The sequence below is a fragment of the Dialister pneumosintes genome, assembly GCF_001717505.1.
Lineage (GTDB): Bacteria > Bacillota > Negativicutes > Veillonellales > Dialisteraceae > Allisonella > Allisonella pneumosinta.
Genome location: NZ_CP017037.1, coordinates 1,135,001 through 1,192,671, shown reverse-complemented (window position 1 = coordinate 1,192,671; position 57,671 = coordinate 1,135,001). Strand labels below are relative to the sequence as shown.

Here is a 57,671-nt window from a genome sequence, read left to right as displayed (position 1 = left end):
TGTTATATCGATAATAATCCGTATTAATCACAATTTTTACATCATACTTATCTTCCAAATAGAAAAAATGCTCCTGCATATATCCAACAACTACGGTAATATTATGAATCCCAGCTTTACGCAATTGCTCAATTTGTCTTTCTATTAATACTTCTCCTTTGACACGAAGTAATCCTTTCGGGATTTCATAGGTCAAAGGAACAAACCGAGTTCCTTTCCCGGCTGCCATAATCATTGCATTTTCCACTTTATAAGGTGCCAATGCTTCTTTTCCTTTTTCAGACAGGAGTCCCTTTTTTATATATTCTTTTTCTTCCATCTCTTTCCAAAGTTTATTGACACTTCCAAGAGAAAGTTCTATGGCGGTAGCCATCATCCTTTGTGTAGGAACTATTTTACAATTATTCAAATAATGCAATAGATCAAATTGCTTTTTAGTTAACATAGCATATCCTTTCCGTATTTTTGCAATATAAAAACGGTATATCTATAGTATATACCGTTTTGTTCATTTTTTCTTTATTATTTTTCATTTTTGAACATGTCGATTGATCTTCCTACTTCTGATTTTGTTTCGCATATTAAAAACTATCCTATATAATCGCCCTACGATACACATAAATCCTTTATATTTATTTTCTATAATACATGTTCGTTGCCACTCTTTTTTATCGGATAACGGAATCTCTTTATGCAAAGAAAGATAGGTTTTAACTTCCGCTTCCTGCTTAGGAGAAAGAATACCGTTACCTTGATTTAACATATATGCCTTTATTGCATATGCGATGGCTTTTTGTCTACACTCACGCTCAAAAGCAGGTACTAATTTTGATGCTACTCTTGCATGTTCTTCCCAACCCCACATACGACTATATTTACTAAGAATACAATTTTTAAAACTTCCACCATTCGTAAGACTATTTACGTTTTGATGGCAATAGTAATAAAAAGACTCTGCATGAATACAAGCGCTTTGTGCTCTTGAAAAAATCTCGGGACAAGTATATAAATCTTCATTTAATAAACCGACCGGAAAACGAAAGTTATCCCATAATTTCTTTTTATATAACTTTCCACAAGAAATATTAGACAGATTATCTAATAAAATTTTCTTTCTAATTTCAGAAATATCATCCATTTCTTTCCAGTGAGAAGAACAAGGGACTAATTTTCCATCAGCGGTTAAAACACTATAGCCGGCAACCACAATGTCATAAAACCCGTTTTTAGAAAAAAGTTCTATTTTTTCTAATGTATCTTCTCTAATAAAATCATCCGAATCAAGAAAATATACCCACTCTCCACCGGCTCTATCCAATCCGGCATTTCTAGCTGCACTCAACCCCTGATTTTCTTGATGGATAACCAAGATATTATCATACCGAGCGGCATATGCATCACAAATACGCCCACAAGAATCCGGTGAACCGTCATCGACCAAAATCAATTCCCAGTTAGCATAGGTTTGTTTTAATACACTTTCGATACAGCGGTTAATATGTTTTTCTACTTTATAAACAGGTACTATAACTGAAATTAAAGGTTTATACATAGAGTTTCCTTTATGGTAATTTACATGAAATAAACTTTTTCTATGTTGTAAAAGTTTCTCGTAAATAAAAAGTACTTTTATAAAGTATATCAAAAAGAGAGTCTCTTTGAGGAGAGTATAATAAAACTGTTCTTTCTATATTTTTAAAAAACTAAAAGGTTAAAACCATAATCTAACCTTTATGAATATTTATTTTTTATAATTTTCTTTACTTGTTTCAAGCCTATTCTACATTCCAAGAGGAATTGATAACCACTTCCTGTGACATAGGGTATATGCAATAAAAGTATCCTTTGTATTTTTTTACGTAAAGGTAAAGAATTATCGGGATGCTTTTTTATAAAATCTAACAGACGTAAAATCGACTCGACTATTTTTACATCCGATTCCATAGTATAAAAGAAGTGCTTTTATTGCTGCTAACAACGCTTTTCTTGTACATACCGGTACTAAATCCGCTTCATAGATAGATGCTATGCGTATATGTTCTTCCCATGCTAAAAAACGACAATATCTATTATATATATAAGTCTTCCTTGTCTTACTTCGCATAATACTATCTGTATTTTCATAGCTATAATAATAAAGTGCTTCTCTATAACTACAAATACGTTTAGCACGATAAAAAAGAGTAGAGCTTATATACGTATCTTCAATTAATAATCCTACAGGAAAATAGACGCCTTCCCATAAAATTCGCTTATATAATTTCCCACAAACTATGCTAAATAAGGCATCTACTAAACTATCTTTTTGCAGGCGATGTGTATCTTTTGAATCTTCCCAGTAAGCAGATCCATGAATAAGACTTCCGTCCGGTTGCAAATAATAAAAACCGGCTATAACCATATCATATAAGCCTTCTTGCGAGTACGATATCATCTTTTCTAATGCATTTTCTTTAATAAAATCGTCAGAATCTAAAAAATATATCCACTCCCCCTCTGCTCTATGAAGCCCGGTATTACGAGCCGCATCCACTCCTTGATTTATTTTATGAATGACCGCTATTTTATCATGGTACATAGCATATTCATCACAAATGCGACCACAAGAATCCGGTGAACCGTCATCAACGAGAATCAGTTCCCAATTCGTATATGTTTGATGCAATACACTTTCGATACAACGATGAATATATTTTTCTACTTTATATACCGAAACAATAATAGAAATTAAGGGTTCGTACATAATCCATCCTTTACTATCACTTATTTCTCAATATATTCTTTATATTTTTAAACAATATTCGTAAACTAAAAGCATTTCTATAAAGTCGCCCCATAACAACAACTACTTCAGCATGACTTAAAAGTAATTTTCTTTGCCACTTTTTTATAAAAGGTAAAGAATTATCCGTATGCGTTTTTAAAAAATGTAACGGTTTTGACTCGTCTATTCGAGCATCCTTCTTATCCGTACCATAATAAACCAGCAATGCTTTAATAGCCGCTAATATAGTATATTTTGTGCATATCGGCACTAATTCCGGTGCATGGATAGTTGCTATACGTACATGTTCTTCCCAAGCAAGAAAACGACCATACTTATTAAGCATATAAGTAGTAAATTCTTTACTACGCATAATACTGTTTGTATTTTCATGACTATAATAATAAAGAGCTTCTTTATGAATACAGATATGTTTTGCTCGATAAAAAAGAGTAGGATTGATATACATGTCTTCAATAAGCATATCCACAGGAAAATATACATTTTCCCATAAAATTCGTTTATATAATTTCCCACAACTAAAATTAGGCAATTCATCTAATAAAATTTTCTTTTGAATGGTAGAGGTATCATCTGATTCATTCCAGCTATCCGAACAAGGAATAAATTTTCCGCTAGATTTTAAAATACTATGCCCTGCCATGACAATATCATAGGACCCTTCATTAGAAAAAGTAATCATCTTTTCTAATGTATCTTCCTTAATAAAATCATCAGAATCTAAAAAATATATCCACTCCCCCTCTGCTCTATGAAGCCCGGTATTACGAGCCGCACCTACTCCTTGATTTATTTTATGAATGACCACTATTTTATCATGGTACATAGCATATTCATCACAAATGCGACCACAAGAATCCGGTGAACCGTCATCAACGAGAATCAGTTCCCAATTCGTATACGTTTGATGCAATACACTTTCAATGCAACGATGAATATATTTTTCTACTTTATATACCGGAACAATAATAGAAATTAAGGGTTCGTACATATTGCTCTCCTAATGATTAATAAAAGTCTACAGCTCTAATATTTGTATAAATATTAGAAATTTAATAATTTACCTTAATACAACCTATTGTAAAAGAGAAAAAGGAGGCATTATGGAAAAAAAGTGTATTATTAAGAAAAGAAACGCTGTCCCGATACACCAATGTATCAAATTTTATTATCGTTATATAGGAAATGGTCGAACGCATGACGATTTTGTGGCATATATCTTTTGGTTAATTACAGAAAATTTTACAAACTCCAACAATCACCCCTATTCTTTTCACGATACTACACATCCTATCTGTGATCGCTCTCCGACCTATTTACGTCAATTATTTTCAGAAACGGAATCATTAACGGAATCCCAAATTAGTTGGATGATGTCTCATTTGGATTTATCAAAATTCATTGATTTAATTCATTGTTTACCTCTAGATACGAGAATGCTTTTATGTAAAGAGTTGCAAGAAAAAGGATATTCAGATATCACATTAGAAAATATGGATGAAAAATGTGCTGATTTATTCGTATCCATCGTACTACATACTCCAAAAGATAAGTAAAAAGAAGTGCGTATGCACTTCTTTTTACTTATCTATAAAGTTCTTTCTTACTTTTTACATAGCGAAGTTGTTCATCAGCTCGCAGCGTATACGCAGATACACCTGCAGCTCTCGCATAAAAACGCTTAAATACATCACTAAGTACTTCTACATCGTTTAAATCATAACTCTTATTTCGATTTGTTAGAAAAGCTTGCACAACCCAAGTCGATGTAGGGCACCAAAGTCCTGCATATACAATAGATGCTGTATTTTTTAAGGGAATTAAAAGAAGCATATCTACATAATTACATGCATCTTTTTGTAATTGTTCCTCCTGTATTTTCCGTCCTTGTTCTGTAGCAAGTAAATTTTTCAAGTTGACTATATCTCCGGTGCTTTTTAAATCACTATAAGATCGGTTTCTATAATAACCTCCATCATCCAATTGTAAAAGCAAGGTATCCGCTCGTTCCCCCTCCCACTGCGAAATGCCCAAAGAAGGGTAATCTCCGGCACTCGAACAAGATACATCATTATAAGTCCCTTCTACACCGGTTACAATAATCCCCTCTGCAATGTACTTAGCAAGTTCTTCCTTGTGCATAAATCATTTCTCCCTTCTTTCGTTTTTTATATAACTGTGCTACTTCTTGTTGTAACTTTTCAATAGATTTTCGTAAATGAACCATTTCTTCCCTTGTATCAGAAAGCTCTTTTGCTAACCATGCTAATTGTTTCTTATGAAACTCATAACTTTTTTCTGTAATTGCTATGAATTGACGAACAATAGCCGCTAACGCAGCAATAACGGTCAAAAAAGGAAGAAATTCTCGTAATAAACTGCTCATCGTAAGCTCACCCCTTCTTGTTCTTGGATAGATTCCTCTTTTTTATCTCCTTTTTTAAGCAACGATAAGCTTTCAATAAGACATTCAATAACATAGGGTGCTATTATTTTCCATATACGTTTCCATTGTACTTTCATAAGTCACCTCCTTACAAAAAAGACCGAGTCTTATAGGCTCGGTCTTTCTTATTTATCCGTCAGAACGAAGTGCAGCAGTTACAGTAAGCTCAATACCTGCTACCGGATATTTCTGTAAATTCCCGATAGCTTCTCCTGCACTATGCAATGCTTCATCATTAGCTTTCGGGTCAATACGAGAAAAAGAAAGTTGCTTATGCTTTCCGGTCTCTTCATTAGTTACAGATACAATCAATCGATTCTTTTCTACCACTTTAGATATTGCCATATGTCAGTTCCTCCTCTTTATCAACTTATTTAAGCTCTTCTTCCTTAGTTGTGATGATAAGTGCACGCTTCAAGTCGTTCGCTTTTACACCTTTCGTAGTCATCAAAACAGGAATAATTTGATTAGCACCATTCTGCACATCGACTAAAGTTAATTCCTCTCTCGGATTGGGAACATCGATTGCTAAAGTGCCTTGATCATTAGTGTTGAATACCATTCTTAACTTCTTTACTTCCATCATATACTTCTCCTTTCAAACTGGAAATACGCTCCGGAGCAGAGAGTTCTCTCTCTATTACTTACCATTCTTAAATTCTTATTTTGGTTGCAAAGATTTCTGTATAGAATAAAAAGTATTCCGAATTTCTTTCTTACACTTCCGAATGCTATGTCTGCTGACACCTAATTTTTCTGCTAATTGTCTTTCACTCAAATAACCGGTAAGTAATTTTCTGAAAACTTCTAATGCTTGTCTAGATAGCTGCTTGTCAAATTCCTTTAAAAAACAAGAGATTTCTTCTCTTTCCAGCCTTACATAAATTTCTTCACTACTTTTCTCTTTTATGATTCCGCTTACTTCATGAATCCAACGCTTCTTTTCTCTCCGAAAATAATTTGCTCGTTCAAATCGTAGTATTTTAGATATCATGGTCGAAAATTTTGCTTTCTTTACATCGTAGCTTTCTATTCTTTCACAAAAAATTATCCACAAAGCTTGTTCCAAATCTTCTCGAAATCGATAAACGAAAGGAGCTGTTATAAGCTTTTTTACTAAAGGAATATATCGTTGACAGAGTATGTCTTTGGCTGCTCGATTCCCTTTTCTATAAGAAAGTATTAATTCTTCATCACTTAGTCTGTTAAAGTTGTTCATAATCGACTCATTTCTTACCCTATCCATTTTCACAAGAATGGATACATATGTTGAAATTCGTCTGTGAGAGTTCCGGAACAACGAATATATCTCTAGCCTACCAAAAAGAGAGGCTTTTTCTTTTTATAAAAAGCAACCTTACAACACCCATTAACATAAAACAATGACCTGCTACTCTCTAAAAACAGTAACAACAAAAAAGAACAGCTTTTAACTGCTGCCCTTTTTATTTAAGGATTGCACTGATGTGGTGACCATCCTTTTAATTCACTTAACGCTTTATTAACCTTATTTACCTTTTTTAGAACTTTTTATTTCTACATCTATTTTCGATAATATGAAAGGTAAATGATTATATGGTTTTTCCCTACTATATAACATAAGCAATCTCCTTTTTTCAGAATACCTTTATACGTTAAGTGCATCGTAACACTATATTTAGAAAACAAAAAAGAGTAGTTTTCATCACTACTCTTTTTATTGATTCAAAAATTACTTGATAAGCTGATTAACCAAAGCTTTCAAAGACTCTACTTCTTTATTTAAATTTTCAATCTGCTCTTTCTGCTCATGGTTTTCAGCCTTCAAATCACGTACTACTTCTTCAAAAACATAAACGGAAGTTACCGGTCCTTTTCTATATGCTTCTTCCTGTTTTTCTTCCTTGTTTCCGGATCCTACCTTCCAGGTCACACCCAAATTCGTCATAAACTTGTTATGACCTCCATAGGATACGCCAGCATTAATCATCTTACTTTCATTCTGATAATGTGCTATCCCCAATGCTAATGCACTGCTTCCTCTATAGTTACCATAACCTGCCATTATCTGCGTCGGTTCTAACGGATCATACTGCATCGGTTTTAACGCTGCCAAGGCGGCTGCCTGTGCTCCCATTCCACTCCAGTCTACAGGCTTTGTCATTTCCTTTAGCTGTGCTACGTTTACCGCATCCGTATCTTCCGTTCCTGCCGCCGCTCCTGTTATTTGTCGAGTAACTCCATTATCAACACTTCCTATAGATACTGCATTTCCTGTCGCTTTCCATTCTGCACCGGTTCGACCATTCGATAAATAACCTGCCATCCCCGCTGCTCGATTTGCTATACTTCCTGCACCGATAGTATACGAATCGTCTATCTGAGCAAATGCTCCTCTTCCTAAGGCTAAGGAGTTGTTACCTTGTGCAAATCCGCCCATACTTGCAAAAGAATTATTTCCTTTAGCAGTAGAGTTTTCACCTAAAGCGGTTGCCGCTTTTCCACTTGCTGTACTTCCTTCACCTAATGCTACGGCATAACGACCTTTTGCCTTACTGTCTACGCCAAAATCCAAGGAGCTGTCTCCTATCGCCTGAGAACGCAAACCTCCTGAAAAAGAGTTTTCTCCAACGGATTCCGTATTATTCCCGGTAGCTAATGAGTATGCTTCGGTTTCACTTCCTGCAGCAAAAGATGAATGTGCACTGGCTTTAGACAATGTTCCTATAGCAGTAGATTGTCGTCCGCTGGCTTCCGTTTTCCATCCCATAGCTGTAGATATAACTCCAGTTGCTTTGGTTTCCATACCCATAGCAGTAGAAGCATCCCCACTTGCTTCGGTTTGATTTCCTGCAGCAAAAGATGAATGTGCGCTGGCTTTAGACAATGTTCCTATAGCAGTAGATTGTTGTCCGCTGGCTTCCGTTTTCCATCCCATAGCTGTAAATATAACTCCAGTCGCTTTGGTAGAGTCACCCATAGCTGTAGAGGCAACCCCGGATGCTTCTGTTCGTAATCCGCCGGCAAAAGAAGCTGCTCCTGTTGCTTGAGATAAGTTACCCAGAGCAGTCGATGATTGACCGCTTGCTTTATTATTAAGCCCGGCAGTAAAATAAACTACCCCTGTCGCTTCAGATCCTTCACCAAAAGCTGCTGCATTCGTTCCAGTCGCCTTAGTTTTATAACCTGTTGCAACAGAGTTTCTTCCTTCCGCCTGTGTGTTTTCACCTGCCGTAAAAGAATTTTCTCCCATTGCTTTAGTTGCATATCCGGTCGCTACTGCACGAATTCCTTGCGCTTCCGTTCTTTCTCCCATAGAGAATGAATATTCACCCTTTGCTAATGGACTGGTATTTGATTCTACCTAACTATAAAAAATACTCCCTGTTCCATAAGTAATCAATTGACTTATAATCAATGCACATAATATTTTATTTTTCTTCATAATTATCACCTTTAAAAAAATATATAGTAATCAATTTATTATACCTATTATTTATAATAAAAACAAATAATAATCTAATTTTAAACAAAAATTTCTTACTAAAAACAACCGATATAATTCGTAAGAGATTTTAAAAAACATAAAATTATCGATTAGTTACAATTTCCGGATATAAATCATGCTGCAATAATCTATGGGTAGCAAATTCTTCCCATTTAGTATCTTCTTTTCCATAATTGCAATAAGGATCAATAGAAAGTCCGCCTCGAGGCAGGAATTTTCCCCATACCTCTATATATCTGGGATCAAGTAAGGAAATTAAATCATTCATAATAGTATTTACACAATTTTCATGAAAATCTCCATGATTTCTATAACTGAAAAGATATAATTTTAAAGACTTACTTTCTACCATATAGGCATCCGGAATATAGGAAATATAAAGGGTAGCAAAATCAGGTTGTCCTGTTTTCGGGCAAAGACTCGTAAATTCAGGGCAATTAAATTTAACAAAAAAATCTCTATATGAATGTGCATTGGGTATTTTTTCTAATATTTCGGGTTGATAAAAAAAAGTATACCTCGTATTTTGATTTCCCAATAAAGTAAGAGATTCTAATCCATTTTTTGAGTTGCTCATAAAAACTCCTATTCTTTACAAAGTTTTAAAAACAAGGATTGCCATGCCGGTTCTTTACATTTTCCTCCGGCAGAAAGAGTACGTGTGACACTGGTTACTTTTTTAATACCACGTGCAGTCATACAGGAATGTTCCCCTTCAATATGTACGATAACATCAGAAGAGTCGGTAACCTCTTCTATAATTTCCCGAATATCCTGTCCGATACGTTCTTGAATTTGCAATCTTTTAGATACTGCATCTGCAATGCGTGCGACTTTAGAAAGTCCGATAACTCGTCCACAAGGAATATATCCTACAGATACTTTCATATTGTACATAAGAGCGATGTGATGTTCACAATAAGAAAAAATAGGAATGTCTTTCACAACAACAAGCCCTTCTTCTGAGGATGTAAATGTTTTTCCAAAATTTTTAGCAATTTCTTCATTGGATATATTCGTATATGCAAGTTGTTCTTCTATCATTTCTGCAAAACGACGAGGTGTTTCTAAAAGTCCTTCTCGCATCGGATTTTCACCGACTGCTTCCAAAATAAGACGCGCTGCTTTTTCCAGTTTTTTTAAATCCACCATTATACACCTCTCTTATCAGGACTCCATATAATTTTATGTAGTTGTACTTGCACGCATACTTCACTAAGTTCTTTTTCTTTAACATAATCAACTAATGCTGCAGGGGTTATTTTTCCCCATACAGGACTCACATAAAAAGCAGGCTTTTCTGTAGTAAAATATTTTTTTATAATCATCTGCATATCATCTAAATCTCGCTGAGAGCTGACTACAAACTTAAGAACATCTTTTGAAGTAAGTTCTTTAAAGTTTTCAAGACGCATATGAGATTTTACGCCGCTATCACTACATTTATAATCCATTGTATAAAATAGATTTTTCGGTCTTTGGGAAAGAAGAGGCACAGCTCCATTTGTTTCTACATTCATTTCATACCCTGCTCTATCCAATTCTTCACAAAGTTCCTGTAAGGGTTGTAATAAGGGTTCTCCACCGGTAAAAGTAATGCGTTTCCAAGGATAGGAAGCAATTTTTGTTAGCAGTTCTTCTTTTGTAAGAAAAATAGAAGCATCGGATGAACAAAGTGCATAAGAAGTATCACAATAAGTACAGCGTAAATTGCAACCGGCAAATCTTATAAAAATTGCCATATAGCCGGTCCTTTTCCCTTCTCCGTCAATACTGTCAAAAATTTCTACGACAGGAAATTTATGCCTCATAAGTAGCTACATTCCCTTCCGTTTCTTCAACAGAAACACGCACACAATGCGGAATTTGATCGTAAATCCACTTAGCTATATTTTCTGCTGTCGGATTTCTATCTTTAATTACATCATTGATACATACATGGTCTAATTGGTTAACCACTTTTTTAATATGTGTAAAATCTACAACCATTCCGTTATGATTTAATGTTTCACTTTGTGCGGTAACGGTAATAATCCAGTTGTGACCATGTAATTTTGTACATTTACTTTCATATTCCAAAGAAAGGATATGTGCTCCGCTGATTTCCATTCTTTTAGTTATGGTATACATCTTATCTACCTTTAACCTTTCTAACGAGAGGATCTATAATTCCATTCATAGCAAAAGCTCTTTCTCTATCAATACAAGTACCACAGGTACCACAAGGATCTTCTTGCCCTTCATAACAACTCCAAGTCAATTCATAGGGAGTTCCTAATGCCAATCCCGTTTTTATAATTTCTGCTTTATTTTTATCTGCAAAAGGAAAAACAAGATGTACTTTGTTATAAGTACCTAAAGAAATAGCATTTGCTATCGAAGAAAGAAATTTTTCTGAACAGTCGGCATAAGCATTGCCTGCTGCATCGTCCGCATGTGCTCCGATATATATATCAACCTCATCATCTTCATACAAACCGGCAGCTAAACTGGCAGCTGCTGAGAGCATCAATCCATTTCTAAAAGGAACATAAGTGGAAACTTTTCCGTCTTTTGTTTTTTGTATCTGCTCTTCATAACTTGTATGTTCAATTTCTTTAGTAGAATGACTCAATAAAGCACATTTTGAATGATTAAAAATAGAAGAAAGATTCAACTCCACATGTTTTACATGATAGTATGCTGCTATTTTTCGAGCAGATTCCAATTCCTTTTCATGTTTTTGTCCATAAAAAATAGAAGCAGCACATACATTGTCTGCTCCCAATTCATGAACAGCAACGGAAAGACATGTCGTCGAATCAACTCCGCCACTGCATAATATAATGGCTTTTTTCATACAACCTCCTGTTTTTTATAGTTGGTTCTCAGAATAGACAACTTTTACAACGGACTCATTATAGCATATTTATTATCGCCATGTATGATAATTTTTTTACAAAATTTTATATTATTTTTTATAAACCTACTATATATAGTATCTCTAAAATTTGAAAACACTTCTATACTAAAATGTCATAAGACAAGTATTTTTGAATCTGCTAAAATAAAGTTATTCACAAGGTTATTCAACTTATCCACAAGAAAAAGATTGAGATTTTATCGAAAAAAAATTTTTAACCATTTCACTTTTTCACAAAATTTCACATATTTACACAAAATTTTATTCACTAATTCACAAGCAAGAAAGGGATTTACATGGATATTTTTTCGTTATGGTCGAAAGCATTAGAAGTTATCAAAGTGCAAGACCCTCAATACTACGAACCTATTACAAAAGGTATCTTTCCTAAAACTTGGGAACAAGGCATATTTACTATTATTTTAACTACTTCTGACCAACCTTGGATTTTAGGATGGTTTAAAGCAGTTTATCAAAAGAAATTGGAATCTATTATTACTTCCTTAATAGGACAACCTACAACGATTCAAGTCATTTCTGATGATAAAAAAGAAGAATGTATCGAGAAATCAGACTCTCCTATAAAAGAAAATACGACCTCAGCACCTTTTCCGGAAAAAACGACCGACTTTGTATCACAGGAAAAAGTACCTGACTTTATGAAAACTGTGACCTCCGGTGAATACAATCATGTACCTTTACCCAGTATTCATGACAAAATAAAAAATAAGTCCACTTTATCTTCGGATAATTTATTTGATAACCAAACAAAAGCAACGGAAAGTGAAATTTTAAGTGAACAAGTGACAATTGACCCACAATTTACTTTTGACACTTTTATACATGGACCGAGCAATGAATTAGCATTTAGAGCGGCTCGTTCTGTTGCCGAAGCAGCGGTACTTGGAAAAACGGATCGCCGAACGAATCCTCTTTTTATTTATGGACCGTCCGGACTTGGAAAAACGCACTTATTACATGCTATTTGTAATTATATTCATGAACAAGCACCTGCACTCAATGTTCTTTTTGTAACAAGTGAAACTTTTTTAAATCATTTAATTCGATCGATTGAAACCTCTTCTATGGAGCAATTTAGAAGACGTTATCGTCATGTCGATTATTTCTTAATGGACGATGTACAATTATTTTCAGGAAAAAATTCATCACAAGTAGAAGTATTTAATACTTTTAATGTCCTGTTTGATAATAAAAAACATATTATTTTAACCAGTGATCGTACACCTCAAGACATCGAAAAATTGGAAGATCGTATCAAAACACGTTTCTCCAGTGGACTCATTGCACCGATTGAACCTCCGGATTATGAAATGTGTTCCGTTATCTTACTGAAAAAAGCGGAAAATGACAATATACTTCTTCCGGAAGAAGTTGTTAATTATATTGCAGGGCATATTCATACCAATGTTCGTGAACTTAACGGAGCGTATAATAAGTTAGTAAGCAATGCTATATTAACAAAACAAGAAATCACATTAGAAAATACCAAAGAACTCTTACGTGATATTATTCCTTTCGATAAAAAGAAAGAATTAAATATGGATTTTATTACGGATGTAGTTTGTCAATATTACGGTATATCTAAGTCCAGTGTGTTATCCAAAAGTCGTCCAAAGAAAATAGTAACACCAAGACAAATGGCAATGTATTTCTGTAGACAGGAACTGAATGAATCTTATCCTAATATTCGTGACTTTTTTAAACGTAAAGATCATACCACTGTAATGTATGCTTGCGAGCGTGTCGATGAAGATTTAAAAACAAAACCTGCTATTAAAGAAGATTATGATAAAATTAAGAAGATATTAGAAAGTAGATAACCTACGATAAATACTGAATTTTTCAGATTTTTAAAATTTCTGCGTATAACTCTATGAAAAAGGCTGTTAATAAACTGTGATTAAATATATTTCATAAAAATCAGTGAATTAGGTGAAAATACAAAAAATCTGTTCACAAGATTTTCAACAAGTAAAAAAATAGTATTTATCGTTTATTCACTAATTTATTCACTTATTCACAGCCACCTACTACTATTACTACTATTTTTTAGAAAAAATCATTTACGGAGGAGCTACCATGAAAGTTAGATTTGATAAAAACATACTAAGTCATGCACTGGATATGGTTCAACGTGCAGCTCAAAATAAAATTACATCAAATACCAATAACGGTATTTTGATTATTGCTAAAGATAATAAAGTAACCTTACAAGCTAATGATTATACCATCGGTATAAAAACAACTTGTGATGCTATTGTAGAAGAAGAAGGAGACGTAGTTATTGCCTCTCCGCAAATGCCGGGAATGATTCGTTTATTACCGGGTAATGAAGTCATTATGGAAAACGATCATAGAGATACTCTATGTCATTTTAAAGCAGGTAGTGCACATTATCGTTTTCCTACTCGTTCTTATGATGATTTTCCTTTAGTAGAAGAAATGGATAGAGTCAATGTATGTAAATTACGTTGTTCTGATTTTATAGAAACTACTCGTTTAGTTTCTTATGCAGCAGCTGCAGAAAAGAATAATCCGGTATTTAACGGTATCTATTTTGAAATTAAAGGTAGTGTATTTGCTATGGCTGCTACCAATACTCATCGTTTAGCAACTAAAGATATGTCACTTACCATGCCGGCTACCTCAGAAGGTCGTATGATTGTTCCTTCCGGAATTTTATCTGATGTTTGCAAATTACTTCCTGTTGAAGAAGATGCGGAAGTGGAAGTTTCATGGGCAAAGAGTCATGCTGCTTTTACTTTTGGAAATACTTATTTTATTACCAATTTAATCAGTGGCCAATATCCGGATTATCATAGAGTTATTCCTTCCCGTTTTGATGTGGAAGCTGTGTTTAATTTAAAAGAATTATCGGATGCTATTCGTATGGTAAGTCCGATTTCAAGAGATGTAAGTTATAATACGGTTAATTTTAATTTTGACGATAATCAGGTAGAAATTTATGCAGAAGATTCTGATATCGGAGGTTCTAAAGTTTCAATTCCTGCTAAATTATCCGGTTTACTTCCTTTATCTATTATCTTTAATTGTTCTTATATTGAAGATATATTAAAACATTCTACGGGTGATACGATTACTTTACATTTGATGAATCGTGGACCGATGTTGGTAGAACAGGAAGAAGATAAAAATTATAAATATGTAGTAACTCCGATGAGAGGTAAATAATATGCATACATGGCCGATGAAAGGCGAATATATTCAGCTCGATCAATTATTAAAAAAATACGATATTATTGCTTCCGGTGGGCAAATCGGTGCTTTTTTAGAAATGCATGAAGTATTTTTAAATGGAAATAAAGTATGTGAAAAAAGAAAGAAAATCCGAGTAAATGATGTGTTAATGATTGATGGAGAAGAATATCAAATCGTTGGAGAATAAGGATGCAATGTACGTCTTGTCGATTGATTCAATTTCGTAATTTCATAGATAAAAGTATATTTCCTGATAAGAATTTAACGATTTTAACAGGAGTAAACGGTGCCGGAAAGACCAACGTTCTGGAAGCTATTTATATGGCTTCTATAGGACGTTCTTTTCGTACGCATCAAGAAATGGAATTAATAGGATTTCCTTTTGATGAATGTACAATTTTATTATATTTTATTGTGCGAGATATGGAGCATGAAATTAAAGTAAAATTATCTAAAAACAAAGGTAAAAAACTGTTTTTAAATGATAACCAAGTATCTCGTAAAGAATTGCTTGGTTTATTTCGCAGTGTTTTATTTACGCCGGATGAGATGAAACTTATCAAAGGAGTTCCTAAAGATAGAAGACGTTTTATAGATATGGAATTATCTCAAATTAATCCCCGTTATTATGAAGAACTCAGTCGATATAATCGGGCTGTTTCTCAGCGTAATGCTGCTTTTAGAAATGCAAAATATACAGGAAAAATGCCGGATGTGGATATGTGGGATATGCAAATTGCATTGGGAGCTTCTTATTTAGTAAAGAAACGATTGGAAGCTATTCGTAAGATGAATAAAACGGTTTTACAAATGCAATCGATTTTAACGAATGATAAAGAAGAATTACAGATTGTTTATAAGCAGTTTGCATCAGAAAAAATAGAAACGGATGTAGATTGGTATATTCATAAATTGGTACAAAATAGAGAAGAAGATTTCCGATTGGGGCATACTTCGATAGGTCCTCATCGAGATGATTTAATTTTTTTTCTCAATGGTAAAAATATAGATTCTTTTGGGTCACAAGGACAACAAAGGACGGCTATTTTAGCTATGAAATTAGCTGAAATACAATTTATAAAAGAAGAAACAGGAGCTTATCCTATCTTATTATTAGATGATGTGACAGGTGAATTGGATGAGCAACGAAGACAAGCTCTTTTGGGATATATAAAAGAACATCATGTGCAAACAATTATGACTACGGCAGTTTTGCCTACTGTTGATTATGGTGTGACTTATACTATAGAAAAGAGAGGTATAGGAGGTTCTGATGTCTTATCAAAGTAAAGGATTTTTTCAAAAAGCATCAGATATTTTATCCGAAAAGCATAGAAGATTTATGGAAAGCGATGGTTTTCAGTATTTTCTTTTTAGGCAAAAATGGATAGATTTTGTAGGAGAAGTTCTTGCGAAAGAATCCTATATTTCCGGTGCTACAGACTCTACTTTATATGTACAAGCTACTAATTCTGTATGGATTCATCAATTAACTATGATGAAAGAACAAATTTTAGCTAAGATACAACAAGATTCTTTTGGAAAACGTTTTAAAGATATACGTTTTCGTATAGGAACTAAAGAAACTAAAAATAAGCCTAAAAGCACAGTAGATAGTATTAATGCACGTCGTTTATTGGAAAAGAAAATATGCAGTACCGAATTATCAAAAGAAGAGAAAAAATGGATAGAAGAATGGGTTGCTGTGCATGTTTCACATGATTCCTTAGTTCCTATTTTTTCTCAGATGATGGAAGATACGTTAAAAAAAAGAAAAGGACAATTAAAAGAGGGATATCGTGCTTGTGTAAGTTGTGGAACTTTAATAGAACCTGAAAAAGTATGTTGTGATGCTTGTATACGAAAAACTTCTATAAAAAAAAGAAATCAAATTATTTCTTTATTAAAAAAATATACGCATTATGGATACGAAATGGTATCACATGTTATTCCTTGCTCTTATCGTGAATATGCAGAGGCACATGAATTTGTAGTATTGCAATGTGAAGAACAAATTTATAATCGAGTCGATATTATAAATAATAAAAGAAAATTATTATCTCTTCTCATACATAAACCGATGGAAGAAATCACAGAACAGGAAGCTCAGGAAAAATTTACACAACTTCGAGAAAAAAAGTGGTAAAAAAAAGACCGGTATTTACCGGTCTTTTTAGTTCATGTTGAAATCATTTCAAAAATAGTTTTAATAAAGAAAAGTGTAAGTACAATGATAATAATCGGTTTGACAGTACGAACACCACCCTTTTCAAAAGCTTTGGCTCCGAGCCAATTACCTAATATATTGAATGCACCGGCTATGAGTCCGAGCATCATATATACATTCCCATTGGCTAAAAATACAGCGAGTGCAGTGTAATTGGTAGTTAAATTAATGAATTTAGAAACACCGTTAGCAGTAGTCAGTTTCATATGAGCTAATCCGGTTAATAATAAAATAAGAAAGGTACCTGTACCCGGGCCGTAAAAACCATCATAAATACCTATAAGTAAGGAACAAATCATTGAAATAATAATGGTCTTTTTTTCTTCATATGGCACTGCTTCGGAAGAAAAAGAATTCCCTCTTAGTACATAAAAAGCAGTTAATGGAAGAATAAAAAGAATAATAATTTTAAATAGAGATTGATCTAATAAAAGTGCTAAATGAGAACCTGTGAAAGAGCCTAAAAAAGCACAAATCGTACAATATAAAGCGATTTTCCATGTAATATATCCATTTTTAGCATATTTATAAGTAGCTAAAGTTGTTCCCATGGAAGAAGATAGTTTATTGGTACCTATAACAGCATGCATGGGCATACCTGTCATCATAAAAGCAGGTATGGAAATAAGTCCGCCGCCACCGGCAACTGCATCGATAAATCCGGCTAAAAAAGTAAGAGGACAAACAATAAGATAGGAATAAAAAGATATATCCATAAAGACCTCATTTCTATGGTAAGTATTAAAGAATGGATTTATTATAGCAGAAAAATAAAGATGTAAAAATGGCTATTTATTATTTAGCCGGCAGACAGATAATGATACAATAAGAATATAGAAAAATGATGTTTTATCTAAAGAAAGGAGATTTTTATGAAAAAAATAGATGTTCATTTGCAAGATGATTCTTATTCTATTTTTATAGGTAGAAATTTTCTTTCTGGTATAGGTTCTTTAATAAAAAATAAATATTCATTTGATAAAGTTGCCATTGTTACTGATGATATTGTAGATTCTTTATATGGTGAAGTAGTAGAAAATTCGTTATTAAAAGAATATATTTCAGCTCGTCGTATTGTTATACCTCATGGAGAATGCAGCAAAAATTTAGACATGTTGAGATATATATATAATCAGTTAACGGATTTTGGTATAACTCGTAGTGATTTATTACTTACACTTTCCGGTGGTGTTATCGGAGATTTAGGTGGATTTGCTGCATCTACTTATCTACGTGGGATTCCTTTTATACAAGTACCTACTACTATTTTGGCACAGGTAGACAGTTCTGTGGGTGGAAAAGTAGCTATTGATTTAGATGGTGGAAAAAATTTAGCAGGCAGTTTTTATCAGCCGAAAGCAGTGTTTATAGATGTAGATGTTATAAAAACTTTGTCTGTACATTATTTTTATGATGGATTGGCAGAAGCTGTAAAATGTGGTTGTATTGGGGAACTTTCTTTATTTACTCTTTTTGAATCTATAAAAATGAAAGAAGATATAGAAAAAAATTTAGAAAATATAATAGAAAAGAGTTGTCAATATAAAGTTTCTATCGTAGAAAAAGATGAAAAAGAGTCAGGACTTCGTATGCTTTTAAATTTTGGACATACCTTAGCACATGCTTTAGAAAGTTTTAAAAATTATCAGGGAATTTCTCATGGAGAAGCGGTGTCTATCGGAATGAGCGTTATTACTGAAAATACAGAACGTATGGGACTTACAGAAAAAGGAACTGCAAAAAAAATAAAAGAAATACTTTCTCTTTTGCATCTTCCAATAAAAACATCTATTTCTATTGAAAAGTTAATGCCTTATATTATGCATGATAAAAAAATACGAGGAGATTTTATTACTTTAGTTATTTTAGAATCTATAGGAAATCCTAAACTTATAAGAGTACCTTTAGAACAGATATCTACATATCTTGCTACAGGAAGTTCCTTATGAATATAAAAATTACACCCTCTTTTTTACAAGGAAAGATAGAAATCCCTTCTTCTAAAAGTGAAGCACATCGTCTGTGTATCGGAGCTGCTTTAGCAGAAGGAACCAGTTACATAGAAAATATTACTCTTTCTAACGATATAGAAACTACCATGCATATTTTATCTGCATGGGGAGCTACTTTTTCTTGTATAGAAAAAAAGAACAATGGAAAATATATCTATAAAATACAAGGTGGTTTATCTACTAAAAAAGGAGTAGTAGAAGTAGATTGTATGGAATCAGGTTCTACACTTCGTTTTTGTATTCCGCTCGGTTTGTTTCTTAATAAAGAAATGAAATATGATAGACAGGGGCATCTTGCACAAAGACCTATATATCCTTATGTAGATTGTTTAAAAAAAGCAATCTTTCTTGAAGAAGAAAAGACTTTGCTTGTTAAAGGAAGTATAGTTCCTTCTGTTTATACATTACCTGGAAATAGCAGTTCTCAATTTTTTACTGGTCTTTTTATGGTATGTCCTCTTTTGGATGGAAATTCTATTATTAATATTATTCCTCCTTTAGAATCATCTTCTTATCTTGCTGTTACTAAACAATGTTTATCTTTATTTGGTATATCTATCAGTAAAGAAAATACATATACATATAAAATAGAAGGAAATCAGACATATAAAAATGGAAAATTTAGAATATCCGGAGATGATTCACAATCTACTTTTTGGATAGCGGCAGCTTCTCTTTATGGAGATATTAGTATACAAGGACTTTCTAAAAATTCTTTACAAGGCGATGCTGTTTTTCAAAAATTTATTTCTCAAATGAATGGAAAACTTTATTGGAATCAAGAAGAATTATGTATAAAAGAAACTCTTTTAACGGCGTATAATTTTGATGTATCGGATTGTCCGGATTTATTTCCTGTTTTAGCAGTAGTTTGTGCTTTATCAAAGGGAAAATCTATTATTAAGGGAGTATCCAGAGTACGTTTAAAAGAGTGTGATCGTGTGCATGCGATGACAGTGGAATTATCCAAAATAGGTGCTAAGATAAAAGAAAATGCAGAGGAAGTTATCATTGAAGGAGTTTCTTCTTTTTCGGGAGGTGTCGTTTCTTCATGGAATGATCACCGCATAGCTATGGCATTGGCAGTAGCTTCTTGTCGCTGTAAAAAAGAATTACTTATAGAGCAAGCCGAATGTGTTAATAAATCTTATCCTTTATTTTGGAAAGATTTTCAAAAGTTGGGCGGTTACATCAAAAAAGTATGAATGTTTCACGTGAAACATGGTAGGAGAATATATGGGTAATACATTAGGGAATGCATTTAAAGTCACTATATGGGGTGAATCTCATGGGAAAGCTATCGGTTGTGTTATAGATGGACTTCCTGCCGGTATTTCTTTAGAATGGGAAGAAATAAAGAAAGAAATAAAACGTCGCATTCCCGGTGTTTATTCGTATGTCAGTCATAGAAAAGAAATGGATTCTTTTGAAGTGCTGAGTGGATATTTTAATAATCACACTACAGGTACGCCTTTAACCGTTATTATAAAAAATGAAGATGCAGATTTTTCCTCTTATGAAAAAATAAAAGATAGTATGCGACCTGGACATGCCGATTATACGGGTTTTATAAAATATAAAGGATTTAATGATTATCGTGGCGGCGGACATTTTTCCGGACGTATAACAGCACCTCTTGTGTTTGCAGGAGCCATTGCCAGACAATTATTAAAGAAAAAAGGAATAAGCATATCCTCGCATATACAGCAGATAGGAGCTATATGTGATAAAAAATATAATCCTTTGGGAGAAAAACAAGATGTTTTAGATTGTTTATCAAAATCTTCTTTTCCTGTTTTAGATGCTGTCGTTGAAGAATCTATGAAAAAAGAAATAGAAAAAAAGATGCAAAATAAAGATTCTGTCGGTGGTATTGTAGAATGTATGGTACAGGGAGTACCTGTCGGTTTAGGAAATCCTTTTTTTGATTCGGTAGAAAGTGTATTGTCACATGCTTTATTTTCTATTCCTGCTGTTAAAGGAGTAGAATTTGGTGATGGTTTTGCTATGGCACAAGGTTATGGTTCTAACAAAAATGACATTATGCAAATTGGCGATGGAAAAATAAAGATGACATCCAATCATAATGGTGGAATTTTAGGTGGTATTACGAATGGTATGCCTCTTATTTTTAGAGTAGCAATAAAACCTACACCATCTATTGGTATTCCGCAATCAACTGTGAATATTAAAACAAAGGAAAATACAATGCTTACTATAGAAGGTCGTCATGATCCTTGTATTGTTCCTAGAGTTGTTCCTGTGGTAGAAAGTGTAGCAAGCATTGTTCTATTGGATATATATAAATTATCTCAGTTTGAATAAGAAAGTTAGATATGAAAGCAGCTTTAATTGGTGAAAAATTAGGACATAGTTATTCTAAATGGATTCATGAAATAAGTTTTGAAAAACAAGGAATTGTAGCTTCTTATGATTTACTGGAAATTTCTAAGGAAGATTTAAAAAATAAAGGAAAGTCTATTCTTTCTCTATATGATGGATATAATATAACGATTCCTTATAAAGTGGAAATTTTATCTCATATAGATGTTATATCCGAAGAAGCAAAGCGTATCGGTGCTGTGAATACCTTAGTAAAAAAAGGAAAACAATGGATGGGAAAAAACACCGATTATTTCGGTTTTTCTAAATTGTTAGAGTCTATAGATATTAATTTAAAAGATAAAGAAGCAGTAGTATTAGGTACAGGCGGTGCTTCTCGTGCGGTAATTACTTGTCTGGCTGATAAAGGTTGTTCTTCTATATATGTTGTGAGTCGATTTCCTTCATCTGTTGATGCATCAATGCTTTCTTTCTTGGAACAAGAAAAAGCTGTTCTTTGTGATTATAAAAAGTTATCATCTTTACAAGCGGAATTACTTGTTAATATTACACCTGTTGGTATGTTTCCTCATAATGAAAAAATGCCTATAGAATCAAAAATAATAGATTCTTTTAACGTAGTCATTGATATCATTTACAACCCTATAGAAACTACTTTGCTTTTAGAGGCTAAGAAACAAGGTAAAAAAACAGCTAACGGTCTTATGATGTTAATTTATCAAGCACTCAAAGCGGAAGAATACTGGTTAGGACGAGAAATAGAAGAAGAAAAATGTAAGGAAATTATAATATGCATAGAAAACCAATTACAAAAAATATATTCCTTATAGGTATGCCCGGTGCAGGTAAAAGTATGATTGGAAAAATTCTTTCTGAGAATCTTTTTTTACCTTTTTATGATGCAGATATTTATTTAGAGTCTTCTATAGGAAAATCAATATCTTCTTTGTTTATACAAGGAGAAGATATTTTTAGAGATATCGAAACGGAAATATTAAAAAAGTTAGTATTAAAAAAGGCTATTATTGCTACAGGAGGTGGTGTTATTGTAAGAAAAGAAAATAGGGAACTTTTAAAAAAAGAAGGTTTTGTATTTTTTATTGATAGAAAAATAGAAGATATAAAAAAAGATATTCAAAAAGAATATCGTCCTTTATTACGAAAAGGTGTATCTTTAGAATCTTTATATGAAGAACGATTCCCTTTATATAAAGAAGTAGCAGATTTTCACATTCTTAATAAAGGGAGAATCAGTGAGGTGATAGATGAAATACAAGAAAAAATAAAACAACTCCATATATTACAAAAAGTGTAAAGGAGAATCCGTATGGTAGATAAGCATATAGATGTAGATCGTTATAAAATAAAACAAAATGAAACGGTAAATTTACATAATATACCTACTTTTTGTGATATAGCTATTGAAAAAAACGAAGTTAAACAAGAATTATTTCCTGCTGTAATTCATGAAATGAAAAGTTGGCAAGAAAAATTATATGCAGAAAAGAAATACGGATTAACTTTTGTTTTACAAGCTATGGATGCGGCCGGTAAAGATAGTACGATAAATCATGTTTTTTCAGAATTAAATCCGAGCGGATTATTTGTAAAATCTTTTAAAGAACCTACTTCTTTAGAAAGTAGTCATGATTATTTATGGCGTATCCATAAAGCATTACCTGCTCGTGGTGAAATAGTTATATTTAATCGTTCACAATATGAAGAAGTGATAGTAACTCGTGTACATCAACTTTTAGAAAAAGAATCTTTCCCGACTTCTTTGATAACGAATCATATTTGGGAAGAACGATATGAACAAATTATGCATTGGGAAAAATATTTAGCACAGAATGGATTTCCCATGATTAAGATTTTTTTGCATGTGTCTAAAAAAGAACAAGAAAAACGTTTAATAGATCGTATTTCCAGACCGGAAAAGAATTGGAAATTTGCATTTTCTGATATTTTAGAACGAAAATATTGGAATAAATATCAAGAATATTATGAAGAATTATTATCTAAGACATCCACTTCTTATGCACCTTGGTATATTGTTCCGGCTGATGATAAGTGGTATACGCGTTATGTGGTTGCATGTATTGTAGTTAAAGAACTTAGAAAATTAAATCCTTCTTTTCCGACATTAGATTCACATGTAGAAGAACAATTAAAGCAATTAAAAACTTTACTGGAGCAGGGGCAAATTTATAAAGTTATGGAAGATTAAAAGATTTATTTCTTGTAGTAGGAATAGAAATAAATGAGTTATAAGTGTTAAAAGAATATTATATTAATATAGAATGTTTCACGTGAAACAAAATAATATTCTTTTATAAGGAGAGAAAATGAATCATATTACGAATGAACGTATATATTCTTCTTTGTATCAAGCCGATGGACGTGTGCTTGGTCGTATAAAAAGTGAAGTAAAAGTATCAAGACCCGGAGAAGGAAAGAAAGATTATCGCTTTTTTGTGGAAGCGTTATCACCTCTTCCGGAAGAATTTAAAGAAATGGAAGAAAAAGGTTTATATTTTACAGGTTTTATGAATCAGTTAGGATATGGATTTAATATGTTTGATTCTGAAGAAGAAGCCTCTAAAGTATTAGAAAAAAAGTATGGAAATTGTTTAATTACTTTTACACCTGTATTAAAAAATTTTAAATATTTTGTGATTACAGATATTGTAAAAGAATTTAAAAATTTTAAAGGTTCTTTGGAAGAAACTTATTATCCGGTTCCTGTATTCGGTGATGAAAAAAATCCGGTTTTTAATGGAGATATTCATAAATTTTGTATGCATGTATTGTCAGGAAAACCTCTTCCGGGGCTTTCTAAAAAACATTGGGTATCTCAAGTAGAGCCTCCTTTTGTTATTGCACATACAGGAAATTATGATAATCATGGAAAATATCGTTTTTTATATCTGACTCCTGCTCATAATAAAACTTTTAAAGAAGCACATATAGGAGAAGGCGGTGCTTATTTTGATATAGGAAATCATGAATTATCCTATGGATTTATTGATTTATCTGACAAAGAATATAATAAAGAAATTATTCGTTGTCATGAAGATCCTCTTTGGTTTATTCCTGAAAATCTCATTGAAAAAATACGTAAGCAAAGTAATCTTTGGTTATCCGATCAGAAAATAATACCCTGTTCTGTGAGTCATGACGGATTACAACATGTTAATAAAGATTCTTCGACATCTATGCCGATAGACATTCCTTCTCAAAAGATATTGGATGAAACTGTACAATTAATCATGGCAGAAACAACGAATGAAATAGGAGATGAAAAAGATTCTTTTACATCTAATAATACGGATGCTTTTTCTGAACAAGAATTTATTGCTCAATTTTTATCTTGTGTAGAGCAAAAAGGATTCTTATATGATAAGAAAGATTTATATAATTTCCACGTAGCAGCGAAATCATCAAAACTTTTGATTTTATCAGGAATGAGTGGTATCGGTAAATCTGCATTGGTTCGCTTGTATGGAGAAGCATTAGGACTTAGTGCATCACAAATGGCATTTTTACCGGTACGTCCGTCTTGGATGGATGATGGAGATATTTTAGGGTATTTGGATAAAAACAGCATGTTATATTATCCGTCAGATACGGGACTGGCAGAATTATTAGTCGAAGCGTCTAAACATCCGGAAAAGATGTATATGGTATGTTTTGATGAGATGAATTTAGCACGAGTAGAGCATTATTTTGCACAATTTATTTCCGTACTTGAAAAGAAAGACTCTCGCAAGATTCAGCTATATAATCCTTCTTTAGAAAATCGAGTACATAATAGCCATTTGTATCCCGCACAAATTTCTATCGGGGATAATGTGTTATTTATGGGAACAGTGAATATGGACGAATCGACCTATCATTTCTCTGACAAAGTATTAGATAGAGCGAACGTAATTACGCTGCATCAAAGGAAATTTGCAGATATGAAATCTTTTTGTCCTGTAAAAGATGGATTGTTTGTGCCTATATCAGCGGATGCGTATCGTAAATTTAGAGTCGAAAATAAAAAGGTACGTTTAAGTAATGAAGAACTTGAATTATTAGATGCTTTGAATGAAGCCTTACAGGAAAGTCGTGTATCCGGAGGTATCGGATATCGAGTAGCTTTTGATATTGACAGATATGTAGAAAATATTCCGTCTTTAAAAGATTTTACTCGAGGAGATGGACTGGATTTACAAATTGTGCAACGTATTTTAACAAAGGTAAGAGGAAGTCGTGAACAATTACAAACTTTGTTATCCATGACAGATGACGGTAAAGTCGGCGGTAAACTCATGGATTTATTTGCTACGTATAAAAATGTATCTTCTTTTACCGAATCTAAAAAAGTGCTTATGCGTAAAGCGAAAGAATTGAAATTATATGACTATACCATTTAAACTTTCATTTATAGCACGTAAAGACTATCCGTCAGGAGAGTGTATAGGAGTTTTTTCAGAAGATATTCGAGAAATTTTAGAAGGAGAAATAGAACCGGCTCTTGTTATTTCAGAAAATCAAGATATTTGGGTTCATTTTCAAGCTCCAGACGGTTTTTTCATGACTATGGACGGATTGGATGTTATTTCTCTTCCTTATAGTATCGATAGAGAAGGACAATCTTGGCTACCTCCCATGAAAGGAAACGAATATATTTCCCTTTTTCAAGGGCAAGATTTTCCTTTAGTTCCCGGTTATTATGTAATTACCATAGAGGGAAATGATAAGGTATGGTATGCCCTTATAGAAGTTACTCCTAAATTTTTAGGAAAACAAAATTGGCAAACTATGAAAGAGGAATTGACTAAAGAAATACGTCATCTTTCTTTCGACTTTATGAAACAACATATTCATATAGATAAAAATTTAGGTAATACATTAGGTATTGATAGCCAAATGCTACTTCGGTTTTATATTATCAATGATATGTTCCCTGTCGTGATGAAATCTTTAGAAGAATTACGACATACTGCCAATAGTCGTATTGTTTGGAAACAACGTTTTCTAAGTAAAGAAAAAGCAGATGCATCTATTCCTTCTCGTATACGCTATAACAAAGAAGTAGTGAATGCATCTTCTCGTAGAGTGCTTCATAAAGAAATTTCTTGGGATATTGCTGAAAATCGTTTTGCTAAGAATTTAATTACTAAACTGAAGAAAACCTTATTTATTTTTTTAGAACAATTGCACAAGAGTATTAAAAAGGCGGAACAAACACAACAAAAAAATCATTATTATGTGATGAATATATCCACGCAACAGACACAGCAAGGAATAGAAGAATTATACTCTTATTACAAGAGAACAAAACAGCTCTTAGAGATGATACGAACCATTACTGAATCGTCTTGGTTTGAAGAAACGAAAAATAATCCACCTAAAGAAATACCGATGGAAGTTTTTATGGATCCTCGCTATGCGGCTTTGTATCGATTGGATAAAAATTTACTATATCCTGAACAGAGTGTTTTTGTATCACCATTCTATTTATTGCAATGGAAACGAACGGATAAATTATATGAACTGTGGTGTTTTTTACAGTTTATTAAAGCATTATTGAAACAAGGATGGGTATTAGAAACGGCTTCTCATGTAGTACAAGAGCAAGGAAGATACCGTTTGCATAACTTAGAAGCCGGCACGGAAATTATCTTGAGAAGAAAGGATGAATTTGTACATCTTTGTTATGACAAAGGAATTCCTGATTCCGGAGAATACACAGATAGATTATCTAATCCTTTATATACTAATAATGCACATAGAACACCCGATTTTAGGATGGATTATTACTGTCAAAAACAATACTATGGTTCTTTAGTAGCCGATTTTAAATATCGTGATGTGTATCATTTATGGCAAGATAAAGAAAAAAGTAAAGAATTGCGAAGACAATTTAATGCGTATCATGACATGAATACCCGTTTTTATCGAAATTTAGATGAAAGAAATTCGCTCATGCATGCAAGACCGGTCAAAGAAGTATGGGCAATTTTTCCAAGAGAAATGGAAAGTTTGGAAGATACTGATTATAGCTTACGCTTTATTTCTTTACTTCCCGGTAGTCAAAATAATGAAGAATTGGCAGTACGTATAGAATCCTATATTGCATTATTAAAAAATTAATCAAAAGCTTTTAGTGGGAATACCTGCTAAAAGCTTTTTTGATACTTCATAAATATTTCTGCTACAAATACATAGCATGCTTGTGAATATCTCTGTGTATATTGTGAAAAACTGAAAAAGTAAGAAAATAAGCCTATTCTTCGTTAGTTAGTTCGTTGAAAAAATTTTCAAAAAAATAATTATTTATAAACTTTTTCAAAAGCCTATTGAAATTTAAAAAGATTCATCATATAATAAGTGGCACAACGACATATTGGTGGATGAAGTATGTGTGAGAAGGCTGGTGCCTGCCGAAGGAGTAACACTCTCAGGCGTTCCGAAAGGAATGAGTAGCGCATATGGACACACTCTGGAGAGTCTCTTAATGAGCGCCGAAGGTGTAAGGGTTAAATATTAATCCAAATCTCTCAGGCAAAAGGACAGAGAATAAACATACTTTTTTTAGAGTATGTTTTATACCGATTCCAGAAATTTGAACTGCGAATCGGATTTTTTATTTTTTCCTCTTTAGCAAGCAAATGATTGCTTCTTTATGTCGTATTTTAATTTCTGAAAGGGGAATTTTTTTATGAACGTGTTGGATGTATTAAATCAGATTGACAGTTTTGTGTGGGGACCGCCTCTATTAATCTTATTAGTAGGGACAGGTATTCTTCTCACCTATCGCCTTCGTTTATTGCAGATTTTTCAACTTAAAAAGGCATTATCTCTTATTTTCTCTGCAGAAAATAAAGGTTCCGGTGATATTGACAGCTTCAAAGCACTTTGTACAGCACTTGCTGCAACTGTAGGTACCGGTAATATTGTTGGGGTTGCTACCGCTATTAAAGCCGGTGGTCCGGGAGCTATTTTCTGGATGTGGATTGCTGCTTTCTTCGGTATGGCAACTAAGTATGCGGAAGGCTGTTTAGCAGTTAAATATCGTGAAGTCGATTCCAATGGAGAAATTTCCGGCGGACCTATGTACTACATTAAAAATGGTTTAGGCGAAAAATGGAAGCCGTTAGCATTCCTTTTCTCCTTCTGTGGGGTACTGGTAGCTTATTTCGGTATCGGTACTTTTGCACAAGTAAATTCCATTATCGATATATCCAACATTACTTTCGGCGTAAGCCCTTACATTGTAGGTGGTATTGTAACAGCTCTTGTTGCTGCTATTACTTTAGGTGGATTACAGTCTATTGCTAAAACAGCGGAAAAGATTGTACCGACTATGGCAGTTGTATACTTTATTGTAACTGTTACCATCTTAGTACTCTCTTGGGATAAGATTCCGGCAGCTATCATGATGGTTCTTGAATCTGCCTTTACACCTACGGCAGCTATGGGAGGTTTCTTAGGTGCCAGTGTTATCGTAGCTATGCGTAACGGTATTGCACGTGGTGTATTCTCCAATGAATCCGGTTTAGGATCTGCTCCTATCGTAGCGGCGGCAGCTAAAACTAAGTGGCCTGCGGAACAGGGACTTATTTCTATGACAGGTACTTTCATTGATACCATTATCATTTGTACTTTGACAGGTCTTACCATTATCGTTTCCGGTGAATGGATGGGAAATCTTAACGGTGCTGCTTTAACCAATGCAGCTTTCGGTAGCGTATTCCCGACCATTGGAAGCTATTTACTTTGTATCTGCCTTGCTCTCTTTGCTTTCACCACCATTCTTGGATGGAACTATTACGGTGAACGTTGCATTATCTACTTGGCAGGTGTAAAAGCAGTACTTCCTTACCGTATCGTATTCATTCTTCTTATTGCTTCTGCCGCTTTCTTAAAGTTAGAAGTGATTTGGGTATTGGCCGATATCGTAAATGGTCTTATGGCAATTCCAAACCTCATTGCACTTATCGGACTCTCCGGTGTGGTGGTAGCGGAAACAAAGAGATATAATGAGTATCTAAAAGCAGAAAAAGTAAATAAAGCTGGAAAATAAGTAAAAACAAAAAAATCCACCTATATTAGGTGGATTTTTACTTGCTGAAAATTTAAAATTTTGTTTTTTAAGGAATATTCAATATTATAGAATTCAATAGTAAGGAAGAAATTTTATGAAAATAGTAAGTTGGAATTGTAATGGTGCTTTTCGTAAAAAGTATTCTATTTTGTTTGAAAAAATACCTGCCGATATTTATGTTATTCAAGAATGTGAAAATCCGGAGAAGATTTCAAATAATAAAGATAAAGAATTTTTGACAAGTTTTAATTATCGTTGGATTGGAGAAAATAAAAATAAAGGATTAGCCGTATTTTCAAAAATATCCATTGATTTTGAAGAACAAAATAGTTACTATTTACGATATTTTATTCCTTTTAAAGTAAATACAAAGAGATGTTATGCGATTTGGGCGATGAACCCTTATATAGAAGAAATGGTGGTTTATTTTTCCATATATAAGCATTTATTAAATGAAAAATCTATTATTATTGGAGATTTTAATAGTAATGTTATATGGGATACAAAGCATAATATTCGAAATCATACAACATTCAATACTATGTTAAAAAAAGTAAATTTGGAGTCTGCCTTTCATGTATTAAATAAAATTGCATATGGTAAAGAAAATACTCCTACTCTCTATATGTATAGAAATTTAGAAAAAGGTTATTATATCGATTATGCATATAGCAGCCCAAAGTATATGAAAACTTTTATAATAGGTTCACCTGATGAGTGGCTCACTTATAGTGATCATATGCCTATTTTATTTGAAACTATTAGTAGATAGGGAGATTCTATATGAGTAATGGAAAAAATTTTAATCTCTTTTTAATGGATGGAGATGTTACCGGAAGAATTAAGTGTACGTTGTCTAATTGGACAGGACTTGCTTATAAGATACCTCGCTCACATTTAGATAAATGTAAAGAAAGACAAGATTTAAAACAAAGTGGAGTTTATTTTCTATTTGGAAGAAATGATAATAATGAAGAGGTTGTATATGTAGGACAAGCAGGTATTCGCAAAAATGGAGAGGGTGTTCTTTTTAGAGTGACAGAGCATTTAAAAGATAAAGAATATTTTAGTGATGCAGTTATTCTAACTACTCAAAATAATTCATTTGGTCCAACAGAAATTAGTTATCTTGAAAATAAATTTACTAATTTAGCACGAGAAATAGAGCGTTTTAAAGTGAGAAATGAAAATGAACCGAATGCAGGAAATGTTACAGAGGAAAAAGAATCTGAATTAGAAGATTTTGTTGTTTATTCTAAAATGGTATTAGGTGTTTTAGGATATAAAATATTTGTACCTTTGATAAAAACAGAAAAAGATAATAATATAGTAGAAAATACAGCAGAAACTTTACTTTATTTACATAGTAAAAGTAAGAAATCAAATAGGACTATTAAAGCTACTTGTAAACGTACAAATGAAGGGTTCGTTGTACTTAAAGGAAGTATGATTGAAGAAATAGATTATTTTTCTATACCTACAACTCTTAAAGAGAAAAGGGCTAATTGTAAAAAAAGAAAAGATATTGTAGATGGAAAGTTATATAAAAATATGCTTTTTGATAGTCCTTCTTATGCGTCTATGTTTGTTTTAGGGCGGAGTTCTAATGGACGAACGGATTGGAAAACGAAGGATGGGATGACTCTTAGTGCATTAGAGGAGAAAGAAATATAATTTTTAGATAGCTATTGCAAGGATGTAAGGTAGGTCATATAATAATCTCATAACTATATAAGTGTGGTTGATGCATACAGAAAAAGGATTTATTTTTAAATCTGCCGAAGGAGTAACACTATCAGGCGTCTTAGACACGAAACTGTATGCGGACACAACTCTGGAGAGTCTCGTTAAATCGAGCGCCGAAGGTGCAAGGAAGTATTTCCGAATCTCTCAGGCAAAAGGACAGGGGGTCGTCATAGTAATACTATGAGTGTATTTCTCTATTCTGAAATAGTGCCGACCCCCCATACCGGTGGTCGGCTTTTTAGTTATTTATTTTATATAAATTTAAATCTATCGATGTGTTTTAGTAATAATAGATATCGAATATACTATATTTAGATTTATGAAAAATAAAATTGCAATACATAAAAAATGAATGTATAATACATTCAAAAATATAGGTGGATGAAGTATGCAGAAAAAGATTTTTCTTTTTAAAGAGTACTCTTAAAGAAAAATCTGCCGAAGGAGTAACACTATCAGGCGTCTTGGACACGAAACTGTATATGGACACAACTCTGGAGAGTCTCGTTAAATCGAGCGCCGAAGGTGTAAAGGTTACATAGTAACCCCGATCTCTCAGGCAAAAGGACAGGGCGGCTCATTGAGAAATCAATGAAAAATTTTTAGATTTCTAGCGTCTGCAGGGCTAGCTATTTTTAGATTTTTTGCCGCCTCTGTCATATCGACAGGGGCGATTTTATTTTTACAATTGGTTATGGAGGGATAGAAGAATATGTTATTAGAAATATTAAATCAAATTGATAGCATGGTCTGGGGGCCATGGTTACTTATCTTACTTCTTGGGACGGGGATACTTTTTACCCTCCGTTTAGGATTTATTCAAATTGCTAAATTACCGCTTGCGCTGCGTCTTATTTTTTCTGCTCGCAATCGTGGAGATGGAGATATTGACAGTTTTAAAGCACTTTGCACGGCACTTGCAGCAACCGTAGGTACCGGTAACATTGTCGGAGTGGCTACGGCTATTAAAGCCGGTGGTCCGGGTGCTTTATTTTGGATGTGGATGGCGGCTTTCTTCGGAATGGCTACTAAGTATGCAGAAGGTTGTTTAGCCGTTCGTTATCGTGAAGTCGACTCTAATGGAGAAATTTCCGGTGGACCTATGTATTATATCGAAAAGGGACTTGGAGAGAAGTGGAAACCTTTAGCAATTCTCTTTGCCGTATTCGGTGTGCTTACCGCTTGTTTAGGAAGTGGTACGTATACGCAAGCTAATGCCATTATGTCCAGCTTGGAAGTCAGCTTCGGAATAGCTCCGCTTATGACAGATGTTGTTTTAACTATATTAGTCGGGATTATCATTTTAGGTGGGTTGCAGTCCATTGCTAAGGCGGCAGAAAAAATCGTTCCGGCAATGGCGGTCGTTTATATCGTGGCAGTTATCAGTTTATTAATTATTAATAGAGAGCAGCTACCTATGGCGATAGAACTGGTATTTGTGAATGCTTTTACTCCTACGGCAGCGATGGGAGGTTTCTTAGGTGCCAGTGTTATGAAAGGTATTCAGAGCGGTATCGCACGTGGTATTTTCTCTAATGAATCAGGTCTTGGATCCGCTCCTATTGTAGCGGCAGCGGCAAAGACTAAATGGCCGGCAGAACAAGGTCTTATTTCTATGACGGGAACTTTTATTGATACGATTATTATTTGTACGATGACCGGACTTGCTGTTATTTCTTCCGGATTATGGACAACAGAGCTTAATGGTGCAGTGCTTACGAATGGAGCTTTTTCACAAGCATTTCCCCTATTCGGAGACTATTTAATTACGATTGCATTGGTTCTATTTGCTTTTACCACCATTTTAGGTTGGAGCTACTATGGTGAACGTTGTGCCGTATATCTTTTCGGTACCAAAGTTATTAAACCTTACCGTTTAGTATTTATTGCTATTATTGCTACCGCTGCTTTCTTAAAATTGGAAGAAATTTGGGCATTGGCAGATATTGTAAACGGTCTTATGGCATTTCCGAACTTAGTAGCACTTCTTTTATTATCAGGTACGGTAGTATCAGAAAGTAAACGTTATATGAACTACTTGAAAGAAAGAAGTAGAAGACTTTCCAGTTATAAAAACATCAACAATAAAATTTAAAAACTTTTTCTAAAAAATTATTCTTTATCCTAAAAAGGAATCCGATATTCGGGTTCCTTTTTCTATAGAATGTTTTGCATAAAATGTGTTTAAAGTATACGCCGCATCACAAACTATTATTTATTAGATAAAAAATTAAAGTTTTACATAAAGATGAAATTTTGGGACTTACATAGAAAGCGATAATAGAGTTGTTTACTATTGATAGAAGTTCTATCACTCGACATAAGAAAATATATCAAACAAAAAAAGAATCTATTTATTAGGTTCTTTTTTATTATTTATTAAAAATTAATATAAATTTGTTTAAAAATTAATGTAAAAGCTATTGTATTTTATCTCAATATCGAATATGATAGATATACATATGAGAATCAGTCTCATAATTTATTAAAGAAAGGAGATTGTATGCAAGGCGATTGGAATATTTTACTTATAGGATCTGTATTCTTGGCAGGGATATTTTCATTTTTTTCACCCTGCGTATTTCCCCTACTCCCCGTTTATATGGGAGAATTATTAGGTAATTTTGGTCAAGAATCGACAGCGAATACTCCTAAGAAAAGTTATCTGGAACCGTTTATTAAAACTTTAGCTTTTGTTTCCGGTATCTCGATGGTGTTTTTTATGTTGGGATTCGGTGCAGGTGCTTTAGGACATATTTTATATCATCCGTATGTAGCGTATGTGATGGGATTCTTTGCTATCCTTTTAGGACTTCATCAAATGGAAGTCATTAATTTTTCTATGCTCCAAAGGCAAAAGTCTGTTAATTTTAATAAAAAGCGTGTAGGAGGAATCTTAGGTGCTTTTTTATTAGGGCTGACATTTAGTTTTGGATGGACACCCTGTATCGGTCCGGTGCTCGGATCTTTATTGGCTGTCGTTATCTCCGGTGGTAGCAGTGCTTGGTATGGCGGTTTTCTTATGGTTATATACTCCGCCGGGCTTTCCATACCTTTTCTTTTGTTAGCGGTGACATCTTCCTGGGTTATGGAGCGTGCCGGCTTTATTAAAAGACATTTAATATTGCTAAAAAAAATAGGTGGATTGCTGATTGTATTCATGGGCATCTTGTTATGGCTTGGACAATTTAATGTATTATCAGGTATATTCTTATAAAAATAAAGGAGAAATCATGAATTATAAAAAAATAGGAGTAAGTGTTCTCGGTTTAGCAATAGCAACGACTTTATTGACCGGTTGTTGCAACCAGTGTGGACAACATACGATGGAAGCAGGCGTAACTCCGGTAGCTGCCAGCGGACAGATTATGGAAGATTTTACCTTACAAGATATAGATGGAAAGGTACATCATTTATCTGATTATAAAGGTAAAAAAGTATATATTAAGTTTTGGGCATCTTGGTGTTCTATTTGTGTAAAGACGTTAGCAGAAACAGATAGACTGGCTGCAGATATGGATAAAGATTTTGTCGTATTATCTGTTGTTGCACCGAATGTAGGTGGTGAAATGTCCAAAGATAAATTTATTGAATGGTTTAAAGGACAAGGTTATACCAGTTTACCGGTGCTTCTTGATGAAGGCGGAAAAGTAACTAAGCAATATGGTATCTATGCTTACCCGACGGGGGTATTGATTGATACGGAAGGGAAAGTCCAATCAATTATTCCGGGGCATTTACCTAAGGAAGCACTTCAAAAAGAAATGGCAAAATTATCTTAATAAAATATAATCAAATAAAAAGGCGCTATCCACAGATAGAGGATAGCACCTTTTTTATATTATTTATGCTTTTTTTAATACGGTTGCTCTTAAGAAAAGGAATAAACAGCAAATACCGAACACAAATCCTACAGGGTAGGTAATGGTTGTAGGAAGTTGGAATCCTTCTTTTGCTTGTAAAATATAGGTGGAAGTTACTACGGACATAAAAGTTGCCGGAATACATGCTACGAGCCATGCTTTTTTTGCTTTGCATTTTTGATAAAGGTATACGGCACTGGTCCAAAGAACGATCATCGCCAGTACTTGGTTTGTCCAAGAGAAGTAACGCCATACGACATTGAAATCCATCTGAGAAAGAACACCGCCGATTGCAAGAAGCGGTATTGCAAACAATAAACGTTTCTTAGTAGCAACCTGGTCAACATGGAACCAGTCTGCAAGTGTTAAACGTGCCGAACGGAATGCAGTATCACCGGATGTAATCGGGCAAGCGATAACACCGAGCATTGCTAACATAGCACCTATTCCCTGTCCCATGAAACCGGTACAAATTTCATAGACAGCACCACCGGGACCGCCCGCTTTAAGAGCTGCTTGGAGTCCTTCTGTACCGTCAAAGAATGTAATGCCGGCAGCTGCCCAGATAAGGCAAATAATACCTTCTGCCACCATCGCACCGTAGAATACGGGGCGCCCTAAACGTTCATCCTTTAAACATCGAGACATAATCGGAGATTGCGTTGCATGGAATCCGGAAATCGCACCACAAGCTACTGTAATAAACATTAAAGGCCAAATCGGAAGTTGTGTTTGTCCCGGATAGAGATTAGCAAGCGCCATTTCAGGCATGACATGTCCACCGACACCCGTTAACATACCGCCTGCAATTCCGATTGCCATAATAAGTAAGCAGGCACCGAAAAGCGGATAAAAACGAGCAATAATTTTATCAACAGGGAGCATAGTTGCTAAAAAATAATAGAATAATACCGCTAACAACCAAGGAAGAATCGGGAATGCTGTAAGTTTTGCTAAAAGCATAGCCGGGCCTGTCATGAATACCGTACCTACTAAAATTAAAAGCACAACGGAGAATACACGCATAATCATGAGCATGGTTGAACCCATATGATGACCTACAATTTCAGAAACGCTGTGTCCGTCTTCACGTACAGACATCATTCCGGAAAGATAATCATGTACACCGCCGGCAAAAATGGTACCGAAAACAATCCAAAAGTAAACACAAGGCCCCCAAAGAGCACCACCTAAAGCACCGAAAATAGGACCTAAACCTGCGATATTCAATAATTGAATAAAGAAAACTTTCCAAGTCGGAAGAGGGATATAATCTACTCCATCATTATGAATTGTTGCCGGTGTAGGATTATCGGTAGGTCCAAAAAGTTTATCTACCAACTTACCATACGTGAAAAAACCGACAATTAAAATTGCCAATGCTGCAATAAAGGTAATCACGAAAGACCTCCCTGTTCAATACCTATAAATAATATACTCCTTGTTTAAAGAATGTTACATATAAAAAATTTTCTTTATATGTAATTCTATTTTCCAAATATATATTTTAATGAGGGGGATATATACAGTCAATGAGAATAGGTATATCAAATAGTCATTAAAAATAAAAAAAGCTTATTAAAAATCTCATTTTTTGTTTTTTAAACAACCTTTTATAGCGATTTATTATTTAAAATTTTAGTTTACTATAGATAACATTTTGTGAAATTTAATAAAAATTATTTATGATGTACTAGACTGAAATATTAAAATACATTAGAATAAAAAGGGTCACATAGATTAAACATATTATATAAAATGTTTAAAGGAGAAAATAATGAATAAGAGTATGAAGCTTAAAGTAGTAGGAGTGATTTTCCTGGCACTTGGTATTGTGGGATTACAGCTGAATCCGAATAGACAGGAAGAAAATTTGAAGATTGCAAGAACTGCAACCAATGCATACGAAGCGGCAAAAGCTATTTCTGAAAATAATCAAAAAGAAATATTTTATTCCAGTGTTGCTTATGGCTTATTAGGATTTGGTATATCCCTTACGGTAGGCGGCTTTGTTCTTGACAAAGTGGTGCAAAAGAAAAAAGAAGAAGAAAAGGAAGAGGAATAAGTATAAAAAGGCTGCATGGAATAATATCCTATGCAGCCTTTTTAGATAAATACAATATTTTAAATTTAAAATAATAATAAAAAAGAAGAGAATACTTGAGATTCTCTTCTTTTTCTATGTAATAGAATTACTTATTCATCATCATCATTTCAGTTAATTCTGCAATTTGTTTCTGCATGGACTCAATCATTTCCTGCTGCATCCGGTCTCTTTCTTCAAACTGATGTACTTTATTTTGAAGAGCCATTAATTCTGCATTGGTTACTGCGTCAGTATGCATAGAGCGAGATACGCCGGAACCGATACTCCATATTACACCTGCATTAGCAGCCACATTCTTGTTTCCTGCATAAGATACACCCATATGGAATAAGTTATTTTCATTCTTGTAGTAAGCAATCCCTAAAGCGGTAGCAGACTTGCCTCTATAATGTCCATAACCTGTCATAATCTGAAGTGGTGCATTTGGATTATAGTTTAATGGTTTCAATGCGGCTAAAGCGGCAGACATAGAAGCTACAGATTTGATTTCGCCTTGTAATTCATTTACATTACTTGCAAGTTGTGCATCGGCTTCTTTTCGTTCTTTAGTTTCTTTTTCTAAGTCGGATTTATCCGATTTCTTCTTTAATTCGTCATCAACGTAAGACTTATTTGCTTTCTTTTTCAGTTCAGTATCAACATAAGTCTTGTCAGCTTTTTTCTCTACCTTTTGTTCGAGAGCATTTACCTGAGACTTATCCGCTTTCTTCTTTAATTCGTCATCAACGTAAGACTTATCTGCTTTCTTTTTCAGTTCAGTATCAACATAAGTCTTGTCAGCTTTTTTCTCTACCTTTTGTTCGAGAGCATTTACCTGAGACTTATCCGCTTTCTTCTTTAATTCGTCATCAACGTAAGACTTATCTGCTTTCTTTTTCAGTTCAGTATCAACATAAGTCTTGTCAGCTTTTTTCTCTACCTTTTGTTCGAGAGCATCTACCTGAGACTTATCTGCTTTCTTCTTTAATTCGTCATCAACATAAGACTTGTCAGCCTTCTTTTCTACCTTTTCTTTGAGAGCATCTACCTCACATTTTTCAGCTTTTTGTTCTACTTTATTTTTGAGGTTTTCCAAATCAGTTTTATTGGCTTTTCTTTGTTCTAAGCTGTCAACAGCTCCTTGTGCTGCTTTAGTTTCTACAAGTGCTTCTACTTTAGATAAACGATCTTCTGTGCTATCTGCATAAACGTTGGTTGTAGAACCCATTAAAACTGCACTGATTGCCATTGCTAAAAATGCAGATTTTTTTATATATTTTTTATTCATAAATTCCTCCAAAAAATTAAACAAAACACAAAAAATGAATAAAACCGGATATAAGTATATCATATTTTTTAGATATATAAAGAGGTGTATTTATGATTTTTTTGCATTTATTAACACAAATTTAGGAATAGCTAAACATATGATATTATCTATATAATTTAAGTATATAAGGGTTAATAAGTATCGAAGTTATGTAAAGTATAAAGTTTTATAACAGCATAATAAAAACCTCCGGATTTTCCGAAGGTTTTTATTATCGTTATATGCTACTTATTGAGAATAATTATTTAGCAGCTAATTGACGGGTCAATTCTGCAATTTGTTTTTGCATGGATTCGATAATTTCTTTTTGTGCTTTTTCACTATCTTTGCATGCACGAACTTCTTTCTGTAATGCTTTTAATTCAGCGGTAACTTCTGAATCGGAAGTCATGGTAGTGGATACGCCTTTACCTACTCTCCATGTGATACCTGCGTTAGCAGCTACATCTTTATTGCCAGCATAGGATACACCCATGTGGAGTAAGTTATTTTCATTCTTGTAGTATGCAAGACCTAACGCAGCAGCAGATTGTCCACGATAGTTACCGTAACCTGCCATAATCTGAATAGGAGCTTCTGGGTTGTATGTAAGAGGCTTCAAAGCAGCTAAAGCAGCCGTCATAGACGTAGTATTCTTTACTTCTTTTTGTAAATCAGAAACGTTTTGGGTAGCTGCTTGGAGTTCTCTATCATGACGAGCATCTGCTTCTGCACGTACAGTTTCTTCAGCAGTGATTCGTGCAGACAATGCATGATCTGCTGATTCACGAGCACTAATTTCATCTTGGATATTTTTATGTAAGATGCGTTCATTCGCTTTACGATTGGTTTCTTCTGTAGCGATTCGAGTTGTCAATGTATTCAACGCATTTTCTGTTTCTACTTTGTCTGCTTTATTTTGTTTTAAATATCTAATATCCGTTCTGGCATCACTTAATTTATCTTTTGTATTTTCAAGATCGCTTTTTAAAGCGTTTACGGTAGTCTTATCTGCTTTCTTAGCTAATTCTGCGTTTACTTCATCGATATTTTTATGTAAGATGCGTTCATTCGCTTTACGATTGGTTTCTTCTGTAGCGATTCGAGTTGTCAATGTATTTAACGCATTTTCTGTTTCTACTTTGTCTGCTTTATTTTGTTTTAAATATCTAATATCCGTTCTGGCATCACTTAATTTATCTTTTGTATTTTCAAGATCGCTTTTTAAAGCGTTTACGGTAGTCTTATCTGCTTTCTTAGCTAATTCTGCGTTTACTTCATCCTTGCTATAAGTTTCAGATTTTTTGTACACATCAGCAGAGTTAGCCTTTTTGTTTAATTTGTCGTTGATTTCTGTCTGGTTATAAGTTTCAGCTTTCTTGTAAACATCATCCGTATTTGCTTTTTTAGCCAATTCATCATCTACATATGCTTTAGCAGCTTTATCATGAGCAAGTCCTGTTAATGTTGCATTCGTATCATTCTTGAACTGATTAAAATCAGTAGCATTTACTTTTTTACCCAATTCTGTATCTACATAAGTTTTATCAGATTTATTATTGGTTAGATTTGTTATTTTTCCTTCAAGTTCATTATCTTTGTCAGTTCTAGCTTGTATTTCGTTATTTAAGTCTACTTGTTTTGCTTTTCCTGCGATGGTAGGAAGTGTCTGATTAACATCATTCTCTAAAGTAGTTAGACGATTATTTAGTTCATCGAGTGTAGGTGTAGCATGAACTCCGCTGATTGGAGCCATTAAAAATGCACTGATTGCCATCGTTAAGAATACCGATTTTTTAAAATTTTGTTTGCTCATAAAAATTCCTCCTGAAAAAAATAAATGAGTAATCATTAGTTTACCTATATAATATATAACAAAATTATAAATAAGTAAAAGATAAATAATATAACAATATACCGCTTAATAATTAATTTTAATAAAAGTAGATGCTAGAAGTGTTCATATAGTGTTTATCTGCTATCAATATAAGAATGTGGTATAATAAACATATGCGAATAATTCGCATATGTTATACAAAAGAAACAATGGAAAGAATAAAGATAGATTCTAACGGGTTCTTTTGTTAGATTTATATGTTGCGGTATTATAGGAGGAAATAATGAAAAAACTTATCGCATTAGTTACGGCTTGTTGTGTAGGTGCCGTTGGTTTGGCAGGTTGTGGTAATCAGAGTACATCCACGACTTCCGGTGATAAAGCACTGAAAATCGTTTGTACAAATTTTTCCGGTTATGATTTTGCAAGGCAGATTGCCGGTGATAAGGCGGAAGTAACCATGCTTCTTAAGCCGGGTGCAGAGGCTCATAGTTATGAACCGACTCCGGAGGATATCAAAGCGATTCAGAGCAGTGATTTATTTGTATACACCGGTGGAGATGCCGATGAATGGGTAGAACATGTATTGGAATCGATTGATACGAATAAGCATAAAGCTTTCAAAATGATGGATGCGGTATCTCTTCGTGAAGAAGAAATCGTAGAAGGTATGGTTCATGAACATCATCATGAGGAGGATGCACATGAGGAACATGCACACCATGAACATGCGCATGAAGAAGATGCACATCATGAGCATGAACATGAAGAACATGCTCACCATGAACACGAACATGCACATGAAATGGATGAACATGTTTGGACTTCTCCGGTCAATGCTATTGCCATTGTAAAGGCTATGAGTGATAATATTATTTCTTTAGACGCAGCGGATGCAGAATATTTCAAGAAAAATACAGAAACCTATGTAAAAGAACTCCAAGATTTGGATAAGGAATTCCGCGATGTAATTGATCATGCGAAGAGAAAGGAAATTATTGTCGGTGACAGATTCCCGTTCTTGTATTTTGCTAAGGAATATGGTTTAAGCTACTATGCTGCATTCCCAGGATGCTCTAAGGATACCGGTTCCAATCCGGCTACTGTTGCTTTCTTGATTGATAAGGTAAAAGCAGATAATATTCCGGTGGTATTCCATATTGAAATGTCCAATGAGCAGATGAGCAAGTCCATTGCAGAAGCAACCGGAGCTAAGAATATGCTTCTTAATGCGATTCATAATGTAACAGCGGAGCAGTTTGAAAAAGGCGTTACTTATATTGATCTTATGAAAGAAAATGTCAAAGCGCTCAAGGAGGCCTTGAATTAATGAGTCTTTTCTCTTGTGATTGTCTTTCTATCGCTTATGCAGGTAAGAAGGTACTTTCTGATGTCAGTTTTTCTGTGAATTCCGGAGAATATTGGGGAATTATCGGAGAAAATGGTGCAGGAAAAAGTACTTTAATTAAAGGACTATTAAAATTAGAAAAGCTTTCCGGTGGAAAAGTCATTCTGGGAGAAGGCTTACAAGCCGATGAAATTGGCTATTTATCGCAGCAGACTTCGGTACAAAGGGATTTTCCTGTCAGTGTGTGGGAAATTGTTTTGTCAGGACGGTTGAATCGTTGTGGTTATTATCCTTTCTATAGAAAAAAAGATAAAGAAGATGCACAGGAAAAATTGGAGTTTTTAGGGATTTCTGATTTAAAAAATCGATGTTATCGTGACTTATCCGGAGGACAACAGCAACGAGTTCTTTTAGCTCGTGCGCTGTGTTCTGCTGGTAGATTACTGATTCTTGATGAACCGGTTACCGGTTTAGATCCGGAAATGACTAAAGAAATGTATCTGATTTTACGACGTTGTATAGAAACGTATCATATGACTGTAATCATGGTCTCTCATGATATTCGTGGTGTTCTTAAAGAAGCTTCTCATATTTTATATTTAGATAAAGGAAGAGCTTCTTTTGTAGGTACAAAAGCGGATTATATTCAGGAGAATCGAGTACCGTTAACGGAAAGAGGTTTTATCTTATGAGTCTTTTTATAGAAATGATAAGCTATCCGTTTATGGTACGAGCATTTATTGTAGGGATACTGGTTTCTTTATGCGCTTCTCTTTTAGGTACTAGTCTGGTACTGAAACGATATTCCATGATTGGTGACGGTCTTTCTCATGTAGGATTTGCCGCTTTGGCTATTGCCTATGCTTTTCATCAAAAACCTCTTACGATTGCTATTCCTGCTTGTATCGTAGCAGCTTTTCTTTTGCTTCAAATAAAAGATAGTTCTCGTGTTAAAGGGGATTCGGCAACGGCTCTTTTATGCAGTGGCTCACTGGCTATCGGGGTAATGACAATTTCACTTACTACCGGTATGAATACAGATGTATGTAATTATATGTTCGGAAGTATTCTTGCGATGACTTCTGATGATGTATACTTATCAGTAGGACTTAGTTTATTTGTTATGGTACTCTTTGTATGGTTTTATAACCGTATTTTTGCAGTAACCTTTGATGAATCTTTTGCGACAGCAACCGGAGTTCCTTCACGTCGGTATAATTTAGTGATTGCATTTTTGACATCGATTACCATTGTGCTTGGTATGCGTATGATGGGAGCGCTACTGATTTCCAGTTTAATTGTGTTTCCCTCACTTACAGCGATGCAACTTTGTCATCGATTTAAAACAACCATTATCGTATCTGCTTTTTTATCTGTATTCTGTTTTATCACAGGTATTACGATTTCATATGTCTATTCAGTACCGACCGGAGCATGTATTGTCGTGACGGATATTGTGATGTTCTTTTTGGCAATTGCCATGAGAAAAACAAAAGAAAAGGGATGGATTTCATGAAACGAAAAAGTTGGATATATGTATTCTCCTCTCTCTGTATATTAATCGGTACTTTTTGTTTGTCCGGTTGTGGAAATTCTGAGCAGGAAGAACCTGTAGCAGAAAATACGATTATTACCAGACAAACGGTACAAGAAGAAAAGGCAAAAAAAGAGCAAGCTGTTAATAAAGAGGGGACACAACCTGAAACAGTTTCCCGTACAGAAAATGCACAGGAGTCTATTCCTAAAGTGCAATGGGTAACAGAACCGGTTGTCGATGCATCCGGAAAGGTGCATTATCCATATTTTGAGTTTAACTATGATTTTAGCTCCGATAGAGAATCTTTTGACTATAATCATGTAGATATCACTGTCGGTGATAAATTATATATGACACAAATTAATGACTGGTATATGAATTCCGCATTGTATCAAAATAAGACCGTGCTTATTGAAGGGTATTATTTGGAGATTGGCGGACATACTTTCGTTGGAAGAAATGGTCCGACCTGCCCTTACTGTACAGGCGGATATGTAGATTTTGAATTCCGTTCAGATGAAGATTTTACCGGTTATAAATCAGCACAAACTTGGATTCAGGTATATGGTATCATCAGAAAAGGAATTGTACACTTGAACGAACATTTGACGGCACCGTTCTATCATCTGGAAGCGGTTAAAGTTATTAAAATGCCTAAAGAAGGCAAAGGAACCATTACTGATTAATAGTAAAAATATGTTATAAAAGGTAGGTATATAATATACCTACCTTTTATTATTTTTTAGTAAAAAGATGTTGTTCTGAAGTGATTTTTACAAGGAAGAATCATTAGTAAAGCATATAAAAAGGACTCCGATCGGAGTCCTTTTATGATGAGATTAGAATGTGTAGTTAAGTTCCATTCCCCAAGAGTTTTTGGGATTTGCTTTGCCCTTCACATCGGATTTAGCACCGAAGTTGTAGTAAGCAGCCAGTTCTACATTTTTTTGAACAGCTACAGCAGCACGAGCAGCCCAGAAGGATACACCTGTTCCTTCTTCATAAGAATAGTGGAGCTGGTCTTCGAGATCCAATCCTGTAGCACCAAGCATGTTGGATACATAGTCTGCATCTACATAGCGAATGCCGAAAGAATAAGAGCCCGGCATGTCAGTATCTACTTCACCATAGGTCAAGCCTAAAGTCCACATGGTTGGATTATTGAGGAGTTTTTTGCCATTATAAGACATCTTGTACAAAGTCTGTACATAATCTCCATCTAACTTTAAGTTGTGACCTAAGTCAACGGAAGCACCAAATCCTCATACATCTGCTTTCTCATCTGCTTTTACTTCAGGTTGCTCCAAGAAGTTCTTTGCTGTATCGGTATTGTGATTCTGTAAATATCCTACGTAGAAAGCGGATACATCTAAAGCACCTACGGTTGCATAACCTCTACCGAACCATGCTTCACGGCTTGCCTGGTCTTTGTATTGTGCATCTAAGAACTCAACAGATTTGAAACGACCATAACCTGCAGAAACACCTGCTTTTTCAGAACCTGCAGATACCACTACACCGTCAAATATAGCATCTTCATCCTAGAATACACCGCTCTGATCGAGTTCTACACCGGTACGACCGAGGTCAACAGAGAATTTATCGGTTGGCATCCATACTGCATGGAGTCTATCCATAGATACACCGGTGCTGTTTGGTACCAGTCCGGAGTCTTTGCTGGAATCTTTAAAGTCCGTTTCGTGACCCAAACGACCTTCTACAAAAATATGATCATTTACCTGTGCCTTCGCATTTAAGCGAATACGACCTGTGTATTGATCCCCCCAGTTTACATGCTGGAAATGCATACGAGCATCGCCGGACCAGGAAATGTTGCCTACCTTGGATTCGAGGTTGCCTACACGTACACCGAGGTTGTTAAGTTCATCAGCATATTCGCTTGCGAGCTGATCAATCATAGCTCTCTGTTCTGCATTGTATTGATCTTCATTTGCCATGAGTCTAGCAATGATCTGTGCCAACTCATAACGGGTGATGTTTCTTTCTCCCTTGCATGTTCCTCATGTGCATCCTCCTCATGATGATGTTCATGAACCATACCTTCTACGATTCCCTGTTCGGATAATTCACTTACTGCCTGATATGCCCAATCGCTTGTGGATACATCAGAGAATGGATTTGCTGCGTATGCGGATACGCCTGCGGTCAAAGCTGCTACAGCAGCGATTGCAAGAATCTTTTTCATGTTCTTGTCTCCTTTTTATAATATGAAAATAAAATTCGAATTTATATGACCGTTTCTTATCCGCAAGTATCCTTGTTTCCTTTTGGATAAACGAAAATGCGAGTCATTACTAAATTAAGACAGTTGAATTGTACTGTCTTAATTTGCGAATGTCAAGCAAATTCAAGATAATGTTAATACCTTATTTTTAATAATAAAAAATTTATTAACATGGATTTTAATATTAATATATAAAATTTATAGGAGTAAGTATTGTTTTTGAAAAAAAAATTGCCTTTAAGGAATAAAAAAAACCAGTTCGTTTTTAGTGGAACTGGTTTTAATTTTTATGCATCTATTTCAGTTATGATGTGTTTGTCTAATTCTTTGAGCGGTACCGGATGGAGATAGGCTTGTCCAATCGTTTTCAATAAGACTAGTCGAATCATATTGCCCCAAATTTTCATGTCGTTAGTCATATAAAGCATGAGGTCTGCTGCAGAAATATCAGTTTGAATCGGAAGTTCTAAGAATTGAAGAACATACTTTATACGTTCGGCACATCCTTTTTGTGTAAGTCCTAATTTTTCTGCTTGACGAGTAATGAGATACATACCGATAGCTAAGGCTTCGCCATGATTATATGTGCCGTCATAACGGTTATATCCTTCAATAGCATGTGCAATGGTATTGCCGAAGTCGAGAAGCATACGAGAACCTTCTGCAAATTCATCTTTTTCAGAATAACGTGCTTTAATACGGCAACAACGTTCAATAATTTCAGGAAGTCGTTTCCTTAAATCTACGTCATTTTTAGCTTGTTCAAAAATGGTAAAGAGATCTTTATCTTGAATGCATGCAATCTTTACAGCTTCTGCGAGTCCTTTGTGGAATTCTGCTTTTGGAAGTGTAGAGAGTAAATCCGGGTCGATAAAAATACCGCGTGGTTGTGCAATACTGCTTACCAAATTCTTACTGCCCGGCATATCAATACTTACATTACCCCCAATAGCAGTACCTAGTTGTGCAGTAAGTGATGTCGGAATATGAATATACTGGATACCGCCTAGATAGGTAGCTGCAGCAAACCCTGCCATATTACCTACCGCACCGCCGCCAAATCCGATGATGGCATCGCCACGGTCAAGTCCGAAGTTAGCAATAGCTTCATATACAGCACTTAATACACGAAGAGTTTTGCAAGCTTCCCCTTCTGGTACGGTAATGAAACGGATACTTAAGTTTTTAGCAGCATGTAATGTTTTATTGAGTTTAGCTGCGTATTGCTTACCTACAGAATCTTCTGTAATGACAACCACTTTATCTGCATCGGTAAGTTCTTTTATCATGGGACCGACTTTATGAATCAGACCACGTTCAATGAGTATATCGTAAGAATCTAAATCTAAATTAACATGAATATTTGCCATGTGCATCATCCTTTCTATCGAATCAATGTAATTAACGATTGCTAATGCCCTCTAAATTTTGCAGGTATGGAAGCGACTCGATGGATGAAATACGAGGGAGGCTCCGCCTCTTTTCTCGTGATTTGGGAAATCCATTTTGCCGCATGTACACAATAAGATTTATATTCCTGACCCGGCTCCATGATTATTCCCCTTCTTTCTTTTTGTAATCAATACAGATTTTTTATATCAACATATATCATTATTATAACTTCTAATTGTATTTCAGAAAAGATATAGAGTTTTAAAAATACAAAATAAAGAAATAAAATGGTAATTATTTTTTATTGGATAGGTTATAAGAAGTTTTTTTATGACTTTATCGAAAACGAGTTTCTCTTTGTTTTTTTAAGAATATAGAGAATTGCTCTGCTTGCTTTTCCCAATCGATAATAGCTGCTTGTAACTTTTCTTTTTCGCAGTTATCACTTATATATATTGTATTTATTTTTACATTTAAAAGAGCACTGATAGTTGCCGTTACCGCACATTCACCTGCGATGAGAGAATCGCTTACCAGATTCACGTTTCCTTCTAAGATAATTTCTTTAAAAATTGGATACATGTTAATCATTGTTTGTACCATGAGCTTAGGTGCATGCAATGCCAACCGGAAGCCTTCTTGCATTTTTTCTTTTCTATTTTCGGTTTCTTTGGGAAGTCGCCAGATTTCCATAGCTTTAGTAAAGCAACGACTGTCCTTCTGCATTAAATCCAGCATGGTACTTTGTGCCAATTGTAATGTTTCCAACCAAAGAGCAGCTTTAGGATGTAGGTCATTATACTTTTTGTTGGATAATGTAAATTGTACGCTCATACATGCCATAGCACAGGCTTGTGCACCGATAAAAGCTGCTTGCACACCACCGGCAGGAGTTTCACTTTTACTGCCTAAAGCGGTTAGATACTCTTCTATTGTTTTTTTATGCCATATAGTAGTTGTCATATTATACCTCATTAACTTTGCCCCATTTTTAGTAGTTGAGGGGAATTGCTTGGGAGTGTTAATACATAGAGTATCATACCGGTCGAAAGCCGTACATCCGCTGTGGGTATCAGAGTATGTTCTCCATTTTTTATTTCAACAACAGTGGAACAAGTCGGCCATGCGATTTCTTTAATTTGTTTGTTTTCTAAATAGGAGCCGGGACCTACAGGGACTTCAATGAGTGTTCGTGCTTTTTTAGTAGTTTTAGGGTGTTTAGAAAGGGCTTTAGAAAGGAGTTCCCCATAAATAGGTTTACCTCCTACCAATGCACTGGTTACATAAGCGATAGCAGATGCTAAAACAAGGGTTGTTAAATGAGAAAAATCTCCGGTTAACTCAAGAATAAGAAGTACAGATGTAATAGGAGAACGCATACTTGCTGTTACAAAAGCTGCCATGGCTGCGGTAACAATATTGTTGCTGAATATGGGATCCAGAATGCCTACGGAAATAAATATAGAAGATTGAATCGCTCCGAGAAGTCCTCCCAGTGCAAACATCGGAACAAGAAATCCGCCGGGAATACCGCTTCCGGTAGAAAGAATGGTAAAAATATATTTACCTATAAAAAGAAGTATTAGAAAAAGAAGACCCGGGCGATTAGCTACTATAGAATTGACAAGGTCATCGCCACCTTCTGTAATTTCCGGAAGCCAAAGGCAAACAAATGCACCGATTACTAAAGCAAAAAATAAACGTGGCCATACACCATGGAGGGAAATCTTTTTATAGAAGAGTCCGACATGCGTTAAGCCGTAGTTATATAACACACCGAATGGACCACAAATAGCACCTACTAAAATAATAGGAATGATAAGTGCTATGGTAGAGTCGGGCATGGTGGGAAAAATAAATAAAGCACTTTCTCCGAAAATGTAACGAGTGACCATTGTCGCAGTGACGGCAGCCGCCATAGAGGGGAGCAGAACTGCACTGGAAAAGCTTTGATTCATTTCTTCTAATGCAAATACGGTACCGGCAAGTGGAGCACTGAATGCGGCAGCAAGTCCGGCACTGGAACCGCTGGTAATCAGATATTTTTCTTCTAATGGAAAGCGACCGAAAAGGCGACTGATTCCTTTAGCGGCAGCGGCACCGATTTGTACAGAAGGTGCTTCCCGACCGATAGAAAGTCCTCCCAGTATACCTAAAACGACACCGATAAACTTTACATAGAGAACGGAAAGCCATTTCATGTGAAAAATACCGAGTAATTCACCTTTTACTTGGGGAATACCTCCACCCATTGCCATCGTTTCATAAATACATAGACGATAAATAATGAGAGATAGCAGTAATGCAAAAACAATCCAGCCTATAAAAGGAAGCCAATTTCCTGCAAATAAAGCAGGTGTAATATAGCTTTGATAAATAAACTGTCTAATAACAGAAGCTTGATGTAATACCCATACAAAAGAACCAATAATCAACCCTACTACGAATCCTACAAGAATGCCCTCAAAAAACAGACGAAGTTTAAATGCATCCCAAGCAATAAGTGCTTGTAAGGTTTTAGATAATTGATGTATTCTCTTCATAAGAGTCTCCTTACCTATAAATAGTCATGCATTATTATTATAATATAAGTAGGAATGTAATTACAAAATAACAGAAATAAACCGTTGACAGCCTCAAAAGAGCATGTTAAAATAATTTTTGTCATATAGCCCATGCTTTATGATATATGGCGGGTGTGGTGAAGTGGTTAACACGGCGGATTGTGGCTCCGTTACTCGTGGGTTCGAGCCCCACCACTCGCCCCATTTTTTTTACATCCGTATGTAAAGAAGATGGATTTAGGTATGGGGGTATAGCCAAGTGGTAAGGCAACGGACTTTGACTCCGTTATGCGGCAGTTCGATTCTGCCTACCCCTGCCAATATAAACATACAAAAGTATGTAAAAAGACCTCCCGATGGGAGGTCTTTTGCTATATAAAAGTAGTGATTTTGAGGAGGCGTGTTATGACACTGAATCAACTTCGATATGTGATTGAAATTGTACGTTTCGGATCGATATCTACAGCGGCACAAGAGCTGTTTATCACGCAACCCAGTTTATCCAAATCGGTTAATGAGCTGGAAAAAGAAATGGGAATTACTATTTTCAGAAGAACAAATCGTGGTGTAGTTCTTTCAGAAGAAGGTATTCGCTTTTTATCTTATGCACGACAAGTTGTTGAACAGGCGGATTTGTTGGAACATCGGTATAAAGAAAGCGAAAAAATGCATCATACCTTTTCGATTTCCTCACAACATTATGCAATTGTTGTAGCTGCTTTTATAGCCATGATTAAAGAGGAAAATGTAAATTACTATGATTATTATTTACGAGAAGTAAAAACTTCAGAAGTAATTAGTGATGTGCATCTTCAAAAAAGTAATTTAGGAATTTTATATGAAAGTTCTTTTAATCATGATGTATTAAAACGAATTTTATATGATAATGATTTAGAGTTTACTCCGTTATTTACTGTTAAACCACATGTGTTTTTAAGAAAGAGTCATCCTCTTGCTTGCAGGCAGATGATTACGCTGGAGGAGCTTCGTGAATATCCTCGTCTTGTATACGACCAAGGAATTAATAATTCATTCTATTTTACAGAAGAGGTTCATAGTACGGAAGAAAGTGATAGAAATATTACGGTAACGGACCGGGGAACTATTTTTAATTTGATGATCGGTCTTGATGGATATACGATTTCTTCGGGGATTATGAGCGATGATTTTAGCGGAGCGGAAATCAGTTCCATTCCTTTAAAAACAGAAGAATATATGACTTTAGGTGCAATCACTTGTAAAAATACTGCTCCATCCGCATTGACAGAACGCTTTTTATTTCATCTTAAAGAGAGATATCATGCTGGTTTGGTATCTAAAAAAAACACAAAATAAAGGGGAATATAGAAGTAGAATGAGAAGAAGTTTTCTTTTCTTTTTACTTCTTTTATTATATATTGAAAAAGAGTGTGTTTATTTTATGAAACTGGAAAGAAAGTATGTACTATGTTGAGGGATGGAAATATGGGATTACCAATACGGGACATTCTTCTTCTTGACTATTTAGATGGGAAACCTTTGCATACCAAAGTTCCCTCTTATCAGGAGAAAGTGTTGGGCGGCAATACAAATCAGAGATTGCAACTCCTTTTAGAGGCAGGTTGGATTCGGCAAACGAAACCGCAAGAAACCGTTAATATGCTTCCTGATCAAGCGTTGGCTGATTTTTTAGCTCATCATGGATATGACTCTAAAGGTTCGCATGTCGAATTGGTACGACGTGTGATTGAAAATATTCCGGAAAATGCTTATGAGTATGCCGTTCCTAAGTTATATATAGCAACTGCTCGCGGAAAGCGGGAAATGACAGGGCATATGGCGTACATTTTAAATGCAAGAGGTAATTACGGATTGACCGAGGGGGAAATCGGTGAAGCACAGCGTACACTTGTTTCTCGTGGTGCGCCTTGTTCTGCTAAAAATATTTTGTTGCGTGCTTTTTTACAAAAAGTAGATATATTAAATATGAGCGGTGAATGGACGAGACTTCGTAATTTATACTTTACGATGGCTAATTTTTACGTGCGTGATGAGAATGCACGACAAGCATTAACGATGCTGTATCTTGTGTTTTTATTAGATATGTCCGGTATGGGGAATAGAAATCATTTAGTTTCTTATGAAGAGTTATTTCCTACACAAAAAGGAATTATTCTATTGATGGATCAATTGCGAAGGACGTTACAATTATCTGACAGTGAATTAAAAGGGGATTTTCTATCTTCTATCGCACGATATGGTCCACGCTTACCTTTTTCTTATTTTTCACCACAAATTATTTTTAAAATTTTAATGGAACGTTTACAGGGAAATGATTTTGACCGAACGGGATACATTGTACATGCTAATACGCCCGATCCGGATTCACGTGCTTATCATTTTCAAGTTAGTCATTTTACACCTTTAACTTTTAAGGAAAAGCAAAAAGAGTTAGAAAGACAGAAGCCTTTACAATTAAAACGAAATATTCAACCGACAGTACCTCCTGTGATGCGTATATCGAGTGTTTCGACAGCTCCGTTTACAAGCGGAAAAATAAGTTCAAGAGGAAAAAAAGAAGTTAAAAAGAAAGTTTATTCTCCCAAAGTGAAGAAAAAAAGTTGGTTGGAAAGATTATTAGGGAAATAATTTTTATTTTCATTAGAAGAATAAAAGTTAGGATTATTTATAGGTAATAAGCCACAAAAATGCTTATTGATATGTTATAATGTAGTGTATGATTTTGTGCGGAAGAGAGGCGTGACATGGAAGAAAAAGAAAAGCGTGTTCGAATCCGTGTAGATACTGTTATTCGTGATGCAACCGGAGAAGAAGAAACGTTATCTTTGGAAACATTGGGGGTATCAGGGATAAGAGAAGAAACTCCCTATATTTCCTACCGGGAAACTGAATTAGTCGGATTGGAAGGAACTACAACGACAGTTCATATAGAAGAGAACCGAGTTATTTTAGAACGATCGGGAACTTTTCTTCAACGACAAGAGTATAAAGTGGGAGTAGAAACGCATTCCGATTATAATACTCCGATGGGTATTTTAGGAATGAAAGTAATTACAAGAGAGCTGGATATATCGTGGAATAACGGCATAGGTGTTTTACGCATGGTCTATGATATTTCAGTAGATGGTTTATTTGAGCATGTCAATGAAATTATTATCGATGTAAGAGAGGAGTCCGATTTTCATGGAAATCAGGGAACAACTGCAATTAATCATTGAAGAAGCTAAGAATGCTGCTGTAGCAGCAGGTGAATTACCGGAAGGTACATATGCTTCGGTACATCGTTTAGAAATACCAAAGGATAAAAAATTTGGTGATTATTCTACCAATGCAGCTATGCAATGGGCAAAAACAGCACATTGTGCACCGAGAATGATTGCAGATGTATTGGTTAAATATATAAAATCCAATCTTATCGACCATGTGGAAATTGCAGGTGCCGGATTTATTAACTTCTATCTTACTTCCGATTTAGTGTATAGTGAACTTCGGCATATTTTAGAAACCGGTGACTCTTACGGCAATTTGCCGAAGAGTGATGAAGGGCTTATTAACATTGAATATGTATCTGCCAACCCGACCGGGCCGCTTCATATCGGACATGCTCGTGGTGCTGCATGGGGAAGTGCTTTAGTTAATTTATTACGTGCGGCAGGTCGTCCGGTAGCTTCCGAGTATTATATCAATGATGCAGGCAATCAGATAGATAATTTGGCAAAATCTGTAAATGCTCGCTATATGCAGCTTTGCGGGTTTGAAGTGGAATTTCCGGAAGACGGTTACCATGGTGTAGATATCGTAGAAACCGCACAAGCTATTTTAGATCGTGACGGTAAGAAGTATTTGGATATGAGCGAAGAAGAACGTTTAGCCGTATTCAAAGATATTGCTTTAGTTGAAAAGTTAAATGCTATTAAGAAAGATTTAACAGATTTTAATGTAACATTTGATACTTGGTACAGTGAAAAATCTTTGTATCCGACTAAGGTAGATGCTGCATTAGAACCACTTAAAGAATCCGGTGCTATCTATGAAAAAGATGGTGCATGGTGGATGGCAACAACTAAAGAAGGCGATGACAAAGACCGTGTAGTTATTCGCTCTAATGGAGTTCCGACTTATTTCTGTTCTGATATTGCCTATCATAAAGATAAATTCCAGCGTGGTGCTACCGAATTACTGGATATTTGGGGGGCAGACCATCACGGATATATTGCTCGTTTAAAAACAGCGATGAAATTACAAGGCTTTGATCCGGATAAGTTCAATGTATTGCTCTTGCAAATGGTAACTCTTCTTCGTGACGGACAGCCTGTCAAGATGAGTAAGCGTACCGGTACGGCGATAACGATGAGAGAACTTATGGATGAAGTAGGCGTAGATGTGGCTCGTTATTTCTTCTGTAGTCGTACTTTGGACAGTCAGATGGAATTTGATATTGACCTAGCTAAGAAGCGTTCTAATGATAATCCGGTTTACTATATTCAATATGCAAATGCACGTATTCATAGCTTATATAACCAAGCTAAAGATGCTAAGATTGCATTGGGAGATTGGCAGAATACCGATTTTACCGTTCTTAAAGAAGAATGTGAAATAGAATTAATTAAAAAGATGGAAGCTTATCATGGACTTCTTGCGGCAGCTGCTGGTGAACAAGCGCCACAGCGTATTGCCAAGTATGCTTTTGAATTGGCTACTTTATTCCATCATTTCTATAAGAAGTGCCGTATTTTAGGTGTAGAATCAAAAGTTACAGAAGCACGACTCGGTTTAATTCGTGCGGTACAAATTGTTCTTGTTCATGCATTAGGCATTCTGGGTGTTTCTGCACCTGATCATATGTAAGGAGGATTCATGACAAAGTATATCTTCGTAACAGGCGGTGTAGTTTCTTCTCTTGGAAAGGGAATTACCGCTGCTTCCTTAGGACGTCTTTTAAAAAATCGTGGATATAAAGTAACTATTCAGAAGTTTGATCCATATATCAATATTGATCCGGGTACGATGAGTCCTTATCAGCACGGGGAAGTATTTGTTACCGATGATGGAGCAGAAACCGATTTAGATTTGGGACATTATGAACGTTTTATCGATGTAAATTTATCTAAAGGTTCCAATGTTACTACCGGTAAAATTTATCAATCTGTAATTAATAAGGAAAGAAAAGGCGAATACCTTGGCTCTACCATTCAGGTTATTCCGCATATTACTAATGAAATTAAAGAACGTGTTCTTCGTGTAGGTCGTAATGATAATGCCGATATTGTCATTACGGAGATTGGAGGAACAGTCGGAGATATTGAGTCTCTTCCTTTTTTAGAAGCCATTCGTCAGGTAAAGAAAGACGTACCTAATCGTAATGACGTACTCTATATTCATGTTACTTTAATTCCTTACATTCATGCAGCAGGCGAACTAAAAACGAAACCTACACAGCATAGTGTTAAGGAACTCCGTTCCATAGGTATTCAACCGGACATCATTGTATGTCGTACAGAAAAGATTGTCAGCGATGATATGAAGAAAAAAATTGCACTTTTCTGCGATGTAGATTCCAACGCAGTTATTAACAATGCGACCTGTAGTACTATTTATGAAGTGCCTCTTTTGTTACAAGAAGAAGGACTGGATCGTATCGTGATGCAGAAATTAGGATTGGAAGATCGTTTCTGTGATATGAAAGAATGGACAGTTATGGTTGACCGCATTCGTGAAACCAATGCATCCGATAGAGAGATTAAGGTTGCTTTAGTTGGAAAGTATGTAGCTTTACATGATGCGTATTTATCCGTGGTAGAATCTTTGTATCATGCTGGTTATGAAGCAGGCGTACAGGTCAAGATTAAATGGATTGACTCGGAAGATTTGGAATCACCCGGTTGCAATTTGAACGAAGTATTTGGAGATGTGCAAGGCGTAGTTATTCCGGGTGGATTCGGTTCACGTGGTGTAGAAGGCAAGATTGCCGCTATTCGTTATGTGCGTGAAAATAACATTCCGTTCTTAGGTTTATGCTTGGGGATGCAATGTGCCGTTATTGAATTTGCAAGACATGTATGTGGTATGAAAGAAGCTCATTCTAAGGAATTTAATGATGCTACCCCTTATCCGGTTATTGATCTTATGGAAGATCAGGAAGATGTGACTGAAAAGGGCGGTACTATGCGTTTAGGACAGTATCCTTGCAAGCTTAAAGAGGGAACTATGGCTCGTCGTTTATATGGTAATCAAGAAATTGTATATGAACGTCATCGCCATAGATATGAAGTGAATAATGAACTGCGTCCTCAAATGGAATCACAAGGTCTTATTATTTCCGGGACCAGTCCGGATAATCGTTTGGTAGAAATGATTGAGCTACAAAATCATCCCTACTTTGCGGCAACACAGGCACATCCGGAATTTAAATCCAGACCGACTCGACCACATCCTTTATTCCAAGGATTTGTACAGGCAATTGTAAAGAAATAGGATAAAAATGCAGGATTATAGCCTGCATTTTTTTGCTATGTTTTTATCATATTTTATACAATACATATGCTGGTTATTATCTTTAAAATTTGTGATGCAGCATTTTACTCTAAAAATAAAAAGTTATAAAACGGGAAAATCTCATGCAAAATATTAATAGAAGAAGCTTATTGATAAGAATAAATATATTTAAATATTGTATATTTATACACTAAAAATAATGAAAATAAAATATAGAATAAGCGAAATTACTAAAGAAATGAATAGTTGAAAATAAAAAGTGATTCTGTAATATCATGCATTCATATATCTATTAGTGTTATATTCATCGAAACTTACTGGTTAGTGTATACGTTAATTCGTCAAAACATGGTTGCAAATGTAGATGTATGAGTTTATAATATACATAAATAATTTTTAGTTGTAGGAGGAAATGGTATGGGCCTTTCTATTCAGATTTTTATATCACTGATTTTATCCGTGGTAGTAGGTTTAACATTAGGACCGGATTCTGCTCCTTGGGTAAAGCAGTGGATTGCACCTGTAGGAACTATATTTATTAACTTAATTAAGATGATGATTGTTCCTGTTATTTTTTCATCTCTTGTTACCGGTATGACCGGTTTGGGAGATTTAAAGAAATTAGGACGCATCGGTGCAAAGACTTTCTTTATCTATATGGGAACTACCGCAGTAGCTATTTTACTCGGGTTTGCATCTGCGTTCTTAATTCAACCGGGTGTAGGCTTGGATATGGGAGCAGCAACAGCTCCTGAAATTAAAGCGGCTCCAACATTTATGCAAGTTTTGGTAAGCATGATTCCTGCTAATCCGATTGCATCTATGGCTAAAGCGGAAATTTTGCCATTGATTGTGTTTTCTATTTTCATTGGTTCCGGTATTATTGCCGTAGGTGGTAAGAAGGGGATGTTCCTTACTAACCTGTTTGATGCTTTTGCAGAAGTATGTTACAAGATTATCGGCATGATTATGCGTCTTTCTCCTATTGGCGTATTTTGTTTATTAGTTCCGGTAGTAGTTACTAATGGTCCGAAAGTACTTCTTCCTCTCTTGTCTGTTATTATTGCAGCTGCACTTGGCTCTATTGCACATGGATTAGTAGTATATACTCCTATTATTGCATTTTTAGGCAAAATGAATCCTGCTCGCTTCTATAAAGCAATGTCTGAAGCTATGATGATTGCATTTACGACTTGTTCTTCTGCCGGTACACTTCCGGTTAACATGAAGAACTTGATTGAAAAACTTAAAGTAAAGAAAGAAGTAGTATCTTTCGTTCTTCCTTTAGGGGCAACCATTAATATGGACGGTACTGCCGTTTATATGGGTGTGTGTGCTTTGTTCGTAGCGAATGTGTATGGCGTTCCGCTTACTATGAATCAGATGATTATGATTATGTTTACCGGTACTTTAGCATCTATTGGTACAGCAGGAGTTCCCGGCGGCGGACTTATCATGCTTGCTATGGTTCTTCAGTCTGCTAATTTACCTTTAGAAGGTATTGCTCTTGTAGCAGGCATCGACCGTGTATTGGATATGTTCCGTACAACCTTGAATATAACAGGTGATGCTGCAGTGGCTGTAGCTGTTGATCATTCAGAAAAGAGTAGCGATAAAGAACTCATTGAAAAAATGCAAGAAGAAAAAGAAATGAATAGCATTATTAAGTAAAAGAAAAAGAGTGTTTGCTAAGTAAGCACTCTTTTTTGTAT

General features: G+C 34.9%; 58 protein-coding genes, 2 tRNA genes and 3 riboswitches (1 of these 63 cut by a window edge). Of the genes, 33 read left to right on the top strand and 27 right to left on the bottom strand.

What is annotated here, in order from left to right; genetic code table 11:
* The 4 genes from BCB69_RS05855 to BCB69_RS05840 all read right to left on the bottom strand — a co-directional run.
* Window positions 1-445: the beginning of a sugar phosphate nucleotidyltransferase gene (locus tag BCB69_RS05855; RefSeq protein ID WP_069177292.1), read on the bottom strand. Its footprint begins 1,367 nt before the window's first position; only the first 445 of its 1,812 coding nucleotides appear in the window; it begins with the start codon at window positions 443-445; its stop codon lies off the left edge, out of view.
* A gap of 84 nt (window positions 446-529) precedes the next feature.
* Window positions 530-1,552: a glycosyltransferase family 2 protein gene (locus tag BCB69_RS05850; protein WP_069177291.1), complete on the bottom strand. Its 1,023-nt coding sequence runs from the start codon at window positions 1,550-1,552 to the stop codon at window positions 530-532.
* Window positions 1,553-1,873: 321 nt separating this feature from the next.
* Window positions 1,874-2,743: a glycosyltransferase family 2 protein gene (locus BCB69_RS05845; protein ID WP_069177290.1), complete on the bottom strand. Its 870-nt coding sequence runs from the start codon at window positions 2,741-2,743 to the stop codon at window positions 1,874-1,876.
* Between the two features lie 16 nt (window positions 2,744-2,759).
* A complete protein-coding gene (locus tag BCB69_RS05840; protein ID WP_069177289.1) occupies window positions 2,760-3,776 on the bottom strand; it encodes a glycosyltransferase family 2 protein in 1,017 nt (338 codons plus the stop codon).
* 112 nt (window positions 3,777-3,888) lie between these two features.
* Between BCB69_RS05840 and BCB69_RS05835 the strand changes: the two genes are divergently transcribed.
* The gene (locus tag BCB69_RS05835; RefSeq protein ID WP_069177288.1) at window positions 3,889-4,341 is read left to right on the top strand and encodes a hypothetical protein; all 453 of its coding nucleotides are present in this window, start codon (window positions 3,889-3,891) and stop codon (window positions 4,339-4,341) included.
* Between the two features lie 28 nt (window positions 4,342-4,369).
* On the opposite strand, the gene BCB69_RS05830 is transcribed toward BCB69_RS05835, so the two are convergent.
* The 12 genes from BCB69_RS05830 to queC all read right to left on the bottom strand — a co-directional run bounded on the left by BCB69_RS05830 (window position 4,370) and on the right by queC (window position 11,557).
* Complete coding sequence (locus BCB69_RS05830) at window positions 4,370-4,927, bottom strand: hypothetical protein (protein WP_069177287.1); 558 nt, start codon at window positions 4,925-4,927, stop codon at window positions 4,370-4,372.
* Window positions 4,905-5,171 carry a hypothetical protein gene (locus BCB69_RS05825; protein ID WP_022513770.1) on the bottom strand — a complete coding sequence of 89 codons (267 nt, stop codon included), beginning with the start codon at window positions 5,169-5,171 and terminating at the stop codon, window positions 4,905-4,907. The genes BCB69_RS05830 and BCB69_RS05825 overlap by 23 nt, the downstream gene beginning before the upstream one ends.
* Window positions 5,168-5,308 (bottom strand): hypothetical protein, encoded by a 141-nt coding sequence (locus tag BCB69_RS06410; RefSeq protein ID WP_022513771.1) that lies wholly within the window; start codon window positions 5,306-5,308, stop codon window positions 5,168-5,170. The genes BCB69_RS05825 and BCB69_RS06410 overlap by 4 nt, the downstream gene beginning before the upstream one ends.
* Before the next feature lie 52 nt (window positions 5,309-5,360).
* Entirely contained in the window at window positions 5,361-5,576 is a 216-nt protein-coding gene (locus tag BCB69_RS05820) for a DUF1659 domain-containing protein (RefSeq protein WP_069177286.1), read from the bottom strand.
* 25 nt (window positions 5,577-5,601) lie between these two features.
* Window positions 5,602-5,817: a DUF2922 domain-containing protein gene (locus BCB69_RS05815; RefSeq protein ID WP_022513773.1), complete on the bottom strand. Its 216-nt coding sequence runs from the start codon at window positions 5,815-5,817 to the stop codon at window positions 5,602-5,604.
* Between the two features lie 75 nt (window positions 5,818-5,892).
* Window positions 5,893-6,450, bottom strand: a complete 558-nt coding sequence (locus tag BCB69_RS05810) for an RNA polymerase sigma factor (RefSeq protein WP_069177285.1) — start codon at window positions 6,448-6,450, stop codon at window positions 5,893-5,895.
* Window positions 6,451-6,942: 492 nt separating this feature from the next.
* Window positions 6,943-8,526, bottom strand: coding sequence for a YadA-like family protein (locus BCB69_RS05805; RefSeq protein WP_069177284.1), 1,584 nt, complete (start codon window positions 8,524-8,526; stop codon window positions 6,943-6,945).
* A gap of 274 nt (window positions 8,527-8,800) precedes the next feature.
* Window positions 8,801-9,295, bottom strand: a complete 495-nt coding sequence (gene queF, locus BCB69_RS05800; RefSeq protein WP_022513777.1) for a preQ(1) synthase — start codon at window positions 9,293-9,295, stop codon at window positions 8,801-8,803.
* An 8-nt stretch (window positions 9,296-9,303) separates the two neighbouring features.
* On the bottom strand, window positions 9,304-9,867 hold the full coding sequence (folE, locus tag BCB69_RS05795; RefSeq protein ID WP_216821570.1) for a GTP cyclohydrolase I: 564 nt from the start codon (window positions 9,865-9,867) through the stop codon (window positions 9,304-9,306).
* A 2-nt stretch (window positions 9,868-9,869) separates the two neighbouring features.
* A complete protein-coding gene (queE, locus tag BCB69_RS05790) occupies window positions 9,870-10,529 on the bottom strand; it encodes a putative 7-carboxy-7-deazaguanine synthase QueE (protein WP_069177282.1) in 660 nt (219 codons plus the stop codon).
* Window positions 10,519-10,848 (bottom strand): 6-carboxytetrahydropterin synthase QueD, encoded by a 330-nt coding sequence (queD, locus tag BCB69_RS05785; protein WP_069177281.1) that lies wholly within the window; start codon window positions 10,846-10,848, stop codon window positions 10,519-10,521. The genes queE and queD overlap by 11 nt, the downstream gene beginning before the upstream one ends.
* Window position 10,849: 1 nt before the next feature.
* Complete coding sequence (queC, locus tag BCB69_RS05780; protein WP_069177280.1) at window positions 10,850-11,557, bottom strand: 7-cyano-7-deazaguanine synthase QueC; 708 nt, start codon at window positions 11,555-11,557, stop codon at window positions 10,850-10,852.
* 359 nt (window positions 11,558-11,916) lie between these two features.
* Here queC and dnaA point away from each other — a divergent pair, with 359 nt between their 5' ends.
* From dnaA to BCB69_RS05755, 5 genes are all read left to right on the top strand, one after another.
* On the top strand, window positions 11,917-13,461 hold the full coding sequence (gene dnaA / locus BCB69_RS05775) for a chromosomal replication initiator protein DnaA (protein ID WP_069177279.1): 1,545 nt from the start codon (window positions 11,917-11,919) through the stop codon (window positions 13,459-13,461).
* Window positions 13,462-13,720: 259 nt separating this feature from the next.
* Window positions 13,721-14,833, top strand: coding sequence for a DNA polymerase III subunit beta (dnaN, locus tag BCB69_RS05770; RefSeq protein ID WP_022513783.1), 1,113 nt, complete (start codon window positions 13,721-13,723; stop codon window positions 14,831-14,833).
* A gap of 1 nt (window position 14,834) precedes the next feature.
* Window positions 14,835-15,047, top strand: a complete 213-nt coding sequence (locus BCB69_RS05765; protein WP_022513784.1) for an RNA-binding S4 domain-containing protein — start codon at window positions 14,835-14,837, stop codon at window positions 15,045-15,047.
* A 2-nt stretch (window positions 15,048-15,049) separates the two neighbouring features.
* The gene (recF, locus tag BCB69_RS05760; protein ID WP_069177278.1) at window positions 15,050-16,150 is read left to right on the top strand and encodes a DNA replication/repair protein RecF; all 1,101 of its coding nucleotides are present in this window, start codon (window positions 15,050-15,052) and stop codon (window positions 16,148-16,150) included.
* Window positions 16,134-17,006, top strand: a complete 873-nt coding sequence (locus tag BCB69_RS05755) for a DciA family protein (RefSeq protein ID WP_069177277.1) — start codon at window positions 16,134-16,136, stop codon at window positions 17,004-17,006. The genes recF and BCB69_RS05755 overlap by 17 nt, the downstream gene beginning before the upstream one ends.
* 32 nt (window positions 17,007-17,038) lie before the next feature.
* Here the strand turns inward: BCB69_RS05755 and BCB69_RS05750 are convergent, their stop codons facing one another.
* Window positions 17,039-17,803, bottom strand: a complete 765-nt coding sequence (locus BCB69_RS05750; RefSeq protein WP_069177276.1) for a sulfite exporter TauE/SafE family protein — start codon at window positions 17,801-17,803, stop codon at window positions 17,039-17,041.
* A 156-nt stretch (window positions 17,804-17,959) separates the two neighbouring features.
* Here BCB69_RS05750 and aroB point away from each other — a divergent pair, with 156 nt between their 5' ends.
* The 14 genes from aroB (at window position 17,960) to BCB69_RS05680 (ending at window position 35,065) form a co-directional block, all read left to right on the top strand.
* Window positions 17,960-19,036, top strand: a complete 1,077-nt coding sequence (aroB, locus tag BCB69_RS05745) for a 3-dehydroquinate synthase (protein ID WP_069177275.1) — start codon at window positions 17,960-17,962, stop codon at window positions 19,034-19,036.
* A complete protein-coding gene (gene aroA, locus BCB69_RS05740) occupies window positions 19,033-20,304 on the top strand; it encodes a 3-phosphoshikimate 1-carboxyvinyltransferase (protein WP_069177274.1) in 1,272 nt (423 codons plus the stop codon). The genes aroB and aroA overlap by 4 nt, the downstream gene beginning before the upstream one ends.
* Window positions 20,305-20,335: 31 nt before the next feature.
* Window positions 20,336-21,424: a chorismate synthase gene (aroC, locus tag BCB69_RS05735; RefSeq protein ID WP_069177273.1), complete on the top strand. Its 1,089-nt coding sequence runs from the start codon at window positions 20,336-20,338 to the stop codon at window positions 21,422-21,424.
* An 11-nt stretch (window positions 21,425-21,435) separates the two neighbouring features.
* Window positions 21,436-22,272 carry a shikimate dehydrogenase family protein gene (locus tag BCB69_RS05730; RefSeq protein ID WP_069177272.1) on the top strand — a complete coding sequence of 279 codons (837 nt, stop codon included), beginning with the start codon at window positions 21,436-21,438 and terminating at the stop codon, window positions 22,270-22,272.
* Window positions 22,233-22,757 (top strand): shikimate kinase, encoded by a 525-nt coding sequence (locus BCB69_RS05725; RefSeq protein WP_069177271.1) that lies wholly within the window; start codon window positions 22,233-22,235, stop codon window positions 22,755-22,757. Before BCB69_RS05730 ends, BCB69_RS05725 begins: the two co-directional genes overlap by 40 nt.
* A 12-nt stretch (window positions 22,758-22,769) precedes the next feature.
* Window positions 22,770-23,669 (top strand): PPK2 family polyphosphate kinase, encoded by a 900-nt coding sequence (locus tag BCB69_RS05720; RefSeq protein ID WP_236887184.1) that lies wholly within the window; start codon window positions 22,770-22,772, stop codon window positions 23,667-23,669.
* 118 nt (window positions 23,670-23,787) lie between these two features.
* Window positions 23,788-25,860, top strand: a complete 2,073-nt coding sequence (locus BCB69_RS05715) for an McrB family protein (RefSeq protein ID WP_069177270.1) — start codon at window positions 23,788-23,790, stop codon at window positions 25,858-25,860.
* Window positions 25,844-27,583 carry a DUF2357 domain-containing protein gene (locus BCB69_RS05710; protein ID WP_069177269.1) on the top strand — a complete coding sequence of 580 codons (1,740 nt, stop codon included), beginning with the start codon at window positions 25,844-25,846 and terminating at the stop codon, window positions 27,581-27,583. Before BCB69_RS05715 ends, BCB69_RS05710 begins: the two co-directional genes overlap by 17 nt.
* Window positions 27,584-27,922: 339 nt before the next feature.
* Window positions 27,923-28,016, top strand: a riboswitch (glycine riboswitch).
* Window positions 28,017-28,151: 135 nt separating this feature from the next.
* Entirely contained in the window at window positions 28,152-29,516 is a 1,365-nt protein-coding gene (locus tag BCB69_RS05705; protein WP_173644815.1) for an alanine/glycine:cation symporter family protein, read from the top strand.
* A 115-nt stretch (window positions 29,517-29,631) separates the two neighbouring features.
* On the top strand, window positions 29,632-30,309 hold the full coding sequence (locus BCB69_RS05700) for an endonuclease/exonuclease/phosphatase family protein (protein ID WP_022513796.1): 678 nt from the start codon (window positions 29,632-29,634) through the stop codon (window positions 30,307-30,309).
* An 11-nt stretch (window positions 30,310-30,320) separates the two neighbouring features.
* A complete protein-coding gene (locus BCB69_RS05695) occupies window positions 30,321-31,211 on the top strand; it encodes a GIY-YIG nuclease family protein (RefSeq protein WP_022513797.1) in 891 nt (296 codons plus the stop codon).
* Window positions 31,212-31,361: 150 nt separating this feature from the next.
* Window positions 31,362-31,453: riboswitch (glycine riboswitch) on the top strand.
* A 314-nt stretch (window positions 31,454-31,767) separates the two neighbouring features.
* Window positions 31,768-31,864: riboswitch (glycine riboswitch) on the top strand.
* 131 nt (window positions 31,865-31,995) lie between these two features.
* Window positions 31,996-33,378: an alanine/glycine:cation symporter family protein gene (locus BCB69_RS05690; RefSeq protein ID WP_069177268.1), complete on the top strand. Its 1,383-nt coding sequence runs from the start codon at window positions 31,996-31,998 to the stop codon at window positions 33,376-33,378.
* Between the two features lie 408 nt (window positions 33,379-33,786).
* Window positions 33,787-34,500 carry a thiol-disulfide oxidoreductase-associated membrane protein CcdA2 gene (gene ccdA2 / locus BCB69_RS05685; RefSeq protein WP_022513537.1) on the top strand — a complete coding sequence of 238 codons (714 nt, stop codon included), beginning with the start codon at window positions 33,787-33,789 and terminating at the stop codon, window positions 34,498-34,500.
* A 16-nt stretch (window positions 34,501-34,516) separates the two neighbouring features.
* Window positions 34,517-35,065 carry a TlpA family protein disulfide reductase gene (locus BCB69_RS05680; protein ID WP_083990067.1) on the top strand — a complete coding sequence of 183 codons (549 nt, stop codon included), beginning with the start codon at window positions 34,517-34,519 and terminating at the stop codon, window positions 35,063-35,065.
* A gap of 63 nt (window positions 35,066-35,128) precedes the next feature.
* Here BCB69_RS05680 and BCB69_RS05675 read toward each other — a convergent pair whose 3' ends face one another.
* The gene (locus BCB69_RS05675) at window positions 35,129-36,547 is read right to left on the bottom strand and encodes a carbon starvation CstA family protein (protein ID WP_069177267.1); all 1,419 of its coding nucleotides are present in this window, start codon (window positions 36,545-36,547) and stop codon (window positions 35,129-35,131) included.
* 376 nt (window positions 36,548-36,923) lie between these two features.
* Between BCB69_RS05675 and BCB69_RS05670 the strand changes: the two genes are divergently transcribed.
* Window positions 36,924-37,211 (top strand): hypothetical protein, encoded by a 288-nt coding sequence (locus BCB69_RS05670; RefSeq protein ID WP_022513542.1) that lies wholly within the window; start codon window positions 36,924-36,926, stop codon window positions 37,209-37,211.
* Between the two features lie 127 nt (window positions 37,212-37,338).
* Here the strand turns inward: BCB69_RS05670 and BCB69_RS05665 are convergent, their stop codons facing one another.
* Both BCB69_RS05665 and BCB69_RS05660 read right to left on the bottom strand, forming a co-directional pair.
* Complete coding sequence (locus tag BCB69_RS05665; protein WP_069177266.1) at window positions 37,339-38,520, bottom strand: YadA C-terminal domain-containing protein; 1,182 nt, start codon at window positions 38,518-38,520, stop codon at window positions 37,339-37,341.
* 283 nt (window positions 38,521-38,803) lie between these two features.
* Complete coding sequence (locus tag BCB69_RS05660; protein ID WP_069177265.1) at window positions 38,804-40,357, bottom strand: YadA C-terminal domain-containing protein; 1,554 nt, start codon at window positions 40,355-40,357, stop codon at window positions 38,804-38,806.
* A 304-nt stretch (window positions 40,358-40,661) separates the two neighbouring features.
* On the opposite strand from BCB69_RS05660, the gene BCB69_RS05655 reads away from it, so the two are divergent.
* From BCB69_RS05655 to BCB69_RS05640, 4 genes are read left to right on the top strand one after another with little or no spacing between them, the layout of a single operon-like run.
* On the top strand, window positions 40,662-41,708 hold the full coding sequence (locus BCB69_RS05655; protein ID WP_069177264.1) for a metal ABC transporter substrate-binding protein: 1,047 nt from the start codon (window positions 40,662-40,664) through the stop codon (window positions 41,706-41,708).
* On the top strand, window positions 41,708-42,418 hold the full coding sequence (locus tag BCB69_RS05650) for a metal ABC transporter ATP-binding protein (RefSeq protein ID WP_069177263.1): 711 nt from the start codon (window positions 41,708-41,710) through the stop codon (window positions 42,416-42,418). The genes BCB69_RS05655 and BCB69_RS05650 overlap by 1 nt, the downstream gene beginning before the upstream one ends.
* Entirely contained in the window at window positions 42,415-43,242 is an 828-nt protein-coding gene (locus BCB69_RS05645) for a metal ABC transporter permease (RefSeq protein ID WP_069177262.1), read from the top strand. Before BCB69_RS05650 ends, BCB69_RS05645 begins: the two co-directional genes overlap by 4 nt.
* Window positions 43,239-43,949 (top strand): energy transducer TonB, encoded by a 711-nt coding sequence (locus tag BCB69_RS05640; protein ID WP_069177261.1) that lies wholly within the window; start codon window positions 43,239-43,241, stop codon window positions 43,947-43,949. Before BCB69_RS05645 ends, BCB69_RS05640 begins: the two co-directional genes overlap by 4 nt.
* Window positions 43,950-44,102: 153 nt before the next feature.
* On the opposite strand, the gene BCB69_RS06330 is transcribed toward BCB69_RS05640, so the two are convergent.
* The 7 genes from BCB69_RS06330 to BCB69_RS05620 form a co-directional block, all read right to left on the bottom strand.
* Window positions 44,103-44,453, bottom strand: coding sequence for a hypothetical protein (locus BCB69_RS06330; RefSeq protein ID WP_083990033.1), 351 nt, complete (start codon window positions 44,451-44,453; stop codon window positions 44,103-44,105).
* A gap of 72 nt (window positions 44,454-44,525) precedes the next feature.
* Window positions 44,526-44,777: a hypothetical protein gene (locus BCB69_RS06325; protein ID WP_083990032.1), complete on the bottom strand. Its 252-nt coding sequence runs from the start codon at window positions 44,775-44,777 to the stop codon at window positions 44,526-44,528.
* 27 nt (window positions 44,778-44,804) lie between these two features.
* Window positions 44,805-45,221 carry a hypothetical protein gene (locus tag BCB69_RS06320; RefSeq protein ID WP_159049977.1) on the bottom strand — a complete coding sequence of 139 codons (417 nt, stop codon included), beginning with the start codon at window positions 45,219-45,221 and terminating at the stop codon, window positions 44,805-44,807.
* Window positions 45,179-45,469, bottom strand: a complete 291-nt coding sequence (locus BCB69_RS06315; protein ID WP_083990030.1) for an S-layer homology domain-containing protein — start codon at window positions 45,467-45,469, stop codon at window positions 45,179-45,181. The genes BCB69_RS06320 and BCB69_RS06315 overlap by 43 nt, the downstream gene beginning before the upstream one ends.
* Before the next feature lie 326 nt (window positions 45,470-45,795).
* Entirely contained in the window at window positions 45,796-46,878 is a 1,083-nt protein-coding gene (locus tag BCB69_RS05630; RefSeq protein ID WP_069177260.1) for a 3-dehydroquinate synthase family protein, read from the bottom strand.
* Window positions 46,879-47,236: 358 nt separating this feature from the next.
* On the bottom strand, window positions 47,237-47,863 hold the full coding sequence (locus tag BCB69_RS05625) for a cyclodeaminase/cyclohydrolase family protein (protein ID WP_069177259.1): 627 nt from the start codon (window positions 47,861-47,863) through the stop codon (window positions 47,237-47,239).
* An 11-nt stretch (window positions 47,864-47,874) separates the two neighbouring features.
* Window positions 47,875-49,443 carry a ClC family H(+)/Cl(-) exchange transporter gene (locus BCB69_RS05620; RefSeq protein ID WP_069177258.1) on the bottom strand — a complete coding sequence of 523 codons (1,569 nt, stop codon included), beginning with the start codon at window positions 49,441-49,443 and terminating at the stop codon, window positions 47,875-47,877.
* A 149-nt stretch (window positions 49,444-49,592) separates the two neighbouring features.
* On the opposite strand from BCB69_RS05620, the gene BCB69_RS05615 reads away from it, so the two are divergent.
* The 8 genes from BCB69_RS05615 (at window position 49,593) to BCB69_RS05580 (ending at window position 57,630) form a co-directional block, all read left to right on the top strand.
* Window positions 49,593-49,668: transfer RNA gene (locus BCB69_RS05615), tRNA-His, on the top strand.
* A gap of 41 nt (window positions 49,669-49,709) precedes the next feature.
* Window positions 49,710-49,784: transfer RNA gene (locus tag BCB69_RS05610), tRNA-Gln, on the top strand.
* A gap of 85 nt (window positions 49,785-49,869) precedes the next feature.
* Window positions 49,870-50,799 carry a LysR family transcriptional regulator gene (locus tag BCB69_RS05605; protein ID WP_069177257.1) on the top strand — a complete coding sequence of 310 codons (930 nt, stop codon included), beginning with the start codon at window positions 49,870-49,872 and terminating at the stop codon, window positions 50,797-50,799.
* Between the two features lie 129 nt (window positions 50,800-50,928).
* Window positions 50,929-52,092: a hypothetical protein gene (locus BCB69_RS05600; protein ID WP_069177435.1), complete on the top strand. Its 1,164-nt coding sequence runs from the start codon at window positions 50,929-50,931 to the stop codon at window positions 52,090-52,092.
* 116 nt (window positions 52,093-52,208) lie between these two features.
* A complete protein-coding gene (locus BCB69_RS05595) occupies window positions 52,209-52,682 on the top strand; it encodes a YwiB family protein (protein ID WP_022513556.1) in 474 nt (157 codons plus the stop codon).
* Window positions 52,648-54,312: an arginine--tRNA ligase gene (argS, locus tag BCB69_RS06375; RefSeq protein WP_069177256.1), complete on the top strand. Its 1,665-nt coding sequence runs from the start codon at window positions 52,648-52,650 to the stop codon at window positions 54,310-54,312. The genes BCB69_RS05595 and argS overlap by 35 nt, the downstream gene beginning before the upstream one ends.
* Window positions 54,313-54,321: 9 nt before the next feature.
* A complete protein-coding gene (locus BCB69_RS06370) occupies window positions 54,322-55,938 on the top strand; it encodes a CTP synthase (RefSeq protein WP_022513558.1) in 1,617 nt (538 codons plus the stop codon).
* 438 nt (window positions 55,939-56,376) lie between these two features.
* Window positions 56,377-57,630, top strand: a complete 1,254-nt coding sequence (locus tag BCB69_RS05580; RefSeq protein ID WP_022513559.1) for a dicarboxylate/amino acid:cation symporter — start codon at window positions 56,377-56,379, stop codon at window positions 57,628-57,630.
* Window positions 57,631-57,671: the final 41 nt, after the last annotated feature.

Coding starts and splice junctions, on each gene's coding strand:
- BCB69_RS05640 (WP_069177261.1), top strand. CDS start 43,239: ATGAAACGAAAAAGTTGGATATATGTATTCTCCTCTCTCTGTATATTA.
- argS (WP_069177256.1), top strand. CDS start 52,648: ATGGAAATCAGGGAACAACTGCAATTAATCATTGAAGAAGCTAAGAAT.
- queF (WP_022513777.1), bottom strand. CDS start 9,295: ATGAGCAACTCAAAAAATGGATTAGAATCTCTTACTTTATTGGGAAAT.
- aroA (WP_069177274.1), top strand. CDS start 19,033: ATGAATATAAAAATTACACCCTCTTTTTTACAAGGAAAGATAGAAATC.
- BCB69_RS05605 (WP_069177257.1), top strand. CDS start 49,870: ATGACACTGAATCAACTTCGATATGTGATTGAAATTGTACGTTTCGGA.
- BCB69_RS06315 (WP_083990030.1), bottom strand. CDS start 45,469: ATGAAAAAGATTCTTGCAATCGCTGCTGTAGCAGCTTTGACCGCAGGC.
- BCB69_RS05620 (WP_069177258.1), bottom strand. CDS start 49,443: ATGAAGAGAATACATCAATTATCTAAAACCTTACAAGCACTTATTGCT.
- BCB69_RS05755 (WP_069177277.1), top strand. CDS start 16,134: ATGTCTTATCAAAGTAAAGGATTTTTTCAAAAAGCATCAGATATTTTA.
- BCB69_RS05840 (WP_069177289.1), bottom strand. CDS start 3,776: ATGTACGAACCCTTAATTTCTATTATTGTTCCGGTATATAAAGTAGAA.
- BCB69_RS05595 (WP_022513556.1), top strand. CDS start 52,209: ATGGAAGAAAAAGAAAAGCGTGTTCGAATCCGTGTAGATACTGTTATT.
- BCB69_RS05710 (WP_069177269.1), top strand. CDS start 25,844: ATGACTATACCATTTAAACTTTCATTTATAGCACGTAAAGACTATCCG.
- BCB69_RS05825 (WP_022513770.1), bottom strand. CDS start 5,171: ATGAGCAGTTTATTACGAGAATTTCTTCCTTTTTTGACCGTTATTGCT.
- BCB69_RS05820 (WP_069177286.1), bottom strand. CDS start 5,576: ATGGCAATATCTAAAGTGGTAGAAAAGAATCGATTGATTGTATCTGTA.
- queE (WP_069177282.1), bottom strand. CDS start 10,529: ATGAGGCATAAATTTCCTGTCGTAGAAATTTTTGACAGTATTGACGGA.
- BCB69_RS06410 (WP_022513771.1), bottom strand. CDS start 5,308: ATGAAAGTACAATGGAAACGTATATGGAAAATAATAGCACCCTATGTT.
- BCB69_RS05680 (WP_083990067.1), top strand. CDS start 34,517: ATGAATTATAAAAAAATAGGAGTAAGTGTTCTCGGTTTAGCAATAGCA.
- BCB69_RS05665 (WP_069177266.1), bottom strand. CDS start 38,520: ATGAATAAAAAATATATAAAAAAATCTGCATTTTTAGCAATGGCAATC.
- BCB69_RS05805 (WP_069177284.1), bottom strand. CDS start 8,526: ATGGGAGAAAGAACGGAAGCGCAAGGAATTCGTGCAGTAGCGACCGGA.
- BCB69_RS05720 (WP_236887184.1), top strand. CDS start 22,770: ATGGTAGATAAGCATATAGATGTAGATCGTTATAAAATAAAACAAAAT.
- aroC (WP_069177273.1), top strand. CDS start 20,336: ATGGGTAATACATTAGGGAATGCATTTAAAGTCACTATATGGGGTGAA.
- BCB69_RS05705 (WP_173644815.1), top strand. CDS start 28,152: ATGAACGTGTTGGATGTATTAAATCAGATTGACAGTTTTGTGTGGGGA.
- ccdA2 (WP_022513537.1), top strand. CDS start 33,787: ATGCAAGGCGATTGGAATATTTTACTTATAGGATCTGTATTCTTGGCA.
- BCB69_RS05625 (WP_069177259.1), bottom strand. CDS start 47,863: ATGACAACTACTATATGGCATAAAAAAACAATAGAAGAGTATCTAACC.
- BCB69_RS05815 (WP_022513773.1), bottom strand. CDS start 5,817: ATGATGGAAGTAAAGAAGTTAAGAATGGTATTCAACACTAATGATCAA.
- queC (WP_069177280.1), bottom strand. CDS start 11,557: ATGAAAAAAGCCATTATATTATGCAGTGGCGGAGTTGATTCGACGACA.
- BCB69_RS05830 (WP_069177287.1), bottom strand. CDS start 4,927: ATGCACAAGGAAGAACTTGCTAAGTACATTGCAGAGGGGATTATTGTA.
- aroB (WP_069177275.1), top strand. CDS start 17,960: ATGAAAAAAATAGATGTTCATTTGCAAGATGATTCTTATTCTATTTTT.
- BCB69_RS05845 (WP_069177290.1), bottom strand. CDS start 2,743: ATGTACGAACCCTTAATTTCTATTATTGTTTCGGTATATAAAGTAGAA.
- BCB69_RS05655 (WP_069177264.1), top strand. CDS start 40,662: ATGAAAAAACTTATCGCATTAGTTACGGCTTGTTGTGTAGGTGCCGTT.
- BCB69_RS05750 (WP_069177276.1), bottom strand. CDS start 17,803: ATGGATATATCTTTTTATTCCTATCTTATTGTTTGTCCTCTTACTTTT.
- BCB69_RS05650 (WP_069177263.1), top strand. CDS start 41,708: ATGAGTCTTTTCTCTTGTGATTGTCTTTCTATCGCTTATGCAGGTAAG.
- BCB69_RS05580 (WP_022513559.1), top strand. CDS start 56,377: ATGGGCCTTTCTATTCAGATTTTTATATCACTGATTTTATCCGTGGTA.
- BCB69_RS05835 (WP_069177288.1), top strand. CDS start 3,889: ATGGAAAAAAAGTGTATTATTAAGAAAAGAAACGCTGTCCCGATACAC.
- dnaN (WP_022513783.1), top strand. CDS start 13,721: ATGAAAGTTAGATTTGATAAAAACATACTAAGTCATGCACTGGATATG.
- BCB69_RS05765 (WP_022513784.1), top strand. CDS start 14,835: ATGCATACATGGCCGATGAAAGGCGAATATATTCAGCTCGATCAATTA.
- BCB69_RS05850 (WP_069177291.1), bottom strand. CDS start 1,552: ATGTATAAACCTTTAATTTCAGTTATAGTACCTGTTTATAAAGTAGAA.
- BCB69_RS05730 (WP_069177272.1), top strand. CDS start 21,436: ATGAAAGCAGCTTTAATTGGTGAAAAATTAGGACATAGTTATTCTAAA.
- recF (WP_069177278.1), top strand. CDS start 15,050: ATGCAATGTACGTCTTGTCGATTGATTCAATTTCGTAATTTCATAGAT.
- BCB69_RS05660 (WP_069177265.1), bottom strand. CDS start 40,357: ATGAGCAAACAAAATTTTAAAAAATCGGTATTCTTAACGATGGCAATC.
- BCB69_RS05700 (WP_022513796.1), top strand. CDS start 29,632: ATGAAAATAGTAAGTTGGAATTGTAATGGTGCTTTTCGTAAAAAGTAT.
- BCB69_RS05600 (WP_069177435.1), top strand. CDS start 50,929: ATGGGATTACCAATACGGGACATTCTTCTTCTTGACTATTTAGATGGG.
- BCB69_RS06320 (WP_159049977.1), bottom strand. CDS start 45,221: ATGGCAAATGAAGATCAATACAATGCAGAACAGAGAGCTATGATTGAT.
- BCB69_RS05725 (WP_069177271.1), top strand. CDS start 22,233: ATGCATAGAAAACCAATTACAAAAAATATATTCCTTATAGGTATGCCC.
- BCB69_RS05695 (WP_022513797.1), top strand. CDS start 30,321: ATGAGTAATGGAAAAAATTTTAATCTCTTTTTAATGGATGGAGATGTT.
- BCB69_RS05690 (WP_069177268.1), top strand. CDS start 31,996: ATGTTATTAGAAATATTAAATCAAATTGATAGCATGGTCTGGGGGCCA.
- BCB69_RS05670 (WP_022513542.1), top strand. CDS start 36,924: ATGAATAAGAGTATGAAGCTTAAAGTAGTAGGAGTGATTTTCCTGGCA.
- dnaA (WP_069177279.1), top strand. CDS start 11,917: ATGGATATTTTTTCGTTATGGTCGAAAGCATTAGAAGTTATCAAAGTG.
- BCB69_RS06330 (WP_083990033.1), bottom strand. CDS start 44,453: ATGTCTTATAATGGCAAAAAACTCCTCAATAATCCAACCATGTGGACT.
- BCB69_RS05715 (WP_069177270.1), top strand. CDS start 23,788: ATGAATCATATTACGAATGAACGTATATATTCTTCTTTGTATCAAGCC.
- queD (WP_069177281.1), bottom strand. CDS start 10,848: ATGTATACCATAACTAAAAGAATGGAAATCAGCGGAGCACATATCCTT.
- BCB69_RS06370 (WP_022513558.1), top strand. CDS start 54,322: ATGACAAAGTATATCTTCGTAACAGGCGGTGTAGTTTCTTCTCTTGGA.
- BCB69_RS05630 (WP_069177260.1), bottom strand. CDS start 46,878: ATGGCAAATATTCATGTTAATTTAGATTTAGATTCTTACGATATACTC.
- BCB69_RS05810 (WP_069177285.1), bottom strand. CDS start 6,450: ATGAACAACTTTAACAGACTAAGTGATGAAGAATTAATACTTTCTTAT.
- BCB69_RS05645 (WP_069177262.1), top strand. CDS start 42,415: ATGAGTCTTTTTATAGAAATGATAAGCTATCCGTTTATGGTACGAGCA.